The organism is Ruminiclostridium sufflavum DSM 19573 (assembly GCF_003208175.1).
In the GTDB taxonomy this organism is placed as follows: domain Bacteria; phylum Bacillota; class Clostridia; order Acetivibrionales; family DSM-1351; genus Ruminiclostridium; species Ruminiclostridium sufflavum.
The window spans coordinates 1-57671 of record NZ_QKMR01000004.1 but is presented as its reverse complement, the minus strand read 5'-3'; the positions used below and the strand labels follow the sequence as shown (position 1 = coordinate 57671).

General features: G+C 34.4%; 52 protein-coding genes, 2 tRNA genes and 1 rRNA gene (1 of these 55 running past the window's edge). 16 read left to right on the top strand and 39 right to left on the bottom strand.

Annotated features, from left to right (window positions below; genetic code table 11):
• On the bottom strand, nt 1–977 hold the 5' portion of the coding sequence (locus tag LY28_RS04200) for a type II CAAX endopeptidase family protein (RefSeq protein ID WP_110460929.1). It extends 130 nt beyond the left edge of the window; the window shows 977 of its 1107 coding nt (coding positions 1–977); the start codon lies at nt 975–977; its stop codon lies off the left edge, out of view.
• A 380-nt stretch (nt 978–1357) separates the two neighbouring features.
• Here LY28_RS04200 and LY28_RS04195 point away from each other — a divergent pair, with 380 nt between their 5' ends.
• Complete coding sequence (locus tag LY28_RS04195) at nt 1358–1591, top strand: DUF3892 domain-containing protein (RefSeq protein ID WP_110460928.1); 234 nt, start codon at nt 1358–1360, stop codon at nt 1589–1591.
• 95 nt (nt 1592–1686) lie between these two features.
• On the opposite strand, the gene LY28_RS04190 is transcribed toward LY28_RS04195, so the two are convergent.
• The 6 genes from LY28_RS04190 to sleB all read right to left on the bottom strand — a co-directional run bounded on the left by LY28_RS04190 (nt 1687) and on the right by sleB (nt 7171).
• On the bottom strand, nt 1687–2265 hold the full coding sequence (locus tag LY28_RS04190; protein WP_110460927.1) for a hypothetical protein: 579 nt from the start codon (nt 2263–2265) through the stop codon (nt 1687–1689).
• A gap of 12 nt (nt 2266–2277) precedes the next feature.
• The gene (locus LY28_RS04185; protein ID WP_110460926.1) at nt 2278–2832 is read right to left on the bottom strand and encodes a CDP-alcohol phosphatidyltransferase family protein; all 555 of its coding nucleotides are present in this window, start codon (nt 2830–2832) and stop codon (nt 2278–2280) included.
• A gap of 47 nt (nt 2833–2879) precedes the next feature.
• Nucleotides 2880–4085, bottom strand: a complete 1206-nt coding sequence (locus LY28_RS04180; RefSeq protein WP_110460925.1) for a DUF6557 family protein — start codon at nt 4083–4085, stop codon at nt 2880–2882.
• A 68-nt stretch (nt 4086–4153) separates the two neighbouring features.
• The gene (locus LY28_RS04175) at nt 4154–4681 is read right to left on the bottom strand and encodes a hypothetical protein (protein ID WP_110460924.1); all 528 of its coding nucleotides are present in this window, start codon (nt 4679–4681) and stop codon (nt 4154–4156) included.
• Between the two features lie 355 nt (nt 4682–5036).
• A complete protein-coding gene (gene ypeB, locus LY28_RS04170) occupies nt 5037–6458 on the bottom strand; it encodes a germination protein YpeB (RefSeq protein WP_110460923.1) in 1422 nt (473 codons plus the stop codon).
• 17 nt (nt 6459–6475) lie between these two features.
• Nucleotides 6476–7171, bottom strand: a complete 696-nt coding sequence (gene sleB / locus LY28_RS04165; protein ID WP_110460922.1) for a spore cortex-lytic enzyme — start codon at nt 7169–7171, stop codon at nt 6476–6478.
• A gap of 209 nt (nt 7172–7380) precedes the next feature.
• Here sleB and LY28_RS04160 point away from each other — a divergent pair, with 209 nt between their 5' ends.
• On the top strand, nt 7381–8490 hold the full coding sequence (locus LY28_RS04160; protein ID WP_110460921.1) for an MGDG synthase family glycosyltransferase: 1110 nt from the start codon (nt 7381–7383) through the stop codon (nt 8488–8490).
• Between the two features lie 135 nt (nt 8491–8625).
• Here LY28_RS04160 and LY28_RS04155 read toward each other — a convergent pair whose 3' ends face one another.
• The 15 genes from LY28_RS04155 to LY28_RS04085 all read right to left on the bottom strand — a co-directional run bounded on the left by LY28_RS04155 (nt 8626) and on the right by LY28_RS04085 (nt 25631).
• Nucleotides 8626–9558: a C40 family peptidase gene (locus tag LY28_RS04155; RefSeq protein WP_242981145.1), complete on the bottom strand. Its 933-nt coding sequence runs from the start codon at nt 9556–9558 to the stop codon at nt 8626–8628.
• Nucleotides 9559–9621: 63 nt separating this feature from the next.
• A complete protein-coding gene (locus LY28_RS04150) occupies nt 9622–11835 on the bottom strand; it encodes an ATP-binding protein (protein ID WP_110460920.1) in 2214 nt (737 codons plus the stop codon).
• Complete coding sequence (locus LY28_RS04145; RefSeq protein ID WP_242981144.1) at nt 11835–12938, bottom strand: metallophosphoesterase family protein; 1104 nt, start codon at nt 12936–12938, stop codon at nt 11835–11837. The genes LY28_RS04150 and LY28_RS04145 overlap by 1 nt, the downstream gene beginning before the upstream one ends.
• Nucleotides 12939–12958: 20 nt before the next feature.
• Entirely contained in the window at nt 12959–13360 is a 402-nt protein-coding gene (gene acpS, locus LY28_RS04140; protein ID WP_110460918.1) for a holo-ACP synthase, read from the bottom strand.
• Between the two features lie 173 nt (nt 13361–13533).
• Nucleotides 13534–15483: a GAF domain-containing protein gene (locus LY28_RS04135; protein ID WP_110460917.1), complete on the bottom strand. Its 1950-nt coding sequence runs from the start codon at nt 15481–15483 to the stop codon at nt 13534–13536.
• 45 nt (nt 15484–15528) lie between these two features.
• Entirely contained in the window at nt 15529–17106 is a 1578-nt protein-coding gene (locus LY28_RS04130; RefSeq protein ID WP_110460916.1) for a DUF342 domain-containing protein, read from the bottom strand.
• Between the two features lie 63 nt (nt 17107–17169).
• Nucleotides 17170–18000: a hypothetical protein gene (locus tag LY28_RS04125; protein ID WP_110460915.1), complete on the bottom strand. Its 831-nt coding sequence runs from the start codon at nt 17998–18000 to the stop codon at nt 17170–17172.
• 35 nt (nt 18001–18035) lie between these two features.
• Nucleotides 18036–18527, bottom strand: coding sequence for a GNAT family N-acetyltransferase (locus LY28_RS04120; protein ID WP_110460914.1), 492 nt, complete (start codon nt 18525–18527; stop codon nt 18036–18038).
• Nucleotides 18528–18553: 26 nt separating this feature from the next.
• Nucleotides 18554–19285, bottom strand: a complete 732-nt coding sequence (locus tag LY28_RS04115) for a PspA/IM30 family protein (protein WP_110460913.1) — start codon at nt 19283–19285, stop codon at nt 18554–18556.
• Between the two features lie 137 nt (nt 19286–19422).
• A complete protein-coding gene (locus tag LY28_RS04110; RefSeq protein WP_110460912.1) occupies nt 19423–21024 on the bottom strand; it encodes an ATP-binding protein in 1602 nt (533 codons plus the stop codon).
• 202 nt (nt 21025–21226) lie between these two features.
• A complete protein-coding gene (locus tag LY28_RS04105) occupies nt 21227–21907 on the bottom strand; it encodes a GntR family transcriptional regulator (protein WP_110460911.1) in 681 nt (226 codons plus the stop codon).
• Between the two features lie 146 nt (nt 21908–22053).
• On the bottom strand, nt 22054–22896 hold the full coding sequence (ispE, locus tag LY28_RS04100; RefSeq protein WP_479692068.1) for a 4-(cytidine 5'-diphospho)-2-C-methyl-D-erythritol kinase: 843 nt from the start codon (nt 22894–22896) through the stop codon (nt 22054–22056).
• Nucleotides 22897–23116: 220 nt separating this feature from the next.
• Complete coding sequence (locus LY28_RS04095; protein ID WP_110460909.1) at nt 23117–24685, bottom strand: DUF3794 and LysM peptidoglycan-binding domain-containing protein; 1569 nt, start codon at nt 24683–24685, stop codon at nt 23117–23119.
• Between the two features lie 321 nt (nt 24686–25006).
• Nucleotides 25007–25273, bottom strand: coding sequence for a Veg family protein (locus LY28_RS04090; protein WP_110460908.1), 267 nt, complete (start codon nt 25271–25273; stop codon nt 25007–25009).
• 151 nt (nt 25274–25424) lie between these two features.
• Nucleotides 25425–25631, bottom strand: coding sequence for a sporulation peptidase YabG (locus LY28_RS04085; RefSeq protein ID WP_110460907.1), 207 nt, complete (start codon nt 25629–25631; stop codon nt 25425–25427).
• Nucleotides 25632–26170: 539 nt separating this feature from the next.
• Between LY28_RS04085 and LY28_RS04080 the strand changes: the two genes are divergently transcribed.
• Complete coding sequence (locus LY28_RS04080) at nt 26171–27841, top strand: formate--tetrahydrofolate ligase (RefSeq protein WP_110460906.1); 1671 nt, start codon at nt 26171–26173, stop codon at nt 27839–27841.
• Between the two features lie 149 nt (nt 27842–27990).
• On the opposite strand, the gene LY28_RS04075 is transcribed toward LY28_RS04080, so the two are convergent.
• From LY28_RS04075 to LY28_RS04055, 5 genes are all read right to left on the bottom strand, one after another.
• Nucleotides 27991–28974 (bottom strand): CotS family spore coat protein, encoded by a 984-nt coding sequence (locus LY28_RS04075; RefSeq protein ID WP_110460905.1) that lies wholly within the window; start codon nt 28972–28974, stop codon nt 27991–27993.
• Between the two features lie 337 nt (nt 28975–29311).
• On the bottom strand, nt 29312–29503 hold the full coding sequence (locus LY28_RS04070; RefSeq protein ID WP_110460904.1) for a pro-sigmaK processing inhibitor BofA family protein: 192 nt from the start codon (nt 29501–29503) through the stop codon (nt 29312–29314).
• A gap of 238 nt (nt 29504–29741) precedes the next feature.
• Entirely contained in the window at nt 29742–29993 is a 252-nt protein-coding gene (locus LY28_RS04065) for a DUF2508 family protein (RefSeq protein WP_110460903.1), read from the bottom strand.
• 107 nt (nt 29994–30100) lie between these two features.
• Nucleotides 30101–30631: a hypothetical protein gene (locus LY28_RS04060; protein ID WP_110460902.1), complete on the bottom strand. Its 531-nt coding sequence runs from the start codon at nt 30629–30631 to the stop codon at nt 30101–30103.
• Between the two features lie 184 nt (nt 30632–30815).
• The gene (locus LY28_RS04055; RefSeq protein WP_110460901.1) at nt 30816–31457 is read right to left on the bottom strand and encodes an HAD-IA family hydrolase; all 642 of its coding nucleotides are present in this window, start codon (nt 31455–31457) and stop codon (nt 30816–30818) included.
• Nucleotides 31458–31841: 384 nt separating this feature from the next.
• On the opposite strand from LY28_RS04055, the gene pssA reads away from it, so the two are divergent.
• Complete coding sequence (pssA, locus tag LY28_RS04050; RefSeq protein ID WP_110460900.1) at nt 31842–32381, top strand: CDP-diacylglycerol--serine O-phosphatidyltransferase; 540 nt, start codon at nt 31842–31844, stop codon at nt 32379–32381.
• Nucleotides 32382–32688: 307 nt separating this feature from the next.
• On the opposite strand, the gene LY28_RS04045 is transcribed toward pssA, so the two are convergent.
• The 12 genes from LY28_RS04045 to dnaA form a co-directional block, all read right to left on the bottom strand.
• A tRNA-Ser gene (locus tag LY28_RS04045) sits at nt 32689–32780 on the bottom strand.
• A gap of 85 nt (nt 32781–32865) precedes the next feature.
• Nucleotides 32866–32956: transfer RNA gene (locus LY28_RS04040), tRNA-Ser, on the bottom strand.
• 264 nt (nt 32957–33220) lie between these two features.
• Entirely contained in the window at nt 33221–33982 is a 762-nt protein-coding gene (locus tag LY28_RS04035; RefSeq protein WP_110461101.1) for a tetratricopeptide repeat protein, read from the bottom strand.
• A 47-nt stretch (nt 33983–34029) separates the two neighbouring features.
• Nucleotides 34030–34563, bottom strand: a complete 534-nt coding sequence (locus LY28_RS04030) for a DUF4446 family protein (RefSeq protein ID WP_110460899.1) — start codon at nt 34561–34563, stop codon at nt 34030–34032.
• Between the two features lie 201 nt (nt 34564–34764).
• Nucleotides 34765–35610 (bottom strand): ParB/RepB/Spo0J family partition protein, encoded by an 846-nt coding sequence (locus tag LY28_RS04025; RefSeq protein ID WP_110460898.1) that lies wholly within the window; start codon nt 35608–35610, stop codon nt 34765–34767.
• Between the two features lie 5 nt (nt 35611–35615).
• Entirely contained in the window at nt 35616–36389 is a 774-nt protein-coding gene (locus LY28_RS04020) for a ParA family protein (RefSeq protein WP_110460897.1), read from the bottom strand.
• 538 nt (nt 36390–36927) lie between these two features.
• The gene (gyrB, locus tag LY28_RS04015) at nt 36928–38859 is read right to left on the bottom strand and encodes a DNA topoisomerase (ATP-hydrolyzing) subunit B (protein ID WP_110460896.1); all 1932 of its coding nucleotides are present in this window, start codon (nt 38857–38859) and stop codon (nt 36928–36930) included.
• A gap of 95 nt (nt 38860–38954) precedes the next feature.
• Nucleotides 38955–39224: an extracellular matrix regulator RemB gene (gene remB / locus LY28_RS04010; RefSeq protein WP_110460895.1), complete on the bottom strand. Its 270-nt coding sequence runs from the start codon at nt 39222–39224 to the stop codon at nt 38955–38957.
• 57 nt (nt 39225–39281) lie between these two features.
• Nucleotides 39282–40409, bottom strand: a complete 1128-nt coding sequence (gene recF, locus LY28_RS04005; RefSeq protein WP_110460894.1) for a DNA replication/repair protein RecF — start codon at nt 40407–40409, stop codon at nt 39282–39284.
• A 17-nt stretch (nt 40410–40426) separates the two neighbouring features.
• On the bottom strand, nt 40427–40639 hold the full coding sequence (locus LY28_RS04000) for an RNA-binding S4 domain-containing protein (RefSeq protein WP_110460893.1): 213 nt from the start codon (nt 40637–40639) through the stop codon (nt 40427–40429).
• Between the two features lie 36 nt (nt 40640–40675).
• Nucleotides 40676–41776: a DNA polymerase III subunit beta gene (gene dnaN / locus LY28_RS03995; RefSeq protein ID WP_110460892.1), complete on the bottom strand. Its 1101-nt coding sequence runs from the start codon at nt 41774–41776 to the stop codon at nt 40676–40678.
• A 248-nt stretch (nt 41777–42024) separates the two neighbouring features.
• Complete coding sequence (dnaA, locus tag LY28_RS03990; RefSeq protein WP_110460891.1) at nt 42025–43347, bottom strand: chromosomal replication initiator protein DnaA; 1323 nt, start codon at nt 43345–43347, stop codon at nt 42025–42027.
• Between the two features lie 578 nt (nt 43348–43925).
• On the opposite strand from dnaA, the gene rpmH reads away from it, so the two are divergent.
• The 12 genes from rpmH to LY28_RS03930 all read left to right on the top strand — a co-directional run.
• The gene (gene rpmH, locus LY28_RS03985) at nt 43926–44060 is read left to right on the top strand and encodes a 50S ribosomal protein L34 (RefSeq protein ID WP_110460890.1); all 135 of its coding nucleotides are present in this window, start codon (nt 43926–43928) and stop codon (nt 44058–44060) included.
• Nucleotides 44061–44231: 171 nt separating this feature from the next.
• A complete protein-coding gene (rnpA, locus tag LY28_RS03980) occupies nt 44232–44597 on the top strand; it encodes a ribonuclease P protein component (protein WP_110460889.1) in 366 nt (121 codons plus the stop codon).
• Nucleotides 44579–44794, top strand: coding sequence for a membrane protein insertion efficiency factor YidD (gene yidD / locus LY28_RS03975; RefSeq protein ID WP_110460888.1), 216 nt, complete (start codon nt 44579–44581; stop codon nt 44792–44794). Before rnpA ends, yidD begins: the two co-directional genes overlap by 19 nt.
• 35 nt (nt 44795–44829) lie before the next feature.
• Nucleotides 44830–45675 carry a YidC/Oxa1 family membrane protein insertase gene (locus LY28_RS03970; protein ID WP_110460887.1) on the top strand — a complete coding sequence of 282 codons (846 nt, stop codon included), beginning with the start codon at nt 44830–44832 and terminating at the stop codon, nt 45673–45675.
• 7 nt (nt 45676–45682) lie between these two features.
• A complete protein-coding gene (gene jag, locus LY28_RS03965; protein ID WP_110460886.1) occupies nt 45683–46318 on the top strand; it encodes an RNA-binding cell elongation regulator Jag/EloR in 636 nt (211 codons plus the stop codon).
• A gap of 105 nt (nt 46319–46423) precedes the next feature.
• On the top strand, nt 46424–47803 hold the full coding sequence (gene mnmE / locus LY28_RS03960) for a tRNA uridine-5-carboxymethylaminomethyl(34) synthesis GTPase MnmE (protein ID WP_110460885.1): 1380 nt from the start codon (nt 46424–46426) through the stop codon (nt 47801–47803).
• A gap of 98 nt (nt 47804–47901) precedes the next feature.
• On the top strand, nt 47902–49785 hold the full coding sequence (mnmG, locus tag LY28_RS03955) for a tRNA uridine-5-carboxymethylaminomethyl(34) synthesis enzyme MnmG (protein WP_110460884.1): 1884 nt from the start codon (nt 47902–47904) through the stop codon (nt 49783–49785).
• A 36-nt stretch (nt 49786–49821) separates the two neighbouring features.
• A complete protein-coding gene (gene rsmG, locus LY28_RS03950; RefSeq protein WP_110460883.1) occupies nt 49822–50547 on the top strand; it encodes a 16S rRNA (guanine(527)-N(7))-methyltransferase RsmG in 726 nt (241 codons plus the stop codon).
• 160 nt (nt 50548–50707) lie between these two features.
• Complete coding sequence (gene noc / locus LY28_RS03945; protein ID WP_110460882.1) at nt 50708–51553, top strand: nucleoid occlusion protein; 846 nt, start codon at nt 50708–50710, stop codon at nt 51551–51553.
• Nucleotides 51554–52033: 480 nt separating this feature from the next.
• Nucleotides 52034–54571, top strand: a complete 2538-nt coding sequence (gyrA, locus tag LY28_RS03940) for a DNA gyrase subunit A (protein ID WP_110460881.1) — start codon at nt 52034–52036, stop codon at nt 54569–54571.
• A 223-nt stretch (nt 54572–54794) separates the two neighbouring features.
• Complete coding sequence (locus LY28_RS03935) at nt 54795–57050, top strand: HelD family protein (protein WP_165835491.1); 2256 nt, start codon at nt 54795–54797, stop codon at nt 57048–57050.
• A gap of 555 nt (nt 57051–57605) precedes the next feature.
• A 16S ribosomal RNA gene (locus LY28_RS03930) occupies nt 57606–57671 on the top strand; the annotation flags it as partial.

Below are 57671 nucleotides of genomic sequence, written 5' to 3'. Positions count from 1 at the left end.
AAATTTATCAGGCTGAACTTCCTTATATCCTTTGAACCTGCCGCCGCATTTTCTTTGCTTTCTTCTGCATCAGAGGAAGCACCGTAAAAGTCCTGACTGATTTCTCCCTTAATTTCTTTATTACAAGTCTTATTAACTCTGCAAAAGGCATATATTAAAGCTGTAAATACGGCAACACAGCCTAAAAACATCATCAGATAAAAGACAATTATAATCACCCATGAAAATATGGGAATACTGGAAAAATCAATCTGGAGCTGATCAAGCTCCATTTCCTCCATAGCGCTTGAAGATGAGAATACCATCATTACTGCTATTGTGTTATTGGAGAAATGGGCAATCATACCTGCATATATGCTATTAGTTCTATAGACAATAAATCCTATTAGTGCTCCTAAAAGTATAGTGCTGACACCTTTTTGAATATCCCTGTGCAATATGCCGAACAGAACTGATGTTACAGCCAATGAAGCTATAACTCCATATCTTTCATAGCCCTTGCTTATCAAGCCTCTGAACATGATTTCCTCACAAACAGCGGCAGATATTCCTACAACTAATATCGCAATAAAAAGTGTAGGTACGTCGGGTACTGAAATCTTATCAATCGGAAGATTTTTACCGAATACCAGTCTTATGAGTCCTAATGCAATTGCATTCAATACTGCCACAATAGGTAAAGCAGTAACCATTAGTACAGGAATTATCAGATAATTTATAGGCTTTATTTTCCTAAGCTTTAGAGTATCCTTTATATTATACCTTCCAAAAAACAATAATATCAAAACAGGAGCTAATATAAAAAGCACCTCACCGAAGCCACTTCTGAGATAATCATTTTTAAAGGGCAGAAATATACCCCCATATGTCAAAAAAATAGTTGTCAGGGAGAACAAAATACCCGCCGCCAAAGAACCGGGATACTTATCCTTTCTTTCAACTTGAACGGCTGCGGACTGTTCCTCAATATTTTTCACAAATAATCCTCCTGCGCTGTTAGTATGTTATTATTATGCCAAAACCTTAGCTTTGATATCTCTTATATTACTATTCATATTCTGTAAATACAATTACTTTATTAATTTTCTAAATTAGTTATCCACCTTCATAAATTAAATTGGAATTTATACATTAGAAAGCTGCGAAAAATTATATGTAAATTTTATTTTAACAATAGTTGCTTGAATAAATTGGGAGTTTAATACTAAAAGGCATTGAAAATAATAACTAGGTCAATTGCTATGGTTAAGCCTGATAGTCATTGACTTTATTATTAATATTTGCCTTTTTCATTTAAGGCGGGAATATTAGGGGCAATAGACATTTTAATAAAACAGTCTGGAAAGGGGGTGCCCTTATGAATAATGAAAACAGAATTGTAAAGGTCAAAAAGAATGGGCAAGGTTCAGTTACTGATGTAATGTTTGAAAGCGGTCGTGTTTGTCCCTTGAATTTTGCAATACTAATGGCAAAAAACGGTGCTATTGATGGCTTTAATGTTGTCAGAGGTAAAAACGGCGGAGAGTATCTCAGTGCCGACCCTAACAGCTCCGGTGCCGGAAATTTGAATAATATGCCAACATTCAGATAACTTATATTAGTCTCTGCAATTTTTAAGGAGCAGAAAACCAAAGGTCCTTCTGCCCCCACATGCTCCTAATATTCCTCAAATATGTATCAAAAGACTTAATTTCTATTCCTGTTTTCTCCTCTTTTCTTCAATGTGACCACAAAAATTACAATAGCTCCTCCTATTGTTATAATCAAAGTTCCAAAACCGGTAAGCATGGTTTTCAGCAATGACATGCCGAACCCTTTTCCTATAGCCAATACGGCTTCTTCACCTTCTCCCGATTCATATCGTGCATCCAGCTCATATTTGCCGGCTTTTTCTATAGAAAATTGAAATAAGCTTCTTCCTTCTCTTCCATTCACCGAATATCTTGAGTTAATCGTTGGATTCTCCAGATTTATGTATTCTCCTGTCTCTGCATTCTTTAATTTGCAGACCAATCCATTTATATTGTCTGTATTATATGTCCTGCCGTCAAGAACACTTCTGTGCTCAAAATATATGCTGTAATCGCCGGGCTCTTTCAATTCAACAACTCCGGCACCCGGTACAACGACCTTATTATTGATTCTGTCAACACTTGAATTAACTCCTGTCATCAATACAGCGGTTAATAAAATAATACCGGCAACAAAAAGCAAGCCCGAGACAGCATAAAGAAATCTACCCGGTTTAATATTATCCTTTGCCATAAAAATCCCCTTTCATTTTTCCCTGCGTATATAGCCTATTTCGTCAAACAGCCCTCTGATGTTCGGCTTTAGCTCTTTTGAAATCATTTGAATAATAAATTCTTCAAGTGCCGATATGCTTGCGATAATACAGCCTGAATAAATCAATACCCTTGCATTAATAAAGGAAAGTAAAACAGGAAAAATAAACAAAACAATTCCTGTAATTTTATTTCCGTAAGTATGAAGTCCTGAAAGCTCCTTATATCTCACAAATGCCGCCAGTATTGATGCAACTCTGACAGCAGCAATTACTATAATCCAGTACATCATTTCACTTTCAGGCTTTATTACAGGATAAAGAATTATTAATAACGTGACAGCCATAATCATATCCGCAAGGGTATCCAGCTTCTCTCCAAGTCTGCTGAGGGTTCCTGTTTTTCTGGCAATATAACCGTCTGTAACATCACTCAGGCCGCATATAATATATATTATATAAAAATTAGCAGATAGAGGCTCCGTAAAAAACAAAAAAATTGAAAGCAATATTCTGCTAAGTGATATTGCGTTTGGTAGTGATTTCATTTATCCACCCTTTACCATATTAAAGACAGGACAGAACCATCATTATATTAAACCCTATAAGAAATCAATGCAGGTAATAAAAAAACAATAACGGCAATAATTCCTCTAAAGGTTGAGTACTCGCCATGATAAACTGCCGTGCCTCCATCTCTGTCCCATTTCATTATTCCGTCCTTCATCAGCTTATTATACGAAAAAACATATGCTATCGTACATACATATGGAAGCTGCATCCCGCAGCCATATACAAATACTCCGGCTGCTCTTCTTAATGCCTTGCCATATTCCGGCTTTTCACCGCTTTTGCCAGTTACCTTAATCTTCAAGAGCCATTTACCAAGAGTGTAGCCGACTTTTGATAATAATAAGGCCTCCGCAAAGAGCCACGGAACGTATAAAAATACTCTGGCAAGAATATTAGTTAATATATTGGAAAAAGCATATGTATATGTGGCAGGAGATATTGAAGCCCATAAAAAAAATAAGAGAGTCGTCCATATCCCAAAATCCACAGCTCTTGCCAGGTAACGTACCACAGGCTTGATTTGAGATGCCTCGGGATAGTTGTTAAAATCCTCTTCATTATTGATATACTGCTTTATCTTCGGAAATCCATACAATATAAAAATATTACTTTTATCCTCCTTTATATTTGGATATAAGGTCTGAAGATTCTTAATACTATCCTGCTTTTCTAAAAAATAAAATTTTTCTTTAATTTCATCTTCAGTAAATCCCATTGCGGTCATTGCTCTAAGGCAATACGCAATATACGTTTCAATTCCGAATTTCTGAAGCTGCTCCTTCTTAACCCTAAATTCCAGCCACTCCTTTGGATAGAAGTAATCCATACAAAGCCTCTCATGGGTGGCATCCTCACTTCCGTATACATTGCAGTTCTTGTTAGCAAAGCTCTTACTTTGATCATCTATTACGATACTGATACTGCTTGTATTTTCAGCTTTTGCATTTATAAGAAGCTCTATTATATCCCGATAACCATCAATGGTATCCTTTCCCTCCGGAAACAGCTGCAAGAAGCTGTTTATTATCTCTTCCGAGTCAGCACATTCAAACAAGTCCTTAAAAATAATACCGCTGCTCTCCCATAGCCGTCCGCTTTCCCTGCCGTAAAGCTCTTCTCTCGCTCTATTAATTGCATCCTGTTCATATTCAGCATACTCTACATAGATAATCTTCCTCAATTCATCATCTTTCAGAACCAGCAGATTTTCTCTTAGACTATTAGTCATTACCCGCTCTCCATTCTATGTAATTTTATGTGCCTTCACAGAAAACCGGATTCAGTTTAAAACTAATTCTAGTTATTTTTTTTGCTGACTTTTCTCATCTCATTTAAAACTAATTGCGATTGTGAAAATAATAATTTATATTCTTTGCTTTTATCTACATTCTGAATATCTATATTAATTGAAAAAATACCTGCCCTGGTGAATAAATAAAAAGTATGATTATTTTCTTCGGGCAGGGTATCAATATTGTCAATCTTCTTCATAGCAGGCAATGCTTGAAAACAGCTTTCCAAAAAGGTTGAAACAGCCTTTTTTACAGCTTCATGCTGACCTGCGCCGATAATACCTCCACCATTTGAAAAATAAAGACTGGCTGTTCCGTCTATAAAACAAATCATCGTTGCAGTTTTTCCCTTATCGACTCCCATATCCACAACTGCACCAAAAACCTGATAATCATTCCCCATTTTTATACCCATATCATCCGGTGTAAAAGTAAAAGCAAGCTTACGCATTGATGCATATGTTAATTCATCACTTTGGTCATTTTTATTGTTGTCCTTTAAGCTATCGGCTGTTTTAATTAATCTGAACAAAACAAACTCTCCTCTCCTCTGCTAGAAATCAGCACTATCTTTATATATATTTTACCCGTATAATTTAAAAGTAATCATATCAGTTTCTTATGCAAAACCAATGTATTTAAGCTTCCATTTGCCTGTTTACATCCGGTAAAGTCTTTTCCCTTGTATAAACTTTTTTAGAACAGCGATGCCTCATCAAAAACCAGCCACAAAGCAGATTTAAATGCTTATATTTAAATTACCCCAGAAATCGTCATTTGTCTATATAAACTTATATATAAAACCCCGAAATAGTCCATTCAAAGCATACTGAGCTATTTCGGGGAAATTTATTGCTATAGGTTTTATTTAATTATTTTTTAAAGCTTTACATCGTCAAAGTACCGCTGTCATCTTCAATAAGCAGCAATACATCCTCTTCTGCTCCTGTTACGGCATTTATATATATGATAAAATGCCGGTCATCCATATCTCCCAGGAATTCATAGCAATACTTTTCTGTTTTGAAATCTGTGGGAATAATCGCTTTTCCTTGGCTTATTATTTTCAGCTTATTATTAATTTGTTTTCTTGCCTGCTCTATTGTAAGCTTTGCCGCCGGTATTTCTCTGGTTCTGTGGTTGTAAAGGTAGCCCTTTGATTCTATTCCGACTATTTCACCGTTATCCAGAGCTATCTTCACCTTTACCAAATCAGGGTACACAATGGCGTTATCCTGGGTATACGCATAGCATATTACTGCTGTCCCGTCTGTTTTCTGATAATACGTATCCTTCATATTTTTAAAGCCATTCTTGCTCAAAAAAGCCGAGGCTTTCTTCTTGGCTTCTTCCATTGTCAGAGTATCCTTTCCAAAATCCCTGTTCCTCAGCATCCAATATACCTGTCCGCCCTGCTGTGTTATATCAACCTCAGCACTTTGTTCATCAGTTGAATCTTTATATAATACACTGAATCGGAAGGTTTTTATTTTTCCCACATCATTACTGTCCAGTTGTTTTATTTCCTGCACCTTATCCTCCCCAACAAACTTTTTTGCAAGCTTCTTGGCTTCCTCTGCACTGACCTTATTGCTCTTGAGTCCTAAAGGCTTTTCTTTAAGCATATGATCAGAGTAAGGCCCATCATAAATAAGGGAGGGATATTCCTGAAAATTTTTATCAATATTTTCAATCGCGCTTGATTGCGGATCATTGGTCTTTGCCACACTCACTGATTTCTCAGCATTTGTTTTTGCTTTTTCCCAGCTCATTTTACCTGCATTTATTTGATTCTCAATTCCATGCAGGCTTTTTTGCAAGGACACCGCATACCCATGCAACTTACTAAGATTTTGATATTCTTCATCACTAAGCGATGTCCCGTTCAAGGTTTTTGTATTCAGGGCATATGCCATGTCTCCAACTTGAGTCAAATAATTAGAGGTCTTCTCAAGAATAGGCGGTGAAACCGGCAATTGTCCCATATTTTCCTGAGCAAGGTTTGCCTGTCTCCATACATCTTCAAGCATTGCAGATGTACTTTTGGGCGTAGAAGTAATCAAGGATTTCGCCAGTAAAACCTCCAGATCATCCACATAATTTGTTAAATCCATGAACGCCCTATTATACTGATTTTCTGTTTGTATTTTTAAAGCTGTTAATTGCTTATTCTGGTAATAGCCCCATGTTCCGACTCCAAATAGAGCCAATAGGGCAATTATGGCAATCGCTCCCGTCCACGAGCCTCTTTTTCTATCCTGTTTATCACTAAAGCTATTTAAATTTCTTCTGTATTCTTCCTGATCCAACTAAATCACCTCCATTTTTATATTCCAAACCAATGCTTTCCTATTTTAAGGTGAACCTTTCTCGACCATATCCACTTACTGGTAGCCGTAGCCGGATTCCAATAATATAAACAGCCCTCTGTAGGATCCCATCCGGCAAGTGCGTCTCTTGCCGCCTTCACCACTGTTGATTTAGGATCAATCGCTACATCTATCTGTCCGTCCGATACCGCAGTAAAGGCCCCCGGCTGATATATAACGCCGGCTATCGTTTTGGGAAACTTTGAACTCTTTACTCTGTTCAATATTACCGCTCCGACTGCAACCTGCCCTTCGAAGGGCTCACCTCTTGCTTCCCCGTTTATGGCTCTGGCAAGGAGCTGTACATCGGAAGTCTGCTTTGCAGCAGCATATGCTTGTCCTGTTTCAATAATATGCCCCAGACCCATTGTAAGAAGGGTGTTCTCATCCGCTACTCCGTTTGCGTCAAGCCCATATGTTTTCTGATACCTTAATACTGAAGCAAACGTATTTGAATCAAATATTCCGTTGATATTTCCATTATAATAGCCCCAGTTTTTTAATTCCTGCTGCATATCCTTTACCTCCTGCCCCTTATCTCCCATTTTGAGAGACGGAGCTATGCTTGTAAAGTACTGCCGGCCTTCTCCTAAAAATGTTAAGCTTAGAAATAAAGTTAAGCAAAATGCTATTATTCTAACAAGCTTTTTCAATCTTGTGCCTCCTTCCAAAATCACTAAAATTTAAGTAATGTTATTTTTAGTTAATAATAGTTAAAATATTCGTTATATATTAAATTGAGTTAATATGGTTATTCCTTTCATTGATTCTATATTTATTCTATTTACGTATTATTTTTAAGCATAATGTCAAAAATCTATATTGAATAACTAACCTAAAATATATAGAGCGGAGATCCACTATGAAGTTACTAGTACTATATGTTTCTGTTGGTACCGGACATATGAAGGCTGCTGAAGCTTTGAAGGAATCTATTGAAAACCAATTTACCGGATGGTCGGTTGATGTTTTAGATACATTAAAGTATATAAATCCTATTGTTGACAAAATAGTAGTCAACAGCTATCTTGGTACGTTAAAAAGAAGTCCGGGGCTGTATAGCAAGCTTTATACCGCATCGGGCACCGGCACCGGCATTTATGATATCAGTAAGGCCTTTAACAAGCTTTTATCATACCGGCTCAAAAGTCTCATAAAAGCTTATGAGCCTTCTGCCATAGTATGCACACATCCGTTCCCAATGCAGATGCTATCCTCTCTTAAAGAGAAAAAGCAGCTTGACATACCGGCAATAGCAATACTAACTGACTATGTCGTTCATTCCCTTTGGCTGGACAGCGGTATTGATGCTTTTATTGTCGCTAATGACATGATGAAAACAGAAATGATTAATAGAGGAATTCCAAGTAATATTATTTTCCCTTATGGAATACCTGTCTCACCTAAATTTCAGACCCAAGCCAACAAAAAATTCTTACTCGGCGAATTAGGTCTGGATGAAAAATTCACTGTTTTAGTTATGGGAGGAGGAATGGGCTTCGGAAATATAGAAAATACAATAGGCTCACTTCTCAAATGTGATCTTGATATACAAATAATAGCAGTGACAGGTACCAATAAAAAATTAAAACACCATTTGGAACATACTGCTAAGGACAGCAATAAAAAAGTTTTAATTTTAAGCTATACAGACAGGATACATGAGCTTATGGACATTTCTGACTTGTTAATAACAAAACCCGGAGGAATGACTGTTTCAGAAGCTCTGGTAAAGGGTCTGCCAATTTTTATAATATCTCCGATCCCCGGTCAGGAGGAGGGTAATGCCAGCTTTTTAATAAGAAGCGGAGTTGCAAGCAGGGTCGATAGCTCTGACCAGCTGATAGAAGTACTGGCTCGTGTCGCCAATGACCCTGTCACCTTGAATGCAATGAGGCAAAACTCAAAGTGCCTAGGTAAACCAAACTCAGCAGATGACATCGCCGCATTATTAGAAAAGCTAATTACTTAGAATTAGTTGGCTGAAACTCTGAAAGGAGCCATTACTAATTCTAAGTCAATTACTATCAGCTGAAAAACTATATCCCGTTTTTGCGAGGGCCTTCAGCAGAATTGCCTTGAGTGATTATTAAAAGTGTTAATATATTTAAAATATTCTTCTTATCCCACATATTCTGCCTCTGAAATAGTTATCCTCAAGTGAATCGGTAACCACTCCTTTAGAGGTACTTGAATGTGTAAATTCATTATCTCCGATATATACACCTACGTCATTAACATCCTTTTTAAGACTATCGGAGCTGAAAAATATCAAATCTCCCACCTCTGTTTCCTCCTCCTTGACAGCAGTTCCCATCTTTTTCATATCTGCCGCTGATCTTGGCAAATCTACCCCGTTAATCTTACTGCAAATATATACAAGCCCGGCAGAATCCAATCCCCAACCGCTGGTACCGCCCAAAACAAATATCGTTCCATTAAACTTTTTTATAGTCTGAACAAATTCAGCATTTGTAGTTTTAGGAATTACATTATCACTTATAGGTATGGCAATTACTCCGCCCTCATCTATCCATCCCTTTTTATTCTCCGGAAGCAAAATATCATAACCCGTCTTTGACGTGGCGAAGGAGTATAATTCGGTACCCAGTACTATTTTTTTGTACTTTGCATTATTATTCGCTCCTGAATAGATATCAGCAAGCTTTGCCGTTACAACAATTTTATTTTTTATACTCCCATCAGTAACACTATCTGTATCTCTGCTTATATACTTGCTTTTTACCCAGCCTGAAGTACCGTCCAATAATTTTATGCCAGTCCAGGAGTCCTCTTCTTTTGAAACTGACACTACTTGATTATACAGGACTTGTGTTATTCTTGTACTCAAAATATCCGGCTTGTCAAACACATCCACAACAGCCTCTGTTATCACCGCTGCGCTCTCAGGCGTTATTCCGCTGAGAAGCTGCTCATTTGAAGTTATAGGAATTTCTCTTTTTCCACAGCCACACAGAGCTGTAATAATTATAACCAAAAATATGCATATGTTTTTTATCATTAAAGTTCTCTTTTTCAAACTAACTGACCTCCACGCCTGATATCGGCACAAAAATTTGAATACAATATTTACAAACCCGAATTATTTCAATACTTGTATTTTACATGGATACTTACCGCTGATTAATTCAACCTCTCTCTGCTTGCAAGTAAATATAACTATCTGTTGCCTTTTGCTGATTTCATAAATACATTTAAGTGCATTATCTGTTCTGACATCATCGTATTGTGAAAAAGGCTCATCTATAATAAACGGCATACTTTCATTTATTTTCAAAACACTCTCAGATATTGCAATTCTGAGAGCCAGATATATCTGGTCTATAGTTCCGCTGCTTAGAACGGCAGCAGGAACAACCATTTCAGTCTTAGGATTGCTTACCATAATTTTTAAGCCTTCTCCTGCTCTGATGTCAGAATACTTGCTTGCAGTCAGTTCAGCAAAGGTGTCCTTGAAAACCTTATTCATAACGGGTATATACCTATTTTGTACATGCTTTGAAGACTCTTCAAGAACTTTAATAGCAATATTCAAAGCAGCCCCTCTTTGTTGCAGGCATACCTTCTGCTTCGTTAATTTGGAAATTTCATTCTCAAGGAGCTCTTTATCCTGAATAGCTTCAGTCTTTTTTAACCCGGCTTCAACAGTTGCTTTTTCTATTGTCTTTCTTTGGAGCTGAGCCATTAGAAATTCTTTTATTTCGGATAGCTTCATATACTCATTATTACTGCTGTTTTCAAATACCTTCTCGTATACTTCTTTTTCAGAGCATGTCAAATCTCCGAAGACAATGTCCTTCAGAATTACAATTCTATCGGAAAGCCTGTCAATTTCACTTTCCAATGCCATACTGTCTGCCTGATTATAATTGCTTCTGCTGCTCTTGAGTCTTTCAGACAACTGTTCATACTGATTTTTTTCAGTTATAATCCTGTTATTTAGGCTGTCCAACTGCTGTCTAAGTATGTAATCCATTCTTTTGACATTATCAAGCTCTCGTCCGCCTTTTTCTTTCCTCTCATAAGCCTGGCTTTGCTGGTTTTCCAATGTTTCCAAAGTCTTTCTCAAAAAGAAACCGGAGAGTATAAAAATCAAACCTATTATTGCCAAAATTGATATAAATACTTCTGATAAATAAGTCTGAAAAAACTTAACTAATGAAAGAATCCATTCAGGTACTTTATTGTAGCCTTGCTCAATATGTGAAGTATATATACCGGCAAAAAACAAGCCTCCCATTATTGCAGCTGTAATAATTGATACCTTCCCGCAGATACCGGAAACCTTGCATAAAGCTTTCAATTTCTTTATCCTGTCCCTCATCGCTTCAAAGCTCGCCACATTATTTAGACTGCTATTACCATCAGTTCCATTAAGAGAAGCTGTCTGACTTATATTCTCTGCTATATTTTGCTCCAGCAGAGCCTTACTCCCCTCTAATGAGCTGATTTCAGCCTGTGAATGCTTAATTCTCTCATTTAAAAATGTAACTTCTTCTTTTTTATCCTTGCAAAGCTTTAATTTTTCTTTAGCTTCACAAAACTCTAATAATCCTGTAAAAAGCTCTGCCTTGGCTGAAAGCCTTTTAATCTGCAGCTCTATTTCTTCTTTTTTTGCAGCCGCTTCAAGAATACTTCTATTTTTTTCCTGAATTAATAATCTGCCCTCATTCAGCTCCTCAAGACGTTTATTTATAATGTCCAGAGGTCTTGTATAGCTTCTGTCAGTGCCTACTTGCTGTTTTAATGCCTCCTTCAATGCTTCCTCAGCCTTTTGATAGGATATGTCCTCCGAGCCGCTTTCTCTTATATTTGATATTCTGTCTATCAAATCCTTTGATCCAGAGGTATCCAGTCTTATGCCAGACTGCCTTACATATACTGTTCTCTCAAAAAGACCTTCATTTAAACCAATCAGCTTTTCTGCAGCACCATTCCCAGATTTATTATCCGCATAAATATTTGTAATATCATTGAATGATTGATCATACAGCGTAAAATCTCCTTTATCGAAATCTCTGTCTATTCTGTAGCTTTTTCCGTTATCAAGCTCAAAATTGATATATCCGCCATAGTCTGCCTTGCTCCAAGGTTTATAACGTTTAGCTTCATTCAATGCACCCTCCTTACTTGCTCTTCCGCCCTTCACCCCATAAAGCATTGCTTTAATGAATACCATCATAGTTGATTTACCGCTTTCATTAGGGCCGTATATGACATTCAAGCCATCTGAAAAGGGCATATCGAAATCCTCTATTTTTCCAAATCCCCTAACGTAAATTCTGCTGATTTTCATTAATCTACCCTTCCGTTTTCTAATGCCTGAAGGCCATACTGTAAAGCCATAAATAACGTTTCACGTTCTTCGTCCGTAGTCTCCGATTTCTGCATATCCATTATTCGCCGGACAAACTCCCCTTTAATTCCGGGATCCTCAAGATATCTTTCATAGTTAAACTGGATAGCTGTCAGATTTTTAAATTTTATAAAAAAGCAGCTTTTATAAAGTGCTTCTGCTATATTTTTAATATCCATGCAATATTCTTCAGAAATAAACCCCTTTAGCGAAACACTGTATAAATCCTCAGCTGTTATTTCTGCAAGTATCCTGTCAATAACAGCTTTATCACTGATACACTCACTGATATTTACCTCGAGCTTGTGATAATATCTGCTTGCAGCTGATATAAATTCTGTCTCAGCATGCTTGGTATTTTCATCTGAAGCCACTATTTTTCCCTGTATATATCCGTGGCGTCCCTCTTCGTCGAACCCAAGCGGTTGGGGGCTTCCAGGATTAATCATTATTGTTTTTTCATTTTGAACAACAAAATAGCAATGCATATGCCCTAATGCCACATAATCCATCCCTAATGATAATATTTCCTTTGATGTAATAGAATTATAGTTATTTTCTTCAAAAGGCATATCAACAGTACCATGAAAAACAAGAAAATTAAATTTTTCATCAGATAGCTTCTTGTCAAGAATAACCGGATAATCATTTTTTACATTTCCTCCGGTTCCCATGTTATAAATACAGGTATTATATTTTTCCAAATATAATACCTGCCGGGAATCTTCAAGAATATGGACATTGCTCCCCCATTCAAAAGCTTTATAGTATGACTTTTCATTTAAAGGGTCGTGGTTTCCCGGGCATATAATTATCTCCGTTCTGTAAAGCTCTGAAAACAGGTTTTTAACCGCTGAAATTGTAGCTCCTTTTACCCATTTATCTTCAAAAAAATCTCCGCCTATTATTAATAAATCTATATTTTGAGCCATAATCCTTTCAGCAATGCTTTTCAAGCAGTCGAACAGCTCTTTTTTTCTGATATTTGCCTTATCTGTATCCCCTAATGATGTAAAAGGCATATCAAGATGCAAATCAGACATATGAATAAACGATACCTGCCTCACTTTAAACTACCTTTCTCAACTAAAATTGATACGTATGCAACGGCATACTCCTTACAATGAGAAAGGGAAATCGAAATTTCCGGTGCTCCTATCTCATTAAAATACTTCCTTGTACCTCCATATAATGCAACAAAGGGCTTCCCAAGGCTATCATTCAATATCTCAATCTCATTTAAAGCTGCCTTGGAACAGATTCCTGTGCCAAAGGCCTTTGACACAGCCTCCTTGCCTGCAAATCTGGCTGCATAGCTTTCATATCTTGCTGTATTTCTGGACTCACAGTAATTTATTTCATCCTCAGTAAATACCCTTTCCAAAAAGCGTCCGCTCTTACTTTTTTCTATAGCCGCTTTAACTCTATCTATCTCAATAATATCAGTTCCTACTAATAATTTCAAAAAGCCACCGCCTAAAATAAAAATAGTACTAATTTAAATTAATGCTTACCCGCTTTATTGTATTTAAGCCTATAAATAGCTGATATGCTTTGTATAAATAAAACTAAGCCACATCCGGATTTATATCGGCAGAGGCTTAGCCTTTTTTGCTGCTAAAAAGTCTTATCTGTTTATTATCTGTAAAGTTCAAAAAATTCTGCAAAATTCTTAAATTCTGCCCCCAGCTTCATTATTTTTATTTTCATATTATCAAACTTTGTGCATTCTTTTATTTTACCCATAATTTCAACCTCATCAACACTATTCTCAATAATGAAAATATTATTATATGAAAAGGGATAGACCTTTTTAAAATTTTCCTTCAAACCCTCAACAGCTGAATTTCCTTTAAACAAGAATTCCCTTTGATCCTCCGCCTGTATTACAGACAACTCTATACCATAGTCCAAGGCAGCATTTACCTCGTCCTTCAAATCTCTCTTAAACAGCTCAATGTAGTTCGGAAGTGTAAATCTCTGCTGCATCTGGATTATCAGAAGATTATTCAATACCGGTGCTATATTCCCTGCTATAGTATCAATTATCAGCATATTTTCTTCATTATCAAGCTGAACATCTGTATAGCCGAATATTATTATTGCTCCCAAAACATCTGTTTCCATCATATCCAGATATATAGGAATTATTAATACCCCCTGAACCTCTCCAATGTCTTCAATAAATTCCTCACCCAAATATTCTGCAACCGTTGATTGCCCAAGGGCATAGACACAATCTCCTTCAAAAATGCGCTTCCACTTTTGATTAGGCTTTACATTTTTGCCCTTGCAGCCCTCAATATTTATAGTATTTGAAAACTCAAATTCATTTGTCTCCTTTTTATATATACAAAATGCACCCTTGTTGACATTGAAAGAAACCTGCAATGTTTTAGTCGCTATTTCCTGTAAGGTTTCTATCCTAATTGAGCTGCTGATATTTCTTGTTAAATAATTCAAGGATATAAGCTTGTCCAATTTTCTTTGAATTAAAGCCTTTTGTTCATTAACCATCTCAAATAATTTTGCATTTGAAATAGCAGTATACGTAGATGCCGCCAAGCTTTCTATCAGCTCAAAAATGCCATCGCCATACTCACTGCCTGTAACAGTTTCACTTAATGTGACAAACCCAAGAATCTGACGGTTTTTAAGCAACAGAACAACATACATAGCCTCAAGCTGTTCAAGCTGAGCATCAGCTATAACGCTGTCCTCCTCAAACAAGCTGTTAAAATACTCACAATCCTGCTTGTTTTTAAGATTAATTATTATCTTATTAGGATTCACCTTACAGGACCCTTTTAACAAAAGCCGTATGGTAACATTCTTAACCTTATAAAATATGTCCTTAAAGCTCTTTAAAGTATACCTGTCTCTTCTCTCATCAAAAAGAATAAAGCCTGTAATTTTACTGTGAGTCAGCTCTGAAAAAACGTCAACAGCTATGTCATACAGTGAATCAATCCTCAAATCACTAAGCAAAACCTTTGAGGATTGATTTATTGCAAATAGATTGAAAATCTTCTCATCCAGCTCGGTATTTATCCTTGCTAGTTTTTCATATCTGTTGAAATTCTCTAATGCAGTATTAATCAGTCTCATGAGAGATTCTGAAATAATATAGTCGTCTTCTCCGAAGCTGTTATTATTATTTTGAAATAAAATAATTCCATAAAGGCTGTCTTCAATTATTAATGGAACTACAGCATTTATTTCAAGGGAATCAATAAATTCAGGCTTTAAAAACTTTATAAGATTTTCTCTTTCATAAAGTATATTTCCATAATATGTAGCGAGATCATTTAACTCAATAGAGAGCTCTATATTATCTAATCTTGTCGAAAAGCCCTTAACCTTTTTCGGCACATAAGTATGATTTTCAAGAATATATATAGCTGATTTTTTTACCAGCAGCAGCTCATTAATAAAGTCAAAAGCTGCATCTACTATCTGGTCAAAAACCAACCTTTGAGAAAAAAATTCTATTGCCTGCACAAGTCCTGTATATCTATACAATTTTGCAGATAAAGCTTCATCCTTTTTTTCTTTTTCTATTCTCTTTAATATAGAATCATAATCCATGTAAATTACCTCCAATTAGTCAAGTAGTTAATCTCTAAAATGTTATTACATTTCCTTGATTGTTCCTTCATTATAATAATAACTTACTCTAATTACCGGCTTTTGAATTTCCTTTTGAATTCCTTTAATTTCGAGCATAGAATTGGGGAATGCTCTTTTAAGAATTGAAATTTCTCCTTCCCCTTTAGTTTTAAGGTAGCTAATCATCTTTTTTTTGCTATCCTCATAATCCAGAAGAACAGTTTTTAGTTCATTATAACGGGATGTTAATTTATCATATTCAGCCTTCCTGTTCTGCCGTGAATCAAAGGTATTTGAGAAAATAGACATCTGCTGCTTGTACTTGTTTATTTCCGCTTTAATATCCTCTATATTTTGAGATATCTCATCCAGTCTATCTTTATAGCTGCTTCTGTCAAAGCCCTTTACCTTTATTATAGTTCTCTTTTCACTGGCTGAACCGACTATAGCCGTAACAACTCTGACCTCGGCATTAATGGATCCTCCCATTATCTGCCCTTTCATTGAATCCAGAATCACCTCTTTTGCTGTGATATTACTATTCAAGCAATAGAAGCCCACATGAACACTTTCATCACAATATATGTCAGCATCCGCCACATACTTTATGTATAAATTTTTCTTACACCTTATAACTGTCTTGCCTTTTCCTACAATTCCGCCTTTTATGTATATATTGCCCTCATGGCTTTTAATTTCCTTTACATTGCCTACTCCATATTCACTGAGAATTTCGATATCCTTTGTAGATGCAATAGAAAAATTATCCTCGACTGTACCTTTAACGGTAATATAGCCGTCAAAGTTCACATTTCCGGTTTTCACACCGACATTTTCCTTTATTTCAAGATGATTGGATACTCCTATGCTTTCTCCCTGAAAAAATACGGCTCCGCTTCTTTTAGCATACAGAACCGTTTTATTTCCCTCAGAAACCTCTCTGACCGAACTTTTATCGTATAAAAGAGGATAATTCTTACCCGGCATTGCCTTTAAGGTATCTCCAAAGACATTTCTTCCTTCCTTGCCTTCATTGGCGGCAACCCTTTCGCCTAACCAGTCGCCTTCCTTAACCATATTTATTAAACTCAGCTCGTAATGATCAACATTGCCGTCTTCTTTTATCTCAGGCTTAACTTCCCTAAGCTGATAAAGTTTGTTTAAAGAATCCATACCCGGCACCGGGAGCAATCCTTCAGCCATCAGTATTGGTTGATTGGGAACCAGATTTAAAAGAGCATCCTTTTTTATACCATAGACAATACCCTTTTCGTTCAATTTCTCTACTATCTTTCTTATAATCTCAGGTCCGGCTAATTCACACTTGTCCGCAAAAATAGTAACATAAGCCTTTAATTTATCTCCTGATACTTCTACCTTTATCTTTTCCTTGACCGAACCAAATCTCCGCGGCTCTTGGGGCGCAAAAACCAGAGCCTCTTTAATTACAACAAAGTTAGACACCTGAATCTCAGGAAGAGAATACAATATATTATTAAATTCTCCAACACCTAACCCCTTTTTAAACGATTGTATGTAAAAGCCATCGCCGCTTTTAGTTATTTCTATATACGGAGAAGAATAAATAATGGTATTTTCCATGTTATGCCCCCTCAATTGTGTTGAAGCTACAAATGCTGATATTCAAATATTTTTATTGCCATACTAGTGCAATCTTATCTGATTTTTTCTACGCTCTTGTAATACACTATCGAGTGCTGTCGCTTCGTTTACCGCTGTCTCGAGTTTCTCAACCATTTCTTCCGATTCTATACTTGAAATAATCTGGTGCTTAAACATACCCAGCATGCTCTCTATATAATCCAAGCGAGCATTTATTCTATCCAGTTCATTTCTTTCTTCCTTCACTCTTTGAATAGCGCTTTCGTCCATTTCAATGATACTTCTTATATCATCTGCCATTCTCTCATCTTTTAAAAAGCTTAATTTTCTTCTATTAGCGTTTATCTTATTCATTAAATCATTAGTATTTATTTCAGATAATTCCTTTATCCTTATAGAATAATTTGTCATGAGTTTAATGTACGAAATAACAAGGTTTAAACTTTTCTCCACAATTTTCTCTTTTAAGTAGCTTCGTTCATCTCCTCTTTTAAGGGAATTTAAAATATCATCCTTGTCCTGCATAATCTTTCTGATCTTCTGTCTTTGAATAGGTGTTGCCGCCCCTCTTGCCTGAGCTGCCAATCTGCAGCATTGACGATTTAAATTATTGAGCTCCTTTTTTTTCTCTTTTTTCTGAATTTCTTCCTTGAAAGCACTGCTGAACATACTTTGAATAACCATACCAAGGTATGTCACTGCTCCTAACCCATATGCACCTGTTATTAACGATGAAACAGCTATGTTGTTATAGCTCAGGAAGCCCTGTGTCTCACTCCAGCCGCTCAACAAATAGACAACTGCACACCATCCTAATAATGTCGCAAAATTTCTAAATCTAAAAATAGCATTAAAAAACAAATTTCCACTCATATTTTTCCTCTACCTACCTTTATTTTACCATATTTTCAAACAAAAAGCTGATAAAATAAACAATCCAGATATTTATCAAACTTAAAAGCTATTTCCTTCATATGCCCGCAAAGTTTAAAACCAAACTGCTCATGCATTTTAATACTGATATCATTGTCGGCGCAGATACAAGAAATTATTATATGAAAGCCTGTATTCTTACCCAGCTCTATTACCTCACCCATAAGCTCCTTGCCAATTCCGAGCTTATGATACTCAGGGTCGACATATACGGACAATTCACATGTGATATTGTATGCTTCCTTGCTTCTATATTCAGATAAGCTGGCATACCCCGCAACCTTACCTTCAATCTCATAAACTATTAACGGATGCCTCTCATCATGTTTTTCAAACCATTCTGCTCTCTGCTCTAAAGTTTGAGAGTTAATATCAAATGAGGCAGTTGTATTCTCAACTGCCCAATTATATATCTCGGTAATCCTTGACAAATCTGAAACCTTTGCTTTCCTGATATTGCTTCTCATATTCTTTTACCTTATGCAATTATAAATCAATTTGAAATTTTATTTTCTGATTTTTCCTTAACCTCAAAGCCACCGTTATCTCCGCCTAGCATAGCCTCAGCTCTCGCTTTGGCTCTGTCTCTTGCAGAATTCATGTCAAGCCTTTTAAGCTTCATATCCATATTATCCTGATTTAGAGATTCCACTGCATTTGCTCTTGCGGTCTTTTTATTGACAATTTCACGAGCTCTGTCAAGATTATCATTCACACTGCCGACGCGGCTGTTTTTGGAGGTATATTGAGAATTAACAGAATTTATATTTTCACGTAAATTTGCCATTTTGGCCTGTGATTTCAAGGTCTTAAGCTCGTTTAACTTTGCACTCATTTCAGACTCAAATATTTTGTAGTCCTCACGTATCTTTTCTACCTGAACCATAGCATTTTCATAGGTAGCCTTATGAGTCTCAAAAACAGTCTGATATTCCTCCTCCTGCACTAAAAGCTCAACCAAAAGCTCCTTGTCTCCAGCTCTCTGAGCAGACTCAACTCTTGCCTTGATAGCATTTAAGTTCTTCTCAGCTGTTTTCATCTCTATTTTAATCATTTCAGCACTTGTCTGGATTTCAATTATTTGCTGCTCTGCCTCTCTTCTAGCCTTATCAATCTGGTTTTTTATATCCTCAAACAAGGCCTCTGGATTTCTCTCTTCCATATTACCGACAAACAGCCCGAAAAATCCTCTGACCATATGTCCAAGCCTGCTAAATAAACCCATTGTACTACCTCCTTAAAATATTTAAATGCTATTGAATAATGTCCTAATATATTATAATAAGCCCTATACAATTAATTTATAATAAAAATCATATAAAGTAAATAATAAAATGATAAAAACATGCATTTCTGGTTATTTTAATGCTTTTCAAATACATTCCAGTATCTCTTCGGCAGCAAGTCAATATCATCGCATTCCGCAATTGCCAATTCTGTCATATATTCTACATCCTGAGTACTTGGCCTGCATTTTTTAAGGGCTTCCTTAAGAACAGGTCCGGTTATAACAGGATTATTCTCTTTTTTGTTACAGGCTATTTCATAAGCCTTTCTTACTACGGTGTCAATCTCTGCACCCGTATAATTATCCGCCAGCTTTGCAGCAGGAAGAAAATCCTGTATATTGGTTTGTATTCCATATTTCTTAATTATTATCCTGAAGATCTCTGCACGCTCCTCAGGCTCCGGCAGAAGAATCGGAATCTTCTTATCAAATCTTCCGGCTCTTTTCAGCGCCGAGTCAATAAGATCAGGTCTGTTTGTTGCCGCAATAAAAATAATTTTTCCTCTATTATTTGTATTACTGGTAAACTGCAAAAATTCACTGAATATATTTCTGCTCACACCGCTGTCCCCGGAATCACCTCTTCTGAATGCTGTATCTATCTCATCTACAAAAACAATTACCGGCGCTTGGGATTGTGCCCCTAATAAGCATTTCTTAAAGTTTTTCTCACTTTCTCCCACATACTGTCCTAAAATTCTTGACATATCTATTTTAACGCAGTTAAAACCGCTTGCTTTAGCCAGAGCCTCAACCAACAGAGTTTTGCCTGTACCCGACGGTCCACATAATAGTATTCCCATCGGAACCCTTCTTGAGTCACCTCTTCGTATGGGCTCAATTATATTTTTGGTTAAGTATGCTTTTGCTGCTTCCATGCCGCCCAAATTTTCAAAATCTATTTCAGGATATATAAAATCCAGAACATCCCCATACTCCTTCTTGAGCACATCATGCTTCTTTTCCTTTATGAATTCAACACTTATGGGTACTCCTTCCGCCTCTGCTTTTAATTTAATATCCTTTATGCTTTTTCGGTTTAATCCCGATGAAAGCTTTGCAAATTCATCAACGGATATCTCTGATTTTATTGTTTTGTCCTGCAGCAGATATTCAATAAAGCTTTTTCTGTCATTTTCGTTTGGCAGTTCAATTAATACAGGTTCAATTCTATATGCAGGCTTTAAAAATTCATGACTGATTCCGGCTAAATTGTCCGCAAGCATAAAAATTGTGCTTCCTACAGCAGAAATTCTAGCATTAACCGACCATTCGCTCAGCCAGATAAGTGCCATTCTTTCTTCAAGCGTCATACTCCCAATATCTCCTGCCGGTACAATCTTTTCGGCATGATCAACAAACAGAGCCATTTTTGTATTTCTTAAAACCATGTCTATAAAGGGAAATATCCTCGACGGGAGAGAATGAAATAAACCTGCCGTCTCATTTCCGGCAATCTTTATAAATTCACGCTCCATTGAAGGCTCAAGAAAAGTAAGACCTCTTGATATATCATAAAAAGCAACAATACCAAAATTCCTCTGTTTTATAAATTCATCATCTATATATCTGAAGAAATTTCTGGTATTGTCAATCATATCTTTAACATTAAAATAAAATAAAAATTCATGAGAAATACCTGATTTGTATTTTGAAAGAAATTCGTTAAACCACATTTTTTTATCCTTCTTAAAAATTATTTTATGAATACCAAAAAGTAAATTCAATTTACCAAGGCAAAAGGATAATTTAACATATAATATCTTCTTAATTCCTTAATGCCTTTAGTAAATAATAATTTATAATATATAATTTTAGTAATCATAATAATTATATACAAAAAAACAAAAAATGTCTGCAAACGATTAGCAGAAAGTATTATTTTTTCTGTAATTTCAAGGAATTCAAAATTGTTGCTTCCTGATTAATTATATGTGTTTTTGCAAGACCTCTTGCTGCCTCTGTATTTCTTGTTTCCATTGCATCAAAAATATCATTATGCTCCTTTATCAAGTTCTTGGGGCTGCTATAATCCTTTATATATATAACCCTGAATCGCTGAACCTGCTCTCTGAGATTATTTAATATAGCTATCAGCTTATCATTTCTGGAAGCCTTGTATATAATATCATGAAATTCCGCATCTTTTTTTATAGAGCTGTTAATATTTTCTTTTTCAATATAAGTAGTAAATTGTCCATTAATAAATCTTAGTTCCTTCATTTCATCATCAGTAATTCTCTCTGCCGCAAGGGCAGTTGCCAGACCGTCCAAGGAAGCTCTGACTTCCAGCACATCCATTATATCCTTAACAGAAAGCTCAGCTACATGCGCACCCTTTCTCGGAATCATGTTTACAAGACCTTCAAGCTCCAGCTTTCTTATGGCTTCTCTTACAGGAGTTCTGCTTACACCCATTTTTTCGGCAAGCTGTACCTCCATCAACCTTTCTCCGGGACGTAATTCTCCAATTATTATAGCTTCTCTTAGTGAATTAAAAATTACTTCTCTCAATGGCTTATAGTCATTTAGATTTATTTTCGATAATTTGTTTGCCATTAAATTAACCTCCACGCCGAGTACCGGCAAAAAATTTATATTAAAGCACCTGGATGAACCTCTGCCTCACAGCGGTTCGCTATTGTTAACACTCAAGGCCCTTTTTTACGGGCAGAATTGCTCCTATTACACAGCTTACTTGTCAATCATGCAGTATAGGTCAATATACACTCATTCATACTTTTTTTCATTTTATTATAAGCATTTTGAGCCTTTTCCTCATCCTCAAATATCCCGAACACAGACGGACCGCTTCCGCTCATCATACTTCCCACAGCACCCTTGTCCAGAAGAGCTCTTTTGATCTTCTCTATTACCGGATACTTTGCAATTGTTACACTTTCCAATACATTCCTCATATTATCAGCAATAAATTTAATATCTCTATTTTCTATTGCGGAAATAAGTGCTTCCGTATCCGGCCTGCTCCCAACCTTATCAAGCTTCAGACTTTTATAAACCCATGCTGTTGAGACGCCAATTCTGGGTTTTATAATCAATATCGGAATCCCTCTGAGAACCGGCAATACAGTAAGCCTTTCACCTGTTCCCTCTGCCAAGGCCGTACCGCCCATTATACAATACGGCACATCAGCCCCTATTGTTCTGCCGACCTTCATAAGCTCGTCCTGCTTTATTCCTATACTGAACATAGAATTAATTCCCTTAATAACCGCAGCAGCATCTGCACTCCCTCCGGCAAGACCAGCAGCAACCGGAATTTTTTTATCTATTTTTATCCTTACACCCGCATCCAGTTTATATTTATCAATCATTACCGCAGCTGCCTTACAGGCTATATTTGTGTTATTATTCGGGACATATGAAGCAACACAGTCTATTTCCACACCTGATGGAATTTTCTGAATAGTTATGGTATCATGTAGCTGTACTGTTTGCATAATCATTCTCAGGTTGTGGTATCCATCTTCCCTTTTATTTAAAACATCCAGAGATAAATTTATCTTGGCATTTGCTTCTAACGAAATCATTAACAAAAATCCTTTAATTATAATATTTAAGTATATTATATACAAAGTACAATCTAATATCAATAAAAATCAATCATCATCTGCTTTTCGTCTTGTCACTAATTAAATTTTTTAAATAAAAATACATTTTGATAAGCCTAGCCTACGAATAATCAAGTATATTTTAAAAAAATAAAAAGGCTCCTGATTATTTTCAAGAACCTTTCCGTTTTATTTATCAGATTGCCTTTTTAAGAATTATAATTTGCTGCCCCGGTATTAAAGCCTCTCTCTCTGCGAGGTTATTTGTTTTCATTAAATCCTCCACAGTTGTTCCATATTTCTTTGCAATTTTCCACAGGCTATCCCCCGGCTGTGTAATATAAATTATAACACTGGGCAATAACATAACCTTTCTGTCATCAAGTATATTTTCATTTACCCTGTTAATAATTGGCACTGTTTTTTTAGCCTGAACCCTTGTTTCTACTCCTAAAACATTTCGAATTTCAACCTGATCCGAGGTTATCATACTGTAATTACAATGCTCAACCTCCAAGGAAATATCAGTAGCCATACTGCTCCTGATACCCTTCATTTCAATCTCATGCGTGAAGGGTATCTCCTTTTTATAACAAAATACCGGCTGCTCTTCATTATTTGCCAAATATAAAATATTATTCTCTATAGAGCCTTCAATAACTATTTTGTTATCCTCAATTCTGCTTTCTGACACATTATATTTGCACAAAACATTGAATATTTCCGAAACCTCCGGGTTACATTCATCAAGAGCCACAGTATCCCTGATAACTATCTGGCTTCTGTTTTCGGAAAAGACCTCATCAAGGCTAAGCTGCTGTCTTTCCAAAGCAATTCTCGACTTAGGGCTGTATGCATCAGATAAAACTTCGATTGTTTTCTGGTAAACCCCATTAGCATATATATTCAGTGCTACTTCGGCTTTAATCAATCTCAGCTCCCCATCCGCATCCTCTGCCGCATCAATTTTATAGTCTACTAAATCATAGTCAACATCCACAATTGTGTCTTCATTTACATCTTCCAATTCAACAAACTGATTAAATACCAATTCATTTTCCATAAACTGCAAACTTCTTTCCTCGTCATCTGCAACATATAACGTAGAAATTCCTATATCACTGGTTACAAAAACTTTCCCGTCAGCAATTTTAAAATCCTTATTTGATATCTTTACATCATTTCTGACTATTTCGCTGATGGTAGGCTTACTTGAAGGAAGCTCCAAATCTTCTTTAATTATAAAATTGACTTTATTGCTGCCGAGAAAGGTATTCAAGGATACAGAATCTTTTAAAACCTGTATATCATCTACTCCGACTATATCAGATGATATATCTCTCTCAATTTCATCATACACCTTTACACTTTTTGATAAAATTGTTTTTACATTTATTTTTCTTCCGTTCAGCAAATTGTAATCCATATGCTCAATTATTGCCTTAGTCCTGCACTTCATTCCGCTCCTTACATTTGAAATATCACTTGTTTCAGAAAAAGGTATATTTGTTACAATACCTTTAACACTTTTTGTCTCATCATCAGATATGTAAAGTATTTTACACATGATACAGCCTGATATAACTACCCTGTCAGTACCTGCATCACAGCCGGTTATAAAAACATCACCATCCAGAAGAAGCACCCTGGCGATGTCCGGCTTTGTATCCGGAACAATTATATCATTATCGATAACAGTCTGAATTGTATCCTCACCTAATAAATTATTTACCTTAAAGGCCTCTTTTAACAACTCCAGAGACATTTCTCCATCCTCCTCATTTCAAAAGTAGCATTTCGTATTTTTAGATAATACCTAACAAACAAAATGATTATGCTAAGTAATATATATTTTAAAAATCATGGAAATATACCATAAAGCGAAAACAAATTATCCCGCTGCAGGATAACCTGTATTTCCATCAGAAACATTGCATATCGAATATTATAAACAAAAAAGAGACTCAATATTTAGAAGTCTCTTTTTTGCAAATTATATTTTTAAGTTTTCTCAGAAAGCTTATGATAATGAGTTGTAGGGGTGTTAATTCCTTAACATACCTGCTGACAAAAATGTCATGTAATCTTAGCATACCTGAATCTGTTTATCATCTTTATATACAACTAATTCAACTGCCTTTGTAAGAACATCAGTGTAGCTATATGAAACCCTTCTGGTATTATCATATGCATTTTCGAATTTAACCACGAAAATACTTGGATAAGTATTTTCAAGAACACCTTCTCTAATAAAAGATTTTTTGCGACCTTTGTTCGCTCTGAGCTGTACCTTTTCACCGATACAACCTTCAATATCTCTTTTTATCTGAAAAAGTTCTCCTCTATCTATCATGATATCACCTCTTCATCAGTTTAATTAATTATATCACAAAATTTGATTCTTGTCAAAAATATTATATTATACAAGCGAACAGGCTGCATGTCAAGTACTTTTTTGCTACATATATCTGATATTGCTTATTTTGATAGGTTTACGGGATATTCTAATAAATATTTCCAGACAGTTTATTCTTATCATACCCTATAATATCCAGATCATCTTCCTCTGCATCAGCTTGCAATCTTACATTCACACCTTTTAATATAAATATTTTTTTACCATCATCAAATATTATGTCCGAAACTCTGAAAAGAACATCTTTCTCATATGACTTCCTATAAACCAAGTTGCCTATTTCAATTTTCTGCATAATATTTTTCTTCCCCTCTTAGCTTAGTATGCCATTATTTCAAATTTATATTATAAATTTTTTTCCGGCATGTAATTAACCCTAAGTAAAACATAAAATTCAATGTACATAATAACTGCTGCAGCCTCTGTTATTTTGAATCTGCAGTATCTTTTTTTACTTTGAGCGGTTATGAAAAATATGTAGGTGCTTAAGGTTAAAACTATATCATCTTACTTCCATTTTATGCCTTTTAATGACCCTTTGTGAATAGTATGCCACCAAATTACTCAATTTTGTTGAATTATTTATCTGTTAAGATATATAATGTTTTCTAGTAAGGAATTACCCTGAAAGAATCAATATCTGACTTATTCGTAAACTGTTTATAAAACCAGAGGCATCAGTCTTTCAAATACAAGGTTTAAAGCCTCAAGAACAACGAGAACACCCTATCTGATGAAACGATTATACAGCTTATTACTGTATAAATATACAATTAATTAAGGGTTATAGGTTACCTCAATCAACCTAAATCTATCATAATAAGGAGAACTACATTGCTTACTGATATAAAAATTGCTCAAGGCTGCAAGATGCTGGATATCACTAAGATTGCGGAAAAAATGGGAATTGAAGAGGATGATTTGGAGTTATACGGAAAATATAAGGCCAAACTTTCAGATAAATTATGGGATAAAGTCAAAACAAATAAAGACGGAAAGCTGATTTTAGTTACTGCTATTAATCCTACCCCTGCCGGTGAGGGCAAAACCACTACTACAGTCGGTTTGGGACAAGCTATGGCCAAGATAGGGAAAAATGCTTCCATTGCTCTCAGAGAGCCATCCTTAGGTCCTGTGATGGGAATTAAAGGAGGTGCTGCCGGCGGCGGTTATTCTCAGGTTGTTCCTATGGAAGATATCAATCTGCATTTTACAGGGGATATGCATGCCATTGCAGCAGCAAACAACCTTCTTTCCGCTGCTATAGACAACCATCTGCATCAGGGAAATTCCTTAAACATAGACTCGCGTCAAATTATTTGGAAACGCTGTATGGACATGAATGACAGAGCTCTCAGAAGCATAATAGTAGGTCTTGGAGGAAAAATCAACGGCTTTCCGAGAGAAGACGGCTTTAATATAACCGTCGCTTCAGAAGTTATGGCTATTTTATGTCTTTCCTCTGATATAACAGATTTGAAAAACAGGCTTGGAAGAATAATTATCGGCTATAATTATTCCGGAGCTCCTGTTACCGCTAAAGATTTAAAAGCTGACGGTGCGATGGCTCTGCTTCTTAAGGATGCAATTAAACCAAATCTTGTACAAACACTTGAAGGCACTCCTGCCATCATGCATGGGGGACCCTTTGCAAACATAGCACATGGCTGTAATAGCATTACTGCCACTAAACTGGCTTTAAAGCTTTCAGACTATGTTATTACCGAAGCCGGCTTCGGTGCTGATCTGGGAGCAGAGAAATTTTTTGATATAAAGTGCCGCTTTGCAGGCTTTAAGCCCGATGCAGCAGTCCTTGTTGCCACTATAAGAGCTCTTAAATACAATGGGGGAGTAAGTAAAGAAAATCTGAAAACAGAAAATATAGATGCTCTTTCAAAAGGCTTTTCAAATGCTAAGAAGCATATAGAAAATCTTAGAATGTTTGGAATTCCAGTTATTGTAGCTATCAATCATTTTGACACTGACACAGAAAGGGAAATTCAGCTGGTAAAAGATAAATGCAATGCTTTGGGAGTGGAAGTGGCTTTTTCAGATGTATTTTTAAAGGGCGGAGAAGGGGGTATTGAGCTTGCAAATAAGCTCGTCAAGCTGTTGGATTCCACCGCTTCCTTTTTTGCCCCTATTTACGATATTAATCTTCCTGTCAAGGATAAGGTTCAAGTCATTGTTTCCAGAATTTACGGAGGAAATAATGTAATATATACAGCTGCCGCAGAAAAAGCCATTGCAAAAATTGAAGAAATGGGACTTGACAAGCTTCCTGTTTGTATGGCAAAAACCCAGTATTCACTTTCGGATAATGCTTCCATGCTGGGATGTCCTAAAGACTTTGACGTTACTGTAAAGGAAGTCCGCATATCTGCAGGTGCGGGCTTTATAGTTGTATTGACTGGTGATATCATGACTATGCCCGGGCTTCCAAAAACACCTGCGGCAGAAAAAATAGATATTCAGGAGGATGGAACTATTATAGGGTTATTCTAAAGAAAGATAAGCATTTCAAGAAAATAAAAGCGGCAATATTTATATCTGCCTTTAGCATCAGATACCTTATATTGTCGTTTTATTTCTTGTTGAGTATTTTTCACCTGCATAAATTTTATAGCTAAATAATTATTATTTCACGCAATTAATTAAATTGATTTAAATTTATCCAGAAAAATACTCAAGTATTGTATTTCATCAATGGCCTCCTGCAATCTGCATATATAGCTTTTTTCCGTACAGCCCTTTTTACTGTTATAATACTTGTTAACAACCCTCCAAAATTTCTGGGGAAACGTAAACATAATTTTCATCAGTTCAAATTCACCCTCACACAAGGGTTCAATCTTACAATACTCATTAATAATATTAAATGCTTCAAAAATATTCCATTCACATTTTCTCATTTTCCTTCTTAAAAGATTTACTAAATCATATACTTTCAAATCGTAGCAGCAGTATTCAAAATTAATCAGATACATTTCCTTATCTTGAACAAAAATATTATGATGATTAAAATCATGATGAGATATGTTTTTAATTTTTTCAGCATCACCAACTAATTCAAAATACTCCGAATTGTCAAGCATATTAATAGCCTTTTCTCCTTGCTCATAAAAATAATCAACGTACTGGCACATTAGATTATCGAACTTCAGCTTTCCCTTTTGAGCGTTCTTCTTAAGCTTTTTAATCTCGTCCAACCGCTTTCTATAGCAAGCAGGAAGCTTGCCAAGCTCACTTCTTGAAATGCTGTTTTCCGAGCATATACAGCCCTTTGATGCTTTGTGCATATTTGCCAGCAAACGAGCGCTTCTTATTGTTTCCTCCCTGTTATCAAGGTTACATTCTCTGCCGTCAATAAAATTGCTCATATATATAGTCTGATTATTATAAGTTATAAATGGAACACCTGTATTTGTATATATGCTTTTATCTATATTTTCAAACCCGTTGTTCAATAAATATTCCTTAACCTCAGCGATAAAATATACTCTTTCAGGCTTCAAGGCTGTTAACTTTATCAGTCTTTTGCCATTATTGGTACTGGCGATAAACATATCCCTGTAGTTAGTAATACTATTTATTTTAATATCATAATTTTCCTGAAGCTGGCTTTCCAATTCATGCATTTTAACCTCCATAAGCCGTATAACGGCAATAAAATGTGAAGAAGCGGATATATCAGCAGTTGAGCCATAATCTACATCCGTTTGTTTTTTAATATTCAGCACTGCGTAATTTGAGACTATAATATTTGATTTTTGTAATATTCGCTAATAAATTATATGAATACGAAAACACTTGTAGAATTAAATTTTTAATTTCATTTTTTAAAATTAAATATTCAGCTTTCACAGCTTCAGAATATGTGCAAAGCAGTGATATAAAGGAAGGACGGTTAAATATTAAAATAGATAAAAATAGTCCTTATTATTTGATACATACAATAAATACCATCTTTTATGTTCAAATCATAAACTTCAAAAAAATCAATAGAACCAAACCGGGAACTCCTAAAACACCAATAATCAAAGCGGAATATATATTCAAGGCTATATAAAAATTAAAATAAAGTCCTATAAAATTTATAACTGCCAGTAAAACTGCTCCCAATACAGTGTTAATTAATAATTTTTTAACTAATTTCACTGCGTTCATTTTGTCACCCCTTTAAAAATAATACCAACTGCTATCGCCATAATTGAATTTTAGTCACCAATATAGTTTGTCTTTATTAAATATATTTCTGGGGTGTACAATATATTCTATAAATATTAATTAAACCTTTTTAATAATGTCAATTTAAAAAACATAGCTTTATTATAAAAAGAGCCAAAATATCGTTTTGATATTTTAGCTCTTAAAGGCTTGAGAACGCAATTAATTTCAGTAATATTTATATATTATTTAATCCTATTGATTTTGCCAGTTTGATAAGGTATTCGTATCTTACCTCAAAGGTTTTAATTTGATAAGTATAATAGTCTACAAGTAATGTATCCGATACAAAATTAAAATTATTATAAGCATCGGCCAAATCACATTTTACCTTTTTTATTTCTGATAACAAATTTATTTTTTCAGCTTCGAGGATATCTGTTTCTGCATTAACAACCCTGCTTATTGATTTGTCTAAAGATATTTCCATAAACTTCTCCTTTATTATAATAGATATAATAAATGATTGACCCATTATTATACTATTTATACATAAATGGAAATATTCTCAAATATTTTATTGATTTAATATGTTTTTTAGTATTTTTCTACTAACAAAGCTCCATTATCCTTTATTATCTTAATAATTGATTCCATTCTATCCTCGTCCACCTTCATACTAAAAAGCGCATTGCCATTTGAAATTAAATCCTCATATATCTTCTTTTTTTGTTCAGGAATTTTAACATCAGTAAAGCCTCCAATAATTCCACCTAGAGCAAATCCAAAAAGTAAGCCTGATACAGGCCCGACGGCAGCAAAAAAAACTAATTTTTGCATAAACATGCTTATTGAGCCGATAATTATTCCAAGTATTCCTCCTATGATTCCACCGGTTATTATACCATCTGTTATTCTTTCTCTCTTACTTACAGTATATGGGATTATTTCACTATCCGCTAATTTCATATTCCCGTCTTTATTATTTGATTTGTAATATGCTTTATTTCCGTTTTCCTTAGCAATAATTGATATATTGTCTGTTCTCAGCCCTTTGTCTCTCACTTCATAGGCTGCTTTTTCAGCACTATCAAAAAATTCAAAAATAGCTACAATTGTCCTAGCCATAAAATCACTCCAATATAATATTTATAAAATCCGATTGATTATACATTAATCGGAATCCTATAAATATAGAAAATGTGATTTTATCTTTAGTTAAAAAGTAGCTAATTATTCAATATTTAATATTTTACTATTCACATGTCATTTGAGCACCAATTTACTTTTTATATGGGAGCTATGTTTTACCCTATGTAATATGTTTTAGCAAATCAACAGGCCTTTCAATAAAAATATCCGGCTCTACCCTTCTTAAATCAGATATAGGACTGTACGTCCAAGCTACAGCTGCACTTTTTACTCCCGCATTTTTAGCACACAGTATGTCCAATGGACTATCACCTACATATAATACTTCTTCCTTATTTTTCGCACCTGCCCTTTCCATCGCTTTTATAAGCGGCTCTCCATCAGGTTTATGCTTTTCTGAGGCTTCTGATCCGTTTACAAATAGAAAATAGTCCATAAGATTAAAAATCCTTAACCCCCTTATAGCTAATTCCTGCCTTTTCGAGGTTACCACTCCCAATACTATTCCCTTTTCATATAATGCCTTAATTAAATCATATATACCAATAAATATAGCTATACTATTGTCATGCTTCCTTTCATTATAATCACGGTAAGTTTTTGCCAATTCCTCCTCTTTACCGGGGTAAATATCCTTTAAATGATCCATCAAAGGCATCCCTATATAACTGATGGTTTCTTTCTTTGGTCTTGTTTCTCCAAAATGGTGCAAAAAAGTATAATCAAAGGATTCTAATATAAGAGGAACTGTGTCAATTAAGGTTCCGTCTAAATCAAAAAAAACATATTTGAACTTATTCAATTAAATAAAACCTTGCCTTTCTTCATAATTTTTAATTTGTTAAGAAGTGAAAAAACTGTAGCTAAATTATCAGTCTTAATCGAACATTTCACCTAGCATTAACGTATAATGTATTGCTTATGACTAATTTACTTGTTAATTTTGCTAATATTAATTATAATCTATATTATATATAAAATATATATATAATATAGATTATAATTGGCATTAGGATAATATAATTAATATTATAAAATTTTTAGGGTTCTTATAGGCAGAGGATTAAATTTACTTATTTTTTATTAAAAAATATTTCCTCATAAATATAGGAATCCTCAAATTATTTTATATATATTATTAAGCTTTTGTATTACAAATTTTTTAAAAAGTCGAGGGTGAATCTCATTGAAAAATAAAATTATGCATTCATTACCCAATCTATTAACATTTATGAATCTATCACTCGGTATCTTTGCTTTACTATTTACTATAAAGAATGAATTAATACAAGCCTCTTTACTAGTTATGGTTGCAGCATTAACTGATAGATTTGACGGGAAGGCCGCCAGAATGTTGGATTGTACTAGTGAATTGGGTAAAGAATTAGATTCTTTATCAGATGTGATTTCATTTGGTGTTGCTCCAATTATTATAGCTTGGAAGATTAGTTTCTTCAATTTAGGCTTTTTAGGGTATTTTCTTGCTGTAATTTACCCTATTGCAGGTGCATACAGGCTTGCAAGGTACAATGTCACTACATTTAATAATGTCTTTTCAGGAGTACCTATAACAATAGCAGGTGCATTTTTATCTATAGTTAACTTATATAACGGGTTTTCTATGATACGGCACACATATGGCAATATAAACACTATAGTTTGCGGAATTATAGTAGTATTGCTATCGTATCTGATGGTAAGCAATATACAAGTTAAAAAGAGATAATTAATCCACATTTTCTATCTTAAATTAAATTCTTATAAACACTTTTATATGTATATGTTGATAATTGACAGCTACTTATTAAAGATTTATCTTAACACTCAATCAGCCTGTAAATATACTTTCCGGATTTTTGGTGTCATTAATTTTTAAAAGTATCTCTTCCTTACTGAGTACAGGCTTGTTATTGACCTTCATGCCAAATAAATCAATATATTCTGCGTGGTTTACATCTATGCTGGAAGCTTTAATCCTTCTTTTCCCCTAAACAACAAAAAGCCTGATAAAATCAGGCTTTTTGTATAAATCATGGCGGAGAAGAAGGGATTCGAACCCTTGCTAGGATTGCTCCTACTAACGGTTTAGCAAACCGCCCCCTTCGACCTACTTGGGTACTTCTCCATTTTTAATATATTGACTGTTATTTAATTAAAACAACTACTATCGGCTATTTTAAACTCATAACTGACTTTAGTCAGCATACAATTGGCGGAGAGACAGGGATTCGAACCCTGGATAGGCTCACACCTATGCCGGTTTTCAAGACCGGTGCCTTAAACCAACTCGACCATCTCTCCGTATTTTCTTACGCAACGAACTTTATTTTACAATGAATCAGGATATTTGTCAATACTTTAATTAAAAACTTAGCTATAAAACATTTCCAAGCATTTCTATTAAGCCGCTTAAATATATTAATTTCTTGCAGAAAAACATATATTTTATAAATAAGTTTTAATGCTATACACTGATTTTTTTGTCGAATAAGTCAATTACTATCAGCTGAATAACCGCGGCTTCCGTAAGTCTTTCAACCGTAATTGTTTTTAGTAACTGCAGAATTATATCATTTTATTGTATAGCTCCTTCATTAAATCAACAAATGTACTATCTGGATAAATATCAATAAATGAACTAATTAAAGTTTTTGCTTCATTATACTTTTCCGTTTTATAATAGCTCTTTGCCAAGTAAAAATATGCATCATCCACAAAATAATCATCCTTTTGTGCAAAATCAATAGTTCTGCTTAAGCTTTGTATTGCATCATCATACTTTTTATTTTTATAGCTCCTGTATCCTTCCGTATAAAGACTTTGAGATACTTTTTTAAAGCTTTTTGATACCAGATCATCATATAATTCCTTGGACTTCGTGCTCAGCAGAGCAGTATTTATATCATATTTAAGCTTTATAGCACAGTTAATATAATCGCTTTTATTGTAGTCCTCATACGCAGTAAGCAGTAAATCATTACATACTATTGTGTCAGTATATTTTGTATTTAGCTCAAGACCTTTGCTCTCCTCTGAAGCCAAGCTCTGTTCTGATTCAACCAGCTTATTTCTCAGCGACTCAACCTCATCTGTAAGTCTGTCAATTTCCTTAACAGCTGCATTATAATCAGTTACTACATTAATCTTAGCCTTTTCCTCTGTAGACAATTTACTTTGATACTCACTAATATTATTCTGGAATTTTACCTGACTATACGCAGTCAGTAATAGCACTATAAAAGCTCCTGTAAATAAAATAAGAGCATATATCCATATTTGTTTTTTTTCGTTTTTACTATCTTTATGATTGGTAAATTTCAAGTTCATAACCTCATTGCCTCCATATTCCAAAATAACGGAATAATAAAATTTCATTAATTATTTGTATAATTTCTCTCTATACTTGTCTTTTTCGCGATATCTATAGCTTGTATCTCTTCAGCGGATAACGAATATTTTGATTTCCCTGACATTATTGGTTTTGCATATGTTGAAGAACTATCTCTTGCATATATTCCGCTGATTACCACACCTGTGTCATTAGTATCAAGCAGTGCAATAGCAAAACTCAAATCACTTCCAACATTATCAAAAGCATTAAATCTTATAATTCCAACCTTCTGAACACATTGCATTAAATTTCTCTCTATATTATTTATTTTCAATTCGATATCTCTGTTCTTCATACTTACCGAATTAACATTGTTCAGACATGTATCTAACAACTCTTCTATGTTTCTGTCACTTAACCCATTCATAAATCTGCTGTATTTAGTTTTTATTTTATTAGTCTTTTTTATATTTAGCAGTAATAAAATACAATTGATTATTATAAAGGAAAAACAAACTATAAATAATAATTGTATTTCAAATTGCATGCCCAGAATATTATTAAAAAAATCATTCATCTGCTGTTACCCCTCATTATTTAGATTCAATCCCATCAAATACTTATAACTTCAATTCTATTAATTTTAAAATGCAACTTATAGCATCATATGTTCTATATGTTTATATTTTAAATTTTAAGCCAATTCTACACTTCAAATACATATTATATTAGCTATATGGAAATAACGTCTTAAAATCCATTTTAAAAGGCCGCTTTTTTAAGACTTCGTGTAAAAAAAATCCAATAGTCTGTCAAGTTCATCATTAGAATAATATTCAATTGTGATTTTTCCTCTGTTTTTATTGGCTTGTAATTTAACCTTTGTTCCTAAAATATTTTTTAATTTGTCCTCAACATATTTATATTCCGGGTTATCATTTTTAAAATTATTTTTTTTCTCTTTTTTATTTAAAAGGGTTTTTATGTAATTTTCGGTTTCTCTTACACTAAGCTTATTATTGATAATATATTCAGCAGCAGTTTTCTGCAGCTCCTCATTTTCAATAATTACCAGTGTCCTTGCATGTCCGCTTGTTAAATCTCCGCTAATAATAAACCTCTTTACATCCTTTGAAAGCCCAAGTAATCTCATGGTATTGGCAATTGCAGACCTGCTTCTGCCTATTTTCTCTGCTATCTGTTCTTGTGTCAACTTAAATTCATTCATAAGATTAATAAAGGCATCAGCTTCTTCAATTGGATTCAGATCCTCTCTTTGAAGATTTTCAATAAGTGCAATTTCCATAACCTGCAACTCGGTATATTCCTTTATTAAAGCCGGTATTGTAGTAACACCCGCTAATTTAGCTGCTCTCCATCTTCTTTCGCCGGCTATTATTGTATAAGTATTTTCTTTTTTCTTAACAATAATAGGCTGGATAACCCCATGCTGCTTAATTGATTCAGACAGCTGCAATAACTTTTCATCATCAAAGTTTTTACGAGGCTGTCCTGCATTAGGCTCAATTTCATTTATTTTTAATTCAACAACTCCGGTACTATCTTCTATAGAATCATTTGTTATTAATGCGCCTAAACCCTTACCTAATCCTTTTTTAATCATATCTTCTATATCACCTCTTCAGAATACTCAATAACTTCCTCTGCCAAATCAATATAGCATTCAGCACCCTTTGATTTTGCATCATATAAAATTATTGGCAAACCAAAGCTTGGAGCTTCACTTAATCTGACATTTCTCGGAATAATAGTTCTATAAACCTTGTTTCTGAAATATTTTTTAACCTCTTCAACAACTTGTATTGATAAATTTGTTCTGGCATCAAACATAGTAAGAACTACCCCTTCAACATCCAATTCAGGATTAAGGTGCTTTTGAACAAGTTTAACCGTATTCATTAATTGGCTAAGTCCTTCTAATGCATAATATTCACATTGAATAGGAACTAAAATTGTATCTGATGCAGTTAATGAATTGAGTGTGAGAAGTCCCAGTGACGGTGGACAATCAATTATTATAAAATCATATTCTTTTCTAATATAATATAAGGCTGCCTTTAATCTGTTTTCTCTTGATATTACTGAAACAAGCTCAACTTCGGCACCTGCAAGCTGAATATTAGATGGACATAACATAAGGTTATCTACACATGTATTTATTAAAGTATTTTCAATAGCCTCATCATTTATAATAACATCATACACCGATTGTTTCAGTGCTTGCTTATCTACTCCAAGTCCGCTGGTTGTATTTCCTTGAGGATCTATATCAATTACTAAAACTTTCTTACCCTTATACGCCAAGCACGCACTCAAATTAACAGCTGTTGTGGTTTTTCCAACACCGCCCTTTTGATTTGCTATGGCTATTATTTTTGCCAATGCTATCTCACTCCTCATCAACTAACAAATAAATTTATATAATTTAGTATATTTTATTAAAATAAAGCCTTAATAATTCTTCATTTGAAAATTATATCATAGTGTATATAATAATACAAAGACTTTAAAATACCTTCAGTAATGTTTCACGTGAAACATTACTGAGTTACTAAACCTTACTATCACTTTCAAACCAAAACTGTATTCAAAATCAGTTTTAAAGCCTAATTTTTTTGGGCAAAGTGTATATTTCAAGCTGTACTTAGCTCCGATACACATGCAATTCTATAATAAAATGAAACTTCTTATTATATAAGCTATGTTTATAATAATTTACTATATAAATTTGAATTTTAATATCGGCTTGTTTATAGAAATGTTTCACGTGAAACATTTCTTAATAAAAAAATGCCTATATCATATAGATACAGACATTAATTACTAAAATAACAAGCTTTGTACTCATTATACTATTTTATTATTCTGATTTATACTTGGTACACAAAACCGGTCAAAACCTTTTATCATAATATAAAAATTATACATCAAGATTGGTAACATCCTTTGCATGAACATGAATATAATCTTTTCTGGGTTCAACCTTATCTCCCATAAAAGTTACAAATACCTCATCAGCTGCTATTGCATCATCAACACTGACTCTTTTTATTGATCTTGTTTCAGGATTCATTGTTGTATACCACAGCTGATCAGGATTCATTTCTCCTAAACCTTTATATCTTTGCATATTGACTCCGGAGTCATCTTTTTTCCATCCCTTATCCCTGAATATCTTTTCTACTTCTCTTTCATCATATGCATAGTATTCTTCTTTTCCCTTTTGTACCTTAAACAAAGGAGGCATTGCTAAATATACATGTCCTTCTTCAACAAGCGGTCTCATATATCTGTAGAAAAATGTTAAAAGCAACATTCTTATATGTGCTCCATCAACATCCGCATCTGCCATAATAATTATTTTATTATATCTTAATTTAGAAGTATCAAAATCTTCTCCTATTCCAGCACCCAAAGCTATTATTACAGGTGAAAGCTTCTCATTGTCAAAAACCTTGTCTACTCGAGACTTTTCAACATTTAACATTTTCCCCCACAGCGGAAGAATAGCCTGTATTCTTCTTTCTCTTCCCTGCTTTGCAGATCCGCCGGCCGAATCACCCTCAACTATAAAAATTTCAGTTAATGCCGCATCCTTCTCAGAACAATCAGCGAGCTTTCCTGGAAGAGTACTGGTTTCTAATGCACTCTTTCTTCTTGTTAAATCTCTTGCTTTTCTTGCAGCTTCTCTTGCTCTTGCTGCAGTAAGAGATTTATCCAATATAATTTTAGCTACACTTGGATTTTCCTCCATAAAGATTGTCAGCTTCTCAGTTATTATACTTTCAACAAATCCTCTTATTTCACTATTTCCAAGCTTAGTTTTAGTTTGCCCTTCAAATTGAGGATCTAAAAGCTTTATACTTATAATTGCAGTTAAACCTTCCCTTACATCCTCACCTGCAAGATTTTTATCACTTTCTTTCAGAAGATTAAATTTACGGGCATAATCATTCAATACCTTTGTTATTGCAGATCTAAAGCCCGTAAGATGCGTTCCTCCCTCGGAGGTGGCAATATTATTTGCATAACTGAATACAGTCTCTGTATATCCTGTATTGTATTGAAGTGCAATTTCAGCAATATTGGTATCCTTCTTGCCTTCAATATATATTACATTATCATGTATAACATCCTTATGCTTGTTTAAATACTCCACAAAGGATGCAATTCCACCTTCATAATGAAGGTTCTTAACAATTTTTTCTTCAGGACGCTCATCAACCAGACTAATTCTGACCCCGCCATTTAAAAAGGCCATTTCTCTATATCTTGTTATCATACCTTCAAAATCAAAATCAATAATTTCAAAAATTTGAGGATCTGGTTTAAAAGTAGTGGTAGTACCATGTTCATCAGTATCCCCAATAACCTCAACAGGTGTTATAGGATTACCTCTCGAATATTTCTGCCTATACATGTGGCCTTCTCTGCATACAGTAACCTCCATGCTTTCTGACAGAGCATTAACAACTGATGCACCAACACCATGCAACCCTCCTGACACACTATATGCTCCGCTTCCGAATTTCCCGCCTGCATGCAAGATTGTATGAACAACCTCTAAGGTCGGAATCCCCATCTTTGGATGGATTCCAACAGGAATACCGCTTCCGTTGTCAATAACAGTTACAGATTTGTCTTTATGAACTATTATTTCTATTTTGTCACACCTGTCAGCTAAAGCTTCATCAATACTGTTAGCAACAATTTCATAAATTAGATGGTGCAAACCCTTGGTAGAGGTACTTCCAATATACATACCAGGTCTTTTTCTTACAGCTTCCAAGCCTTCAAGCACTTGAATCTGACTTTCATCATATGATGAATCTATATGTGTATTATCACTCATAACCTTATGTTTACTTCCTTTCAGAATCATTTAATATCAGATTAGTATAAAATTATTTTAAAAATAATTAATAACATTGTAATATAAAAATTACATTATAGATTGGCAATTTCACTTATATATTGTGATCTTTTTTTAAGAGTAACAGAAGATATAGGCGATAAAAATATCACACTTTTTTTATCAACTTCTGTAATAATAAAAGATTTTGGAAGATCCTCGGATATACTTCTAATAAAGCCTTCTTCTTCAGCAATCTTAAGGAATTCTTTTGTATCTTTTGATATAGTTGTTGTATCAATATCCATAATAGCAATTACATCTTTTACAGGTATAACAACATCTCCACCGATATGCAAAAACATTTAATATATCCTCCCACTAAACTAGCATCTACCTTTCATTTTACATTATTAACAAGTTTAATGCAAATTTTCATTCTCAAAAATATCAATTACACTGCCATTTTCAATTTTAAAGTATTTTGCTATGTTTTCCAATGAAAATTTATAAGCATTAGTACACGTAATAAAGGTCTGAACACCCTTTATACTGTTCATAAGATATTTTTGCCTATTTTCGTCTAATTCAGACATAACATCATCTAAAAGTAAAATAGGATATTGACCGGTTTCCTGATTTATCAGCTCTATCTCCGCAATTTTCAAAGACAGGACAGAGGATCTCTGTTGTCCTTGCGAACCATATAATTTTAAGCTTTTATTGTTAATAGAAATATCATAATCATCTCTGTGAGGTCCTAGGGAGGTATATCCTATTGCAATATCACGATCTATGCCTTTTTCCAATAGCCTTAAATATATATCGGAAATTTCACTTTTATTACTATTTTCATCTATTTGAAAACTGCAATTATAATCAAAGGCTATAATTTCCTTATCTGTTGTTAAAAATCTATGCTGCTTTTGTGCTAATTCAGAAAGTAAAACTGCAAACTTTCTGCGTTCCAATATTATATTCGAAGCCACCTCGGCTAACTTAATATTCCATATATCAATTGTATCCATTAAACCATTTTTAGAATAAATATTTTTTAAAAGTATATTTCTCTGCTTCAGTATTCTGGCCAGCTGCTGAAGATTATAAAAATATGAAGGCCTTATTTGACTTAAGGTAATATCAACGAATCTTCTTCTTTCTCCGGGTCCTTGCTTCACAACAAATAAATCTTCGGGAGAAAAAATAACAGCATAAAGATTTCCCATTAATGAGCCAAGCTTTTTTAATGGTATCTCATTGACCATAATTTGTTTTTTTTGATCATTTAAATATTTTATATTAATAACCTTATCTAATCCGCTATTTAAGACAAATGTATTAATATTATAAAAATCACTGCCAAATAAAACTAGCTCTGAATCCTTTGATGTTCTGTGTGATCTTCCGGAAGCGCATAAATAAATGGCTTCAAGAATATTAGTTTTCCCTTGGCCATTATTTCCATAAATAATATTAAAGCTGTCTGAAAATTGAATTTTAGTATCTTTATGATTTCTGAAATTTTCTAAACACAAACTTTTTACAATCAAGTTGATACCTCATAATGCTATTTTTGTACAACCTCATAAGTCATATTCTCAAATTCTATTATATCACCGTTTCTAAGTTTTTTACCCCTCTGTAATTCTATACTTCCATTAACCCTGACAAGCCCGTCTAATATAAAGCTTTTTGCTGTTACACCATTATCACAGGCACCGGACCATTTTAAAAATTGATCCAATTTTATATATTCCGTGTTTATTTCTACTTGTTCCATATTTCCTCCCTGTAATGCAGTCCAATTACACAAGAATTACATTCTTACTGCTTGTACTAAATAAGCAAATGCTTCACTATTTTCCAATACAGGCCTGAAGGTACAAGGAGCATTTGTAGTAATAAAATAAATTGCTGATCTGTCCTCGTCAATTGCTTTTAATGCATCAATCAAGAATGTTGGATTATATGCTATTTCCAGATTGTTGCCTTCTATATCACATTTTATTTCTTCCCTTACATTTCCAAATTCAGCTTTTGAAGTAATTATAATTTTATCATCGTTTATAAATAAATTAACAGGACTGTTTTTGTCATTCATGGAAATAAGAGAAGCTCTCTCTAAGCTTGCCTGAAATTCCTTGTTAGTAATAATGACCTTTGTTTCAAACTCCTTATTCAGCAAGCTGTTATAATTCAAAAATTTACCTTCGATAAGTCTGGAAACAATTCGCCATGATTCTGTGTCAAAGACAATTTGATTATTTGAATTATATATATATACATCTTCATCAACAGACTGAAGAATCTTGGATATTTCATTTAATATTTTTCCCGGTACTATAACTGAAAAATCATCTAAATCAACATCTAATATTTTTCTCCTTAAAGCAAGCCTGTATCCGTCAATAGATACAAGCACCAGTTCTTTGTTTTTAACCTCTATAAGGGTTCCTGTCAATACAGGTCTGTGCTCATCAGCACAAACAGCGAACACAGTTTGTCTAATCATATCCTTTAAATCAGATTGTGTCAAACATAATACATTTTCCTTAACAACCTCAGGTATATTAGGAAAACCTGAGGAACCTATACCTTTTATCTCAAAATGGGAATTTTCACATTCGACTGTTACAAGGTTGTTTTCACTTACATCAATAAGTACTTCCGAATCCGGAAGCCTTCTGACTATATCTCCGAACATCTTAGAATTGATGACGATAGAACCGGTTCTTCTTATATCTGCTTCTACAAAACATTCAATTCCAATCTCCAGATCATTTCCGGTTAACTTGAATTTATCGTCGGCATTTAACAGTATACCTTCAAGTATAGGTAAAGTAGTTTTTATTGAAACTGCTTTTTGAACTATATTTATACCATTAAGTAAATTTTCTCTTGAACATATAATTTTCACGGCAACCTCCGGTATTCTAATATATTTTATAAATAATTAAATCAGTAAGAATAGTAGTAAGTGCTGTTAAATCTGTGTATAACTTCTGAGATTCAGTACTGTAAATACTCAGAAGGTGTTAATAATTTGTTGAGTACTTGTACCATTTTATTAACAATAAAATAATTTAAGCACAAACTCTAAGTTTTACACAAGTTTTAATCACCAAATCAACATAAACTGTGAATAAAGTTTCATAAAACATAAATTTATCCACCCATTATATTTTTTCTTATGTCTTCAATTGTTCTTCTCAATTCAGCACTGTCATCCATGTCGTTTTTTATCTTGTCACATGCATGCATAACTGTAGTATGATCTCTTCCTCCGAATTCATCACCTATTTTAGGTAATGACATGTCCGTCATTTCACGACAAAGAAACATTGCAATTTGCCGGGGAAAAGAAATATCTCTTGATCTTTTTTTTGATTTAAGCTCATCTGTTTTAAGATGAAAATACCTTGAAACTATTTCTTGTATAGTCTTTGAATTGATAACAATTGTTTTGCTGTTATTAAACATATCTTTAAGAGCTTCTATGGCCATATCAACATCTATTTTATGATCTGTTAATGTTGAATAGGCAATTACTCTGTTTAAGGCGCCTTCAAGTTCTCTGATATTTGATGCAACCTTATCCGCGATATAAACCATCACATCATCAGGTACATCAAGATTCTCAAGCTGAGCCTTTTTTCTGAGTATTGCAATTCGTGTTTCTAAATCAGGCGGAGCTATGTCTGCTATAAGTCCCCATTCGAATCTTGATCTGAGCCTGTCCTCAAGAGTATTAATTTCTTTTGGAGGCTTATCGCTTGAAACAATAATTTGCTTATTTGATTCGTACAGCGCATTGAAAGTATGGAAAAATTCCTCCTGAGTTCTTTCTTTTCCTGCAATGAATTGAATATCGTCTATGAGAAGTACATCTATATTTCTGTATTTATATCTGAATTCTTCATTTTTATCATCCTTGATAGCATTAATCAATTCGTTGGTAAACTTCTCGGATGATACATATAAAACCTTTAATGACGGGTTCTGACTCAATACAAAATGACCTATTGCATGCATAAGATGAGTTTTTCCAAGTCCTACTCCCCCATATAAAAATAATGGATTGTAAGCTTTGGCCGGTGCTTCGGCTACAGCTAAAGAAGCAGCATGTGCAAACCTGTTTCCGTTACCGATGACAAAGGTATCAAAGGTATACTTCGGATTTAAAACTAAACCGGACGTATCCTCAGAATATTCTTGAATTGCAGGTTTTGCCTGAGCTTGTGAGGGTATGGAAAAATAAATATTGTAATCCTTGTGAGTTACCTGCTTGAGAGAATTTTTAATCAAATAGGAATATCTCGACTCAAGGATTCCTTTCTGAAAGTCAGCGGGAACTCCCAAGGTTATTGTATTTGAATCAATAGAAATTGGTTCTATTGTTAATATCCAAGTATTATAACTTATATCAGTCATTTCATCCTTAAGTAATTCCAATGTCCGATTCCATATGTCATTCAACTGCACACTCATATACCTCGCCCGCCTTGATTTTAATCATAATTATTAATGGTAAAGCTGCAAACTGATTCACATTTTACCAAACTCTATAAGCCATAATACAAAAATACATAATATATAAATAAAAAACAAAAAATTTAAGATAATAAAATTTATTATAAATTAATCTTATGTGAGGTGTTCAAATATAAAAAACACAAAAAAATAAAAGTTATTAACAGTGTAAAAAGTAAAACACACAAGTTATCAACAAGTATTAATAAATATAACAGAGTTTTGTGGAAAATTCAATATAAAAAACATAAGATATCCACAAAAAATAAATTTTAATAACATTTATATCCACAGGTTTAGATTTTATTTTATAAGCAGTAAACAACATATTGACTAAAGAGTTCTATAAAGTACAAGATATTGTTTTTAAATAATATAAAAATCAAGTAGAATATTGCGAAAAAAAATATTAGTGAAAGTGGTTGGGCAATTGAACCTTGACAGTTTAAAAAAGATTAATATATAATAGATTCGGTGTCTTTAAAAGAAAAGACTTTAATAAGTTTATATAAAGAAAAAAGAACGGGGGTGGACTAATGTTAAGAACATATCAACCTAAAAAAAGACATAGACAAAAAGAGCATGGTTTCAGAAAAAGAATGAGCACTTCTAACGGAAGGAAAGTATTAAGAAGACGCAGATTAAAAGGAAGAAAGGCTATTTCAGCGTAAGACCGCATTTTGTGGTCTTTTTCTTTAAAGCTTGCTTATTTTTAATACAGAGATAAAAGCTTATGCAGGTAGCATAGAAGGAAATAACCCTGATGTCTGTGTAAAAAGACAGTATACCTCCACGCTGCTTTCATTATTTTTTTTGTACCAAAACTCGGCGTGGAGGTTTATATGCGGAAAGTTGTAACACTTAAGAAGAACTATGAGTTTGCAAAAGTTTTCAATAAAGGATTGTTTTATGTAGGAAGGCATATAGTAGTTTATGCACTTCCAAACAGACAATCCTTTAACAGAATCGGTATATCAGTTTCAAAAAAAGCCGGAAAGGCAGTTACAAGAAATAAGAAAAAAAGATTGATTAGAGAGGGCTATAGACAATTAGAAAATTATATTCTTAAAGGGTATGATATAATTATTGCTGCCAGAGGTGAAGATACTGTCTCTAAATATTCTGAATTGGTAAAGGAATTTAAGTATTTATTAAAAAAGCTGCGAATATTTGATCAGGAGAAATACAATTGTTTAAAAGAGCTTTGATTTCTTTGATTTTGTTTTACCAAAGGTTTTTATCACCTTTAAAAATGAAGCCTACGTGCAGGTTTTATCCAACATGTTCGCAGTATACTCTGGAGGCTATTATGAAATATGGTTGCCTTAAAGGGAGTTATATGGGTATAAAAAGAATATTAAAGTGTCATCCTTTTCATCCGGGAGGGTATGATCCTGTAAAATAGATTAAAAACATAGGTTTAGGAGATATATATACGTTATGGGATTTTTAAATGTAATCGCTGACCCACTAGGAAAATTTCTTTATTGGATTTATGGTGGCGTAAATAATTATGGAATAGCCTTGATTATTTTCACAATAATTGTAAGAACGGCAATGGTACCCCTGACTTTGAAGCAATATAAGTCGACTGCTGAGATGCAGAAGGTTCAACCACTCCTGCAGGAGGTACAGAGAAAATATGCAAATGACAAGGAAAAGCTTAATCAAGAAACGATGAAAATTTATCAGGAGCATAAAATAAATCCGGCTGGAGGGTGTCTTCCCCTATTAATTCAGATGCCGATTTTATTTGCTTTATGGCAGGTTATTTCCAGACCGCTGAAGTTTATGCTCGGATTTTCAGATACTCAGCTGGCTGATTTGGCAAATCAAGCAAGTCAGGCAAGTACGGTAGGCAGATATCCTGAAATAGACACGATTACTTATTTTATTAAGAGCGGACAGGGAGATAAAGTAGGCAACCTGAATATGTTTTTTCCAAGCCACAGCGGTTTGAATTTGGGAAATATACCTACGTGGGATTTTAGTCAAATGATAGATGATCCTTCGAAGTTTTTATTGCTTATATTACCATTGCTTGCAGTAGTAACAACTTATCTGACTGCCCGTATGTCAATGCCGAAAAAGACAAATGACAGTACAAAGGATAAGGCTGCAAATCCTATGGGAAATTCAATGCTGTATATATCTCCTTTAATGACCTTGATATTTTCATTTCAGTTTCCTGTAGGTATGTCACTGTATTGGTTCGTTGGTAATATATTTTCAATTGCGCAACAATACTATGTTAATAAATATGTCCTTAAAAAGAAGGAGGTGTGACTAAATAATGGCTTACAGTATAGAAAAAACAGGTAAAACAGTTCAAGAGGCTATTTCAGCAGCACTTTCAGAGTTAAATTTGTCCGAGGAGGATATTGATGTTGAGGTTATTGAGGAAGGGACAAAAGGAATTTTTGGAATTATAGGTTCAAAGGTTGCAAGAATACGAGCTACAGTAAAGGAACAAGAAAGTAATAACAGATGTGATGTTGCATCCGACTTCCTTTATACAATATTAAATAATATGGAAGTTGAAGCTGATATAAGTGTAAGCGAAGATGAAGAAAATGTAGTGGTTGATATTAACGGTGATGATATTGGTATAATCATAGGACGCCGCGGTGAGACTATGGATGCTCTTCAGTATCTTACCAGTTTGGTTGTAAATAAAGAGTATGATGATTATAAAAGAGTAATTTTAAATGTTGAGAATTACAGGCAAAAAAGGGAGGAAACTCTTATAAAATTAGCCAGCAGGCTTGCTGAAAAGGTTGTGAAGTATAAAAAGCCGGTTACTCTTGAGCCAATGAACCCATATGAGAGAAGAATAATTCATTCATCACTGCAAGGTCACAAATATGTTGAAACATATAGTACCGGAGAAGAACCAAGAAGAAAGGTAGTTATTGCATTAAAAAAATAATACAAAATATTAGTTTTAAATATGAAATAAAATGGTTCAGGAATTCTCCTTGAGCCATTTTGTGCGTTTGAAAGTATGATAAAGTCAGAGATTAGAGGTATATTTATGTACTTTGAGGATACAATTGCAGCACTTTCCACGCCTATAGGGACCGGTGGAATAGGAATAATAAGAATAAGCGGAATAAAGGCCTTTGAAGTCGCTTCAAAAATTTTTTCTTCAGGAAAAGCCATGGATGAAATAGCTTCACATACCGTAAACTATGGAAAAATAATAGATTCTGACACAAAGGAGGTTGTCGATGAAGTAATGCTGACAAAAATGTGCAGGCCTAAAACCTTTACAAGAGAGGATATTGTTGAAATTAATTGCCATGGCGGATTAATTGTTATAGAACGGATACTTGAGCTTATTCTTAAAAATGGAGCTAGACCGGCTGAGGCCGGAGAATTTACGAAACGTGCCTTTTTAAACGGGAGAATTGATTTATCACAAGCTGAAGCAATAATAGACCTGATAAATTCTAAAACTATTGAAGGTTCCAGAGCAGCAATAAGTCATTTAGAAGGAAACCTGTCAAAAAAGCTGAGGTCAATCAGAAAAATTATGGTTGAGCTGCTTGCGCATATTGAAGTAACTGTCGATTATCCTGAACATGATATTGAAGAGATAACTGGAGAAAATGTACTGCAAAATTTAATATTAATAAGGAAAGACCTTATGGCTTTGGCTAAGTCCTTCAATAGAGGTAAGATACTAAGAGAAGGTATTAATATTGTTATAGCCGGAAAACCGAATGTTGGAAAATCCTCCTTACTGAATCAGCTGTCAGGGAGCACCAGAGCAATTGTCACAGATATTCCGGGAACAACGAGGGATATTATTGAAGAATATATAAACATTAAAGGAATTCCCGCAAAAATAACTGATACAGCCGGAATAAGAGTCACGGGGGATGTTGTTGAAAAAATAGGTGTAGATAAGGCATACAAGGCAATAGAAGATGCAGATTTAATTATTATGATTATTGCTGCTGATACAGGTATTCTTGAGGAAGATACGGAAGTACTGAAAATTATCAAAAACAAGAAAAGTATCGTAATGATTAATAAGGTTGATTTAGTAAATGAAAATAAAATAAAAAATATAAAGCAGCAGCTTAATGCTGATAAGATATTAGAAGCCTCTGTTATTAATGAGAAGGGAATAGAAGAACTGGAGAAAGAAATATATGAAATGTTTTATAAGGGCAGCATTTCTCAGAATAATGAGATAATATTAACAAATGCCAGACATAAACACTTAGTTGATATGGGGATTGCTTCTATTAATCAAGCTCTTAGTTCATTTGAAATAGGTATGCCTTTAGATATGGTTACAATAGATATAAAAAATTCTGCAGAATGTATAGGACAAATAACAGGTGAATCAATAGATGAGGCTGTTATGCACAATATATTCAGCAGATTCTGTATAGGCAAATAATTTTGCCGTATTATGGTTCAAGCCTTTGCTTTTCAGGGTATGGCAATTGACTTTTATGAAAAGCAATAATTTATAAGATATAGAAAGGAAGAATCCTAATGGATTATTTCGCAGGAAGTTATGATGTAGCGGTTGTCGGAGCAGGACATGCAGGCTGTGAAGCAGCTTTCGCGGCAGCCAGACTGGGATGCAGCACAATCATTTTTTCTATTAATTTGGACAGCATAGCAAATATGCCCTGCAATCCGAATATAGGAGGTACCGCAAAGGGCCATTTGGTGAGAGAAATAGATGCCTTAGGCGGAGAGATGGGAAAGATTACTGACAAAACCTTCATCCAGTCAAAAATACTTAATTTTTCAAAAGGACCGGCAGTTTATTCTTTACGTGCTCAGGTTGACAGGAGGCAATATCAGATAAAGATGAAGCATGCACTGGAATTGCAGGAGAATCTCGATATCAGGCAGGCAGAAATAGTTGAAATACTAACCGATGAATCAAAAACAAAAATAATAGGTGTTAAAACACATACCGGTGCGATATTCAAATGTAAAGCTGTTATTCTTACCACGGGAACTTATTTGCAGGGACGAATAATTATTGGGGATATTAGTTACAGCGGGGGACCTGATGGACTGTTTCCTGCTAATAAGCTTTCAAAAAGTTTATCGGATTTAAAAATACATCTGCTGAGATTTAAGACAGGTACTCCTGCAAGGCTTAACAGGCGAAGTATAGACTTTACTAAGATGACTGAGCAAAAGGGGGATGACGAAATTATTCCATTTTCGTTTGAAACCGAGAGTATAAAAAAGGATCAGGTATCCTGCTGGCTGACATACACTAATAAAGAAACTCACGATATCATTAGGAATAATTTGCACCGCTCACCCTTGTACAGTGGAGATATAACAGGCATCGGGCCAAGATACTGCCCTTCAATTGAAGATAAAATTGTAAGATTTGCTGATAAGGAAAGGCATCAGGTCTTTGTAGAGCCAATGGGGCTTGGTACTGAGGAAATGTATTTGCAGGGAATGTCCAGCAGCTTGCCTGAGGATGTTCAGATAGAATTTATGAAGACAATCCCCGGCTTAGAGGACGTTAAAGTAATGAGAAGTGCGTACGCAATTGAGTATGACGGGATTGATGCCACAGAGCTGAAGCTGTCACTTGAGCATAAAAAAATAGAAGGATTATTTGCCGCCGGACAGATAAATGGCAGCTCAGGCTACGAAGAAGCAGCGGCACAGGGTATAGTTGCAGGCATTAATGCAGCAATGAAGTTAAATGGAAGAGAACCTATGATATTGGACAGGTCACAAGCCTATATCGGTGTATTGATAGATGATTTAGTGACAAAGGGAACAAAAGAGCCTTATAGAATGATGACTTCAAGAGCTGAGTACAGATTGCTTTTGAGGCAGGATAATGCTGATTTAAGATTAACTCCGATAGGCAAGGAGATTGGTCTTATAAGCGATGAACGCTATGAAAGGTTTCTGCAAAAAAAACAGCTGGTAGAGAAAGAAATTGACAGAATAAAAAATACTTATTTACCGCCAAGTGAAAAGGTATTAAGCTATCTTGAAATCAGAAACAGTACATTAATTAAAAGCGGAATAAATCTCGCCGAGCTTTTACGAAGACCTGAAATAAGCTACGGCAGCTTATCTGAAATATGTGATTTGCCGCAGCTGCCCAGAGAGGTCAGAGAGCAGGTTGAAATATCGGTTAAATATGAGGGATATATAAAAAGACAGGTACAGCAGGTTGAACAGTTTAAAAAGCTTGAAAGCAGAAAGATACCTGATAAAATTGAGTATGCTTCTATCCAGAATTTAAGACTGGAAGCCAAGCAGAAGCTTTCTCAGATAAAACCGGGCTCTATTGGCCAGGCATCTCGGATAACAGGAGTATCACCCGCAGATATAACAGCTTTGCTCATATATCTTGAGCAGTTTAACAGAAGCAGGAATTAAGATTTACTAAGGTTTATTATTAAGGCGGAGGGAAAAATGAACTTAAATTCAGAATTGAGGGAGCTTCTTTCAAAGGGAGCCCTGCATTACGGAAAAAATATAAATGAGCTGCAAATACAGAATTTTAATCAGTATATGGAAATGCTAAAGGATTGGAATACAAAAATCAATTTAACAGCTATAGAGGATGACAGGGAAATAATTATAAAGCATTTTATTGACTCAATGAGTATCTTGCCATATATAGAGGATAGGCAGCAAAAGCTGATTGATATTGGAACAGGAGCCGGATTTCCCGGTATCCCTATTAAAATAGTAAATAATAATATCAATGTCACCCTTCTTGATTCTTTAGAAAAAAGAGTAAGGTTTTTAAATGAAGTTATAAAAACAATAGGTATTTCGGAAATAAAAGCTGTTCATGGAAGAGCTGAGGATATGGGTGTGAACCCGGAGTACAGGGGAAAATACGACATTGCTGTCGCAAGAGCTGTGGCAAGCCTTCCGGTTTTACTTGAATATTGTCTTCCTTTTGTAAAAATAAATGGAATTTTTATCGCAATGAAGGGAAGCAGCACAGAAGAGTTTAATAATTGTGCTAAAGCCCTCGACATATTAGGAGGGAAAATTGAGAAAATTGAAAAAATGGAATTACCTTTTACAAATATAGAAAGAAATGTTGTGGTGATAAGAAAGTTTAGACAGACGCCGACAAAATATCCGAGGAAAGCTGGTAAACCAGGAAAAGAGCCGTTGATATAGGAACTAATTGAAATCATTTTAAAGGTTTTTATCGAACGATTCTTTTCAGGTAATAAAGGAAATGAAAGAAAATCAGGAGAATTATCCTTTGTAAGTAATTTACAATATTTGGTAGATTACCAATGAAAAAAACAAAATTTACACAAAGAATGGTGCCGTTATGTTAGATAACAAAGTTCAATTTCCAAAGCAAGAAAAGAAAGATGAGCTAAAAAATATTACTTATGTTGGTATCGATTTTATAAGGCCAAATCCATATCAACCAAGAAAGCAATTTAATAAATTAGCTCTTGAGGAATTATGTGAATCAATAAAACAATATGGTGTTTTGCAGCCAATAAACGTAAGAAAAATATCACTTAGCACATATGAGCTGGTTGCAGGCGAAAGAAGATTAAGAGCGGCAACGATGGCAGGGTTGAAGGAAATTCCTGCAATAGTAATTAATGTTGATGATAATGACTCGGCTGTAATGGCATTGATAGAGAATTTGCAAAGAGAAGATTTGAGCTATATGGAAGAAGCTGAGGGTTACAGCAACTTAATAAATGAGCATGACTTTACACAGGAAGAGCTGGCACAGAAAATTGGAAAAAGTCAGTCAACTATCGCAAACAAAATAAGATTATTAAAGCTGCCTCCTCTTGTGAAAAAGATTCTTGCGGACAACAATCTTACCGAGAGACATGCAAGAGCTCTTCTTAAGCTTCACGATGAGCAGCTGCAGTTAAAAGTACTAAGACTGGTATGCGAAAGAGGTTTGAATGTAAAAAAGACTGAAGAGCTTGTGGAAAAGGCGATTGATAAATTTTCAAAGGATATAAGAAAAAAGAAGGATGAAAGAAAAGTAACCAAATCAATAAAGGATGTCAGAATATTTGTGAATACAATAAAACAGGCAATTGATATAATGAAGCAATCAGGTATAAATGCCAAGGCAGCCCAGATTGACAGAGGAGAATATATTGAATTTGTTGTACGTGTTCCAAAGAATAATATGGCATAGTATTGACAAATTCAAAATTAAATTTGTTATGATATATTATAAAAATTCTTATGTACATAATTTGAAATACAAATAAAAAAGTGGATGTTTATCATACCACTTTTTTATTACCTGAATTTTAAATGCAATACAAGCAGCAGCGTATTTTATGTCTCAGCCTCAAAACCAAACTATCAGAAGATTATATCGTTTCTTTAGCCGATAGTAATTGACTTTATGAAAGCAGACTAACCGAGGCATATATTGGAAATAATTATAATGGCTATATTAATATACATGATGAATTCTTTTGATTTAAGGAAACTTTAGCCTAAAAACCAGACTATAATCCGATATTATCTGATATTTAGGTCCTAGCGTGTATTTGTATAGTGCATTTGGGATGTATAGTCACAAATAGGTGGACAGGTGGCGAAAAGTTTATTACAATATATAGTGGATTAGATTGTTTTTATAATATGAAAAGAGGTAGAAAGTTTAATGGCAGATGAAATAAGGGAGCAAAAAATTATTCCAATAGACATAGAAGAAGAAATGAAAAAATCATTTATAGACTATGCTATGAGTGTAATAATAGACAGAGCACTGCCTGATGTTCGAGATGGATTAAAACCAGTACACAGGCGTATACTTTATACTATGTATGCTTCTGGTTTTACACCGGATAAGCCATACAGAAAATCAGTTGCAACTGTAGGCGAATGCCTAAAAAACTATCATCCCCATGGTGATGCTGCTGTTTACGACAGTCTTGTACGTATGGCACAGGATTTTTCACTCAGACATACCCTTGTTGACGGACATGGCAACTTTGGCTCGAGAGATGGCGATTGCGCAGCTGCTATGAGGTATACTGAGGCAAAGCTGACAAAAATATCGATGGAAATGCTTGCTGATATAAATAAGGATACAGTTGACTTTAAACCAAATTTTGATGATCATGAGGTCGAACCTGTTGTTTTACCCTCCAGATTTCCATGCCTGCTGGTAAATGGTTCTCAAGGTATAGCGGTTGGTATGGCAACAAATATTCCGCCTCACAATCTTGGGGAAGTAATCAATGGTATTTGTGCGATAATAGACAATCCTGAAATTACTATTGATGAATTGATGAAATATATTAAAGGACCTGATTTTCCTACAGCTGCTAAAATAATAGGGAAAAAGGGGATAAGAGATGCATACAGAACAGGCAAAGGAAGAATTGTAGTACGTTCTGAGGCTACAATTGAAGAATTGCCCGGAAACAAACACAGGATTATTATTTCCGAAATACCGTATATGGTAAATAAAGCGCGCCTTATTGAGAAAATTGCTGATCTTGTTAAAGAAAAGAGAATTGAAGGAATATCTCTCCTGCAGGACGAATCCGGAAGAGAAGAGCCGGTAAGAATTGTAGTTGAGCTAAAACGTGATGCCAATCCAAATGTAGTATTAAATCAGCTGTATAAGAATACTCAGCTTCAAGACACCTTCAGTGCCAATATGGTAGCAATAGTACCCACTGAGGATAATTTATACGAGCCTAGAACATTGAATTTAAAAGAAATTTTAGACTACTACATAGCTCATCAAATAGATGTTATCAGGCGAAGAACGAAATTTGAGCTTGATAAGGCTGAAGCCAGGGCACATATATTAGAAGGTTTAAAAATTGCACTGGACAACATGGATGAAGTTATTAGAATTATCAGAGCATCTAAAACAGAGGCTATCGCAAAAGAAGGCTTAATTCAAAGATTCGGCTTCAGCGATAAGCAGGCCCAAGCAATTGTAGATATGAGACTGGGCAGATTGACAGGGTTAGAAAGAGAAAAAATAGAAAATGAGTACAATGAATTGCTTGAGAAGATTAATTATTATAAGAGCGTATTGGCTAATGAAGTGTTAGTGCTTGGAATAATTAAGGACGAGCTGTCTGTTATAAAAGATAAATATGCAGATGAAAGAAGAACAAAGATTGAAATTGATGAAGATGAGATTGATATAGAGGATCTTATTGAGAATGAAGAAAGTGTAATTACCTTGACTCACTTTGGGTATATAAAAAGGCTCCCTGCCGACACATATACCAGCCAAAGGCGTGGAGGAAAGGGAATTATAGGGCTTAGTACAAGAGAAGAAGATTTTGTAAAAAATTTATTTGTTACTTCCACACATGATTTTATTATGTTCTTTACCAGCAAGGGAAGAGTATACAGATTAAAAGCATATGAGATACCTGAGTCCGGCAGGCAGGCAAAGGGAACTGCAATTGTGAATTTGCTGCAGCTTGATGGAGATGAAAGAATAACAACTGTAATTCCTATTAAAGAATATAAAGAAGGGCAGTATCTTGTTATGGCCACCCGTAATGGTCTTATTAAAAAGACCGATATTATGGAGTACGGTAATATAAGGAAAGGCGGCCTTGCAGCAGTTTCTTTAAGAGAAAATGATGAGTTGATTGATGTTAAGCTTACTGACGGAAATCAGGATATTATGATTTCCACTAATAATGGAATGGCTATACGCTTCAATGAAACAGATGCCAGACCTATAGGAAGAGTATCCCAGGGAGTTAAGGGCATTGAGATTGATGAGGATGACCATGTTATAGGAATGGAGGTTTGCACAGAGAATACTACCTTGCTGGTTGTGACAGAGAATGGTTTCGGCAAGAGGACAGAGCTTGACGAATACAAGGTTCAAAATAGAGGAGGTAAGGGGGTTCTTACTTACAGGATCACCGAAAAGACCGGCAAGTCCATTGGAATGATGCTGGTATCGGATGAAGACGATATTATGCTAATCAGCAGTGATGGAACAATTATTCGAATGAAGGTTAGTGAGATTAGCATTCTTGGAAGGGCAACTCAAGGTGTTACGCTAATGAGAATGGCTGATGGAATTAAGGTTGTCAGTATGGCAAGAATGGTAAATGAGGATGTTGATTCTGAAGAGGCTGATGATTTAGTTCGTGACAATTCAGATTGCAGCGGATTGAAGGATGCTGCTGTAGACACCGATGAATTATAATACAGAAGTGTTTTCAATATAATAAAATTTAAGACAAGTACTATCGGCTGAAAAACCTATTACATCTGCCTATAGTAATTGTCTTTGGTAATTCATAGCTGATTATAAAGAGGATATATGAGAAGTCTCATGTAGCCTCTTTTTTAACCGTAGTATCGAGGGATATTATATCGTTTTTTGAATCTGTTTTATATTTTAAGTTTATTATTGAAAGGTGATGCTTATGGACAATTATAATGAACAGTTTGAAATTGAGAAATTTAATTTTAATAAGGTAGAACAGATTATAAGGGAGCAGCTGGAAAAGGAGTTAAAAACAATATCCTCTAAAAAAAGGGAATTAATTATTGCAAGAAGAGATATGTACGAAAACACTATTCACTCGTCTAATGATTTTGACAAACTTTCTGATGCAGTTCAGTATTTAACTCCTCTGGAAGTAAAGACCAATGATTATAGATTAACCGATGACCGGATTAAAAAATATGAAAAAATGCTGAATGCTCCTTATTTTGCCAGAATAGATTTCAAGGAGGAGGAATATGGCGTAGAAAAAATATATATTGGGCTTGGAAATCTTATTGATAACAAAACCCATCAAATATATGTATGTGATTGGAGAGCTCCGATTTCAAGTATATTTTACAGGTACGGATTAGGCAGGGCAAGCTATAAGGCACCTAATGGAATAATAGAGGGAGAATTACTTCTGAAACGTCAATTCGATATAAAAAAGGGTGAGCTAAAATATTTCTTTGATTCAGATTTAACTATTACAGATGATATGCTTAAGCTTGCTTTATCACATAATGCCTCGCTGAAAATGAAAAGCATAGTTGAAACAATACAGAGAGAGCAGGACATTATTATCCGCGATATAGAAAACGATATTTTAATTGTACAGGGAGTTGCAGGAAGTGGTAAAACCTCCGTTGCCCTGCATAGAGTTGCATTTTTGTTATATCATGGACTTACATCTAATTTAAATACAAATAATATTATTATGATTTCACCTAACACACTTTTCAGCAAATATATAGACAACGTTTTGCCTGAGCTTGGAGAAAAAAATATTAAAACATTAACCTTGGAAGAAATGCTTAATGATGTTTTTGAAGATAAACTTAAAATCAGAAATAGAAATTCCTCAATAGATGCTCTGATAAGTATCACTGATTCAGAGAAAAAGAATTTAATAAAAGCTTGTACTAAATTTAAAATGTCCAAGGAATTTATAGTAATTATTGAATGCTTTTTGGATTATTATTTGCGCAGAATTATTAGGTTCAGGGACATTTTTTATAACGGTGAATGTATTGCCGATAGAAATCTTTTAAAAAATGAGCTGATCAGATACAGCAAGACCATGCCTTTGGAAAAATGTCTTACTGCCATTGAAAATCGTATTATGGGCAGGATACATGAAATGAGAAGATTACGGTTGGCTAAGCTGGAGGAATTTATAAGCAAATATCCCGAGCATAGCTTTGAAATAAAAGCTTATGCAAGATTATTATCATTAAAGGAAAGTTCAGCTCTGCAAAGAGAAGTTTACAAGTTCACAAGAATTGATGCAATGCAAATGTATAAGGAGCTAATAAAAAACAAAAATTTATTCTATAGAGTATCCAATGGAATAAAGCTGCCGGAAAACATAGATATGATTTTATCTCATACCAATAATAGCTTCAGCGATGCTTGTATCAGCTATGAGGATGGTATGGCGGTGCTTTTGATGAAGCTGAAAATGTCAGGCTGCAGTCTTAATAATCATATAAAGCAGGTAGTGATAGATGAAGCACAGGATTATTACCCTTTACAATATGAAATAATTAATAAAGCATTTCCGGGTGCAAGATATACAATTATGGGGGATATTAATCAATCAATTGAAAAGGAAGCTGACTTGAACCTGTATGATGAAATAAAGGCTGTACTTAATAGGAAAAAGAGCTTAATACTGAATATGAAAAAGAGTTTTAGAAGCTCATATGAAATTAGCTGCTTTAGTTCATACTTTGCAAATGAAGCAATAGAAATAGAAAGCTTTGACAGGCATGAAAGCAAGCCTGAGATAATTGGTTCTTTAGATACTTCCGGGATGGAGAAAAAAATAATAGAAGAAATTTCAGAGTATAAAATTGCCGGATATGAATCTATAGCTATCATATGTAAAAGCTTATGTGATTCAGAAAAAGTATATAAGAGCATCAGCAGTAAAACAAAGGCTGTATTGATTAGCAACAGTTCTTGTGAGATCACATCAGGCATATATATTCTTCCAATATATATGGCAAAGGGCCTTGAATTTGATGCAGTATTGCTGTATCAGGCAAATGATAATAACTATAACAGTAATGATGACAAAAAGCTTTTATATATTGCATGTACAAGAGCTTTGCACAAGCTGTCCTTGTTTTATTCCGGAAAAATAAGCAGGCTTATCCCAATTGCATCAGCAGATGGACAAAGGATATAAGCTGCATTTTTGAAGATTGAGGATATTTGAATTATTAGGAGATATTTAGGCGGATAAAGCAGGAAATAATGGGTAAATTAAAAAAACAGGCCGATTTAGGATTGCTTTGGGTTGGCATAGAGCATGGTATGGTGGTATACTAACGAAGCTGTCGAAAGATACAGCACTTAGTATTATTCACTTTTAAGAGTTTAAAAAATCTTAAATAAAAATAAAAAAAGTGTTGACAAGGAAACAGCAAGATGGTATTATGATTAAGCTGCTTGCGGAAATGCATGGCAGAAACCTTGAGAAGCAGACGTAAGAACGCTTTAAGGGATTGGACTTTGAAAAGTAAACAGTGACAAGTCTTTCAAATGAAAGACCATGTAAAGGAACTCGAAAAATTCCAAAATCTATAAAGTAGATTAAAATCCACGAGTAGATTTTAAAAATTGAGTAACTTGCGAACTTTACAACCTGGTTTTTGGAAACAAGAACTAGAAATAAAAGTCAGCAATTTTAATGAGCTAATAAGCATGATAACTTTTGTTATCGTGTCAAATTTTCAAATATTAATTTGAGAGTTTGATCCTGGCTCAGGACGAACGCTGGCGGCGTGCCTAACACATGCAAGTCGAG

Excerpts from the sequence above, each read along its gene's own strand:
- gyrB (WP_110460896.1), bottom strand. The coding sequence starts at position 38,859 with ATGAGTGATAATACACATATAGATTCATCATATGATGAAAGTCAGATT.
- LY28_RS04160 (WP_110460921.1), top strand. The coding sequence starts at position 7,381 with ATGAAGTTACTAGTACTATATGTTTCTGTTGGTACCGGACATATGAAG.
- LY28_RS04035 (WP_110461101.1), bottom strand. The coding sequence starts at position 33,982 with ATGAACTTGAAATTTACCAATCATAAAGATAGTAAAAACGAAAAAAAA.
- LY28_RS03970 (WP_110460887.1), top strand. The coding sequence starts at position 44,830 with ATGGGATTTTTAAATGTAATCGCTGACCCACTAGGAAAATTTCTTTAT.
- LY28_RS04145 (WP_242981144.1), bottom strand. The coding sequence starts at position 12,938 with ATGTCTGATTTGCATCTTGATATGCCTTTTACATCATTAGGGGATACA.
- jag (WP_110460886.1), top strand. The coding sequence starts at position 45,683 with ATGGCTTACAGTATAGAAAAAACAGGTAAAACAGTTCAAGAGGCTATT.
- LY28_RS04185 (WP_110460926.1), bottom strand. The coding sequence starts at position 2,832 with ATGAAATCACTACCAAACGCAATATCACTTAGCAGAATATTGCTTTCA.
- gyrA (WP_110460881.1), top strand. The coding sequence starts at position 52,034 with ATGGCAGATGAAATAAGGGAGCAAAAAATTATTCCAATAGACATAGAA.
- LY28_RS04000 (WP_110460893.1), bottom strand. The coding sequence starts at position 40,639 with ATGGAACAAGTAGAAATAAACACGGAATATATAAAATTGGATCAATTT.
- LY28_RS04030 (WP_110460899.1), bottom strand. The coding sequence starts at position 34,563 with ATGAATGATTTTTTTAATAATATTCTGGGCATGCAATTTGAAATACAA.
- dnaA (WP_110460891.1), bottom strand. The coding sequence starts at position 43,347 with ATGAGTGTGCAGTTGAATGACATATGGAATCGGACATTGGAATTACTT.
- LY28_RS04115 (WP_110460913.1), bottom strand. The coding sequence starts at position 19,285 with ATGGGTTTATTTAGCAGGCTTGGACATATGGTCAGAGGATTTTTCGGG.
- LY28_RS04095 (WP_110460909.1), bottom strand. The coding sequence starts at position 24,685 with ATGTCTCTGGAGTTGTTAAAAGAGGCCTTTAAGGTAAATAATTTATTA.
- noc (WP_110460882.1), top strand. The coding sequence starts at position 50,708 with ATGTTAGATAACAAAGTTCAATTTCCAAAGCAAGAAAAGAAAGATGAG.
- LY28_RS04060 (WP_110460902.1), bottom strand. The coding sequence starts at position 30,631 with ATGGCTAGGACAATTGTAGCTATTTTTGAATTTTTTGATAGTGCTGAA.
- LY28_RS04125 (WP_110460915.1), bottom strand. The coding sequence starts at position 18,000 with ATGAGTGGAAATTTGTTTTTTAATGCTATTTTTAGATTTAGAAATTTT.
- mnmE (WP_110460885.1), top strand. The coding sequence starts at position 46,424 with ATGTACTTTGAGGATACAATTGCAGCACTTTCCACGCCTATAGGGACC.
- LY28_RS04075 (WP_110460905.1), bottom strand. The coding sequence starts at position 28,974 with ATGCATGAATTGGAAAGCCAGCTTCAGGAAAATTATGATATTAAAATA.
- LY28_RS04090 (WP_110460908.1), bottom strand. The coding sequence starts at position 25,273 with ATGATAGATAGAGGAGAACTTTTTCAGATAAAAAGAGATATTGAAGGT.
- LY28_RS04120 (WP_110460914.1), bottom strand. The coding sequence starts at position 18,527 with ATGAGAAGCAATATCAGGAAAGCAAAGGTTTCAGATTTGTCAAGGATT.
- LY28_RS04085 (WP_110460907.1), bottom strand. The coding sequence starts at position 25,631 with ATGCAGAAAATTGAAATAGGCAACTTGGTTTATAGGAAGTCATATGAG.
- LY28_RS04070 (WP_110460904.1), bottom strand. The coding sequence starts at position 29,503 with ATGAACGCAGTGAAATTAGTTAAAAAATTATTAATTAACACTGTATTG.
- rnpA (WP_110460889.1), top strand. The coding sequence starts at position 44,232 with ATGCGGAAAGTTGTAACACTTAAGAAGAACTATGAGTTTGCAAAAGTT.
- rpmH (WP_110460890.1), top strand. The coding sequence starts at position 43,926 with ATGTTAAGAACATATCAACCTAAAAAAAGACATAGACAAAAAGAGCAT.
- remB (WP_110460895.1), bottom strand. The coding sequence starts at position 39,224 with ATGTTTTTGCATATCGGTGGAGATGTTGTTATACCTGTAAAAGATGTA.
- LY28_RS04195 (WP_110460928.1), top strand. The coding sequence starts at position 1,358 with ATGAATAATGAAAACAGAATTGTAAAGGTCAAAAAGAATGGGCAAGGT.
- LY28_RS04025 (WP_110460898.1), bottom strand. The coding sequence starts at position 35,610 with ATGATTAAAAAAGGATTAGGTAAGGGTTTAGGCGCATTAATAACAAAT.
- LY28_RS04105 (WP_110460911.1), bottom strand. The coding sequence starts at position 21,907 with ATGGCAAACAAATTATCGAAAATAAATCTAAATGACTATAAGCCATTG.
- LY28_RS04065 (WP_110460903.1), bottom strand. The coding sequence starts at position 29,993 with ATGGAAATATCTTTAGACAAATCAATAAGCAGGGTTGTTAATGCAGAA.
- rsmG (WP_110460883.1), top strand. The coding sequence starts at position 49,822 with ATGAACTTAAATTCAGAATTGAGGGAGCTTCTTTCAAAGGGAGCCCTG.
- LY28_RS04150 (WP_110460920.1), bottom strand. The coding sequence starts at position 11,835 with ATGAAAATCAGCAGAATTTACGTTAGGGGATTTGGAAAAATAGAGGAT.
- LY28_RS04130 (WP_110460916.1), bottom strand. The coding sequence starts at position 17,106 with ATGGAAAATACCATTATTTATTCTTCTCCGTATATAGAAATAACTAAA.
- LY28_RS04180 (WP_110460925.1), bottom strand. The coding sequence starts at position 4,085 with ATGACTAATAGTCTAAGAGAAAATCTGCTGGTTCTGAAAGATGATGAA.
- mnmG (WP_110460884.1), top strand. The coding sequence starts at position 47,902 with ATGGATTATTTCGCAGGAAGTTATGATGTAGCGGTTGTCGGAGCAGGA.
- LY28_RS04135 (WP_110460917.1), bottom strand. The coding sequence starts at position 15,483 with ATGGATTATGATTCTATATTAAAGAGAATAGAAAAAGAAAAAAAGGAT.
- LY28_RS04190 (WP_110460927.1), bottom strand. The coding sequence starts at position 2,265 with ATGGCAAAGGATAATATTAAACCGGGTAGATTTCTTTATGCTGTCTCG.
- LY28_RS03935 (WP_165835491.1), top strand. The coding sequence starts at position 54,795 with ATGGACAATTATAATGAACAGTTTGAAATTGAGAAATTTAATTTTAAT.
- LY28_RS04110 (WP_110460912.1), bottom strand. The coding sequence starts at position 21,024 with ATGTGGTTTAACGAATTTCTTTCAAAATACAAATCAGGTATTTCTCAT.